The following is a 57,671-nucleotide window of genomic DNA, read 5'->3' as shown; positions in this document are numbered from 1 at the left end:
CGGTCCGCTCGTCGACCGTACGGGCGGCCTTGTCGAGTCCCTGGCCGATCCGGTCGCCGTGCTGCGCCGCCAGATCCGACACCCTGTCCTTCGCCGGGGCGAGCCTGGCCTTCAGCGTCTCCTTGAAGCCCATGGGGCACCTTCCGCCTTGCGGAGCCGCGGAACACTCCGCACCTCCCCACAGGGTACGGCCGGGGCGCGCGCCCCGCACGGCCGCGAGCGGGTCCCCGGCGGCGGCGGGCGTTTGCGAGACTGGACCGGTGACAAGCGCAGCTCCCGCACCACGGGTCATCGCCGTCGTCGGTCCCACCGCGGCCGGCAAGTCCGATCTCGGCGTCCACCTCGCCCGCGAACTCGGCGGCGAGGTCGTCAACGCCGACTCCATGCAGCTCTATCGCGGCATGGACATCGGCACGGCGAAGCTGACCCCGGCGGAGCGCGGGGGCGTCCCGCACCACCTGCTGGACATCTGGGACGTCACGGAGACCGCGAGCGTCGCCGAGTACCAGCGCCTGGCGCGCGCCGAGATCGACCGGCTCCTCGCCGAGGGCCGCGTCCCCGTCCTGGTCGGCGGCTCCGGCCTCTACGTGCGGGGCGCCATCGACGCCCTCGACTTCCCCGGCACCGATCCCGAGGTCAGGGCGAGGCTCGAAGCGGAACTGACGCTGCGCGGCTCCGGCGTGCTGCACGCCCGCCTCGCCGCCGCCGACCCGCCCGCGGCCCGCGCGATCCTGCCGAGCAACGGCCGGCGCATCGTCAGGGCCCTGGAAGTGATCACCATCACCGGCCGCCCCTTCACCGCGAGCCTCCCCGGCCACGAGGCCGTCTACGACACCGTGCAGATCGGCGTCGACGTGCCGCGCCCCGAACTCGACGCGCGCATCGCGCTGCGCGTCGACCGCATGTGGCAGGCGGGGCTCGTGGACGAGGTGCAAGAGCTCGCCGCGCGCGGCCTGCGCGACGGCCGCACCGCCTCGCGGGCCCTCGGCTACCAGCAGGTGCTCGCCGCGCTCGCCGGCGGCTGCACGGAGGAGGCGGCGCGCGCCGAGACCGTGCGCGCCACCAAGCGCTTCGCGCGCCGCCAGGACTCCTGGTTCCGGCGCGACTCCCGGGTGCACTGGCTCGGCGGCGGCGAGGAGGCCGCCGACGAACTCCGCGACCGCGCCCTCGCCCTGATCGAACGGGCGGTCACAGCCTGATCACGTGATGGCATCGGGACGCCCCGCTCGCCATTCCGGCCCCTACGGGCGTGCCATCATCGAGCATCTATCCACCCGTGGAGTCCGAGTTGGGAGGGCGCGTGGCGATGGAAGCCGGCCCTCGCGACCCCCGGTACGCGACACGGGACGCGCCCGCGGGGCGCGGCGCCGAAGACCCCAGGCCCCTGGCCGCGCCGCCGTCCGTGCCCGCGCCTTCGAAGACCCCGGGCGAGCCCCGGGACGGCCTGGACCGCGCAGGCGGGCACCGGGACGACACGCACCGGGACGCCGGCCCCGCCCCGCAGGAGACCCCCGCCCCCGGCCCGCTCTCCCAGGACGGCCCGCTCGGCGGCGGCGCGCTCCTGCCCGGCGGGCTCACCTCCGACGGCCCCGACGAGCAGGGCCCCGGCGCCGAGCAGACCACCCCCGAGGTCGAGGTCGAGCTGCGGCCCCGGGGCAAGTTCAGGATCTGGCAGGCCGCGCCCATCGTGGTCCTCGCCGGGCTCGGCTCCCTGATGTTCGCCTTCCCCCTCGCCTTCGGCACCGGGGACGGCGGCTCGGTGATCGCGATGCTCGGCCTCCTCCTCGGCTGCTGCGCCGCCGGCTGGGGCATGACGACCGCCCGCAAGGTCGGCTACACCTGGCCCGGACTGCCCGCCAAGTCCTCGGGCGAGCGGGCCGACTGGCGCTTCGTGGCCCTCTACACGGCGATCGCCGCCCTCGTCGTCGCGCTCGCCGTGTGGCGCGTCGCCCGCCTGCGCTGACCGGGCACGCGGGCGGCCTCGCCGCTTCCCCGCGCCTGCTTCTACGATGGAACGCGTGACCACCACACCGACCACGCCCTGGGTCTTCCTCAAGGGCCACGGCACGGAGAACGACTTCGTGATCCTGCCCGACCCCGACAACGCCCTCGACCTGCCCCCGCACGTCGTGGCCGCGCTCTGCGACCGCAGGGCGGGCATCGGCGGCGACGGGGTGCTGCACGTGGTGCGCTCCGCCGCCCACCCGGAGGCGCGCGCCATGGCGGGCGAGGCCGAGTGGTTCATGGACTACCGCAACGGCGACGGGTCGGTCGCGGAGATGTGCGGCAACGGGGTGCGCGTCTTCGCACGCTACCTCCAGCACGCCGGGCACACCGGCGCGGGCGACCTCGCGGTCGCCACCCGCGCCGGGGTCAAGCACGTCCACCTCGCCAAGGACGGCGACGTCACGGTCCGCATGGGCCGTGCCGTCCTGCCGCCCGAGCAGGTGCAGGTCACCGTGGGCGGCCGCGGCTGGCCCGCGTACAACGTGAACATGGGGAACCCGCACGCGGTCGCGTTCGTCGAGGACCTGACCCACGCCGGCGACCTGCTCGGCACCCCCGGGTACGCCCCCGCCGCCGTCTACCCGGACGGCGTCAACATCGAGTTCGTGGCCGACCGCGGGCCGCGCCACGTGGCCATGCGGGTCCACGAGCGCGGCTCGGGCGAGACCCGCTCGTGCGGCACGGGAGCCTGCGCGGTGGCCGTCGCCGCGGCCCGCAGGGACGGCGCCGACCCGGCCGTGACCGGCCTGCCCGCCACGTACACGGTGGACCTGCCGGGCGGCCGGCTGGTGATCACCGAGCAGCCCGACGGCGAGATCGAGATGACCGGCCCCGCCGTCCTCGTCGGGGAAGGGCGGATCGCCGCGGAATGGCTCGAATCATCCTTCGGTTGAAACGTGCACCCGTTCGCTTGAACGGGTGATCCGTTTCACGCTGAACGAGTGCGGGTCTGGTCCACGTGTTGGGCTCGATAGCATCAAGCACCGGCCCGGAGGGCATACCCCCCTGTCCCTCGTACCGCCGGTCGATCCTGCCCGGAGGTGCCCATGAGTGCAGAGGCCACCAGCCCTGGTGTCCACGGCCGCAGGCGCGGTCTGCCCCGTATCGACCTCCGCAGGCTGGGCAGGGCCGCCCTGCTCGGACCGGCGTCCCGCGACCGCCTCCCCGACGCCATAGGGCACGTCGCCGACGCGCACCGGGCGCACTTCCCGGACGCCGACCTCTCCGTCCTGCGCCGGGCCTACGTCCTCGCGGAGGCCTCGCACCGCGGCCAGTACCGCAAGAGCGGCGAGCCGTACATCACGCATCCGCTCGCCGTGACGCTCATCCTGGCCGAGCTGGGAGCCGAGACCACCACGCTGACCGCGGCGATCCTGCACGACACCGTCGAGGACACCGACGTCACCCTCGACCAGGTCGGCCGGGAGTTCGGCGAGGAGGTCCGCTATCTCGTCGACGGCGTCACCAAGCTGGAGAAGGTCGACTACGGGGCCGCCGCCGAGCCCGAGACGTTCCGCAAGATGCTCGTCGCCACCGGCAACGACGTCCGCGTCATGTCGATCAAACTCGCCGACCGCCTGCACAACATGCGCACCCTCGGCGTGATGCGGCCCGAGAAGCAGGAACGCATCGCCAAGGTCACCCGCGACGTCCTCGTACCCCTCGCGGAGCGCCTCGGCGTGCAGGCCATCAAGTCCGAGCTCGAAGACCTGGTCTTCGCCATCCTCTGCCGCGAGGACGCCGCCCGCACCCGCGCCCTGATCTCCGAGAACGCCTCGGCGGGCGACGCGCTCTCCGCGACCGCCGACGCCATGCGCCGGGTGCTGCGTGAGGCCGGCATCTCCGCCGAGGTGCTCGTCAGGCCCCGCCACCTCGTCTCCGTGCACCGCTCCCGCCTCAAACGCGGCGAGCTGCGCGGCACCGACTTCGGCCGCCTCCTCGTCCTCGTCTCCGAGGACGCCGACTGCTACGGGGTGCTCGGCGAGCTGCACACCTGCTTCACGCCGGTGATCTCCGAGTTCAAGGACTTCGTCGCCGCCCCCAAGTTCAACCTGTACCAGTCCCTGCACACCGCCGTCGTCGGCCCCGACGGCGCGGTCGCCGAGGTGCTGATCCGCACCCACCAGATGCACAAGGTCGCCGAGGCGGGCGTCGTCGCGCTCGGCAACCCCTACGCGCCCGCGCCGGGCGCCGGCGAGAGCACGGACGGCGAAGGCGAGGGCGAGGGCGCCGCCGACCCCACGCGCCCCGGCTGGCTCTCCCGCCTCCTCGAATGGCAGCAGTCCGCGCCCGACCCCGACACCTTCTGGACCACGCTCCGCGCCGACCTCGCCCAGGACCGCGAGATCACCGTCTTCCGCGCCGAGGGCGGCATGCTCGGCCTGCCCGCCGGCGCGACCTGCGTCGACGCCGCCTACGCCCAGCACGGCGAGGCCGCGCACCGATGTCTCGGGGCCCGCGTCAACGGGCGCCTCGTCGCACTCGGCACCGTCCTCAAGGACGGCGACACCGTGCAGGTCCTCCTCGCGCACGACACCTCGTCGGGCCCCTCGCCCGAGTGGCTCGACCACGCGCGCACCCCCTCCGCGCGTATCGCGATCACCGGCTGGCTCGCCGCCCACCCCGACGCGGCCGCCCTCCCCGACGCCGCGCCCCGCCCGCCCGCCGTCCTCTCCGCGGGGCCCCGCGGCCCCGTCGGCGTCGTCAGCGACCTGCCGGACGCGCCCGTACGCCTCGCGGGGTGCTGTACACCGGTGCCGCCGGACGAGATCACCGCCTTCCAGGTGCGCGGCGGCACCGTCACCGTGCACCGCACCGAATGCCCCGCCGTGCGCCGCATGACCCTCAAGCGCACACCCGTACCCGTCAGCTGGTCCGCCGGGGACACCGCCGACTGCCATGTCACCCTGCGTGCCGAGTCGTTCGGCAGGCCCCGGCTCATGGCCGACCTCACGGAGGCCATGTCCACGGCGGGTGCCGCCATCATCTCCGCCACCGTCGAGCCGCCGATCCGGCAGCGGGTACGCCACACGTACACCGTCCAACTCCCCGACGCCGCACTGCTGCCCGGCCTGATGCGCGCCATGCGCGACGTGCCGGGCGTGTACGACGTCAGCCGCGCGCAGCAGCCCGCGGACGCGTGAGGCCCGCTCCCGCGCGGCGGGGCCGCCGCCCGTCCACCCCGGAGCCCGCCGCCCACCCGATCGGCTGAGAGGGACGCGCGCCGCCCCCGCCTGCCCCGCCCGCCCTGGTAGCGGTGGGGGATGCTGCTCACCACCCGCCGGCTGCGCGCCGCCCTGCTCGCCGCCGCCTCGGCCACGCTGGTCGCCGCGGCGCTGCCCGCGCCCCGCCCGCTCGGCGTCGGCGACCGCCTCTTCCCGACCCTCGGCAACCCCGGCTACGACGTCCGCTCGTACGACATCGGGTTCGACTACAGCGGCGACAACAAGAAGCCGCTCACCGCCACCACCACTCTCGACGCCACCGCGACCAGCCGCCTCGACCGCTTCAACCTGGACTTCACCCACGGCACGGTCCGCTCGGTCCGCGTCAACGGCGCGCCCGCCGCGTTCGCCACCGCCGGCCAGGACCTCGTCGTCACACCGAAGTCGCCTCTCGCCGCGGGCGACCCGCTGCGCGTCACCGTCCGCCACACCAGCGACCCCAACGGCGACAACAACGGCACCGGCGGCTGGATCCGCACCAGCGACGGCCTGGTGATGGCCAATCAGGCCGACGCCGCCCACCGCGTGTTCCCCTGCGACGACCACCCCGACGACAAGGCGTACTTCACCTTCCACGTCACCGCGCCGAAGAAGCTCACGGTCGTCGCGAACGGGGAGGGGGTCTCCCGCACCGCGCAGGGCCCCGACACCACCTGGACCTACCGCACCCGCCACCCCATGGCCACCGAGCTCGCCCAGGTCTCCGTCGGCGACTCCGCCGTCCTGCACCGCACGGGGCCGCACGGGCTGCCCGTACGGGACGTCGTGCCCGCGGCCGACGCGAAGCGGCTCGAACCGTGGCTGAAGAAGACCCCCGGCATGATCGAGTGGATGGAGAAGCGCGTAGGCCGCTACCCGTTCGAGGACTACGGCGTGCTCGTCGCCGGCGCCGACACCGGCTTCGAGCTGGAGACCCAGACGCTGTCGCTGTTCGAGCGCAACATGTTCACGGACGGCGGTTACCCGGCCTGGTACGTCGACTCGGTGCTGGTGCACGAGCTGTCGCACCAGTGGTTCGGCGACAGCGTCTCCCCGCACCGCTGGTCCGACCTCTGGCTCAACGAGGGCCACGCCACCTGGTACGAGGGCACCTACGCCGAGGAGCACGGCGGCCCCTCCTTCGAGAGCCGCATGCGCGAGGCGTACGCCCAGTCCGACGGCTGGCGCGCCGCGGGCGGCCCGCCCGCGAGGCCCAAGGCGCCCGAGCCCGGCCAGGCCATCAGCATCTTCAGGCCCGTCGTCTACGACGGCAGTGCGCTGGTGCTCTACGCCCTGCGCCAGGAGGTCGGCGCGGCCGTCTTCACCCGCATCGAGCGCGACTGGGTGCGCGAGCACCGCGACGCGTCCGCGTCCACCGCGGACTTCACCGCGCTCGCCTCCCGCGACGCGGGCCGCGACCTGACGTCCTTCCTCCACACCTGGCTCTACGGCGCGAAGACGCCCCCGATGCCGGGCCACCCCGACTGGCGGCCCGCGCCCGCGGCCCACCCCGCCCAGGGCCCGGGGAAGCCGGCCCGGACGGGGAAGCGGCAGCCCCCCGCCGCCGTCCCCGCGTCCGCCGCCCCCGCGGGACACGGTGCGGCCCCGGCCGGTGGCGGTGCGTGAAACCCGCGTGACGGGGAGCCCGGCGCGTGCCACCATCGAGGGGCCGCTACGGGCCGCTACGGGCCGCGGCGGGAATCAATCCGCCCGTGGAGGCGTTGACCCGTCCGACGGCGCAGGACCGTCACTTTCGACGACGTAAGGACCCAATGACCTCCTCTTCCTCCTTCTCCACGGACACGCGGTCCCAGGACACGCGGCACCTCGCGGAGGGCCGCTCCGCGGACCCCCGCACCGACAGCCTCCGGGCCGATGCCCTGATGGAAGAGGACGTCACCTGGGGCCACGGGGTCGACCGGGACCGTGACGGCGACCAGCTCGACCGCTCCGACAGGGCGGCGCTGCGGCGCGTGGCGGGACTCTCCACCGAGCTGGAGGACGTCACCGAGGTCGAGTACCGGCAGCTGCGCCTTGAGCGCGTGGTGCTCGTCGGCGTCTGGACGTCCGGCACGCTCGACGAAGCGGAGAACTCCCTCGCGGAGCTGGCCGCGCTCGCCGAGACCGCGGGCGCGCTCGTCCTCGACGGGGTCGTGCAGCGGCGCGACAAGCCGGACCCGGCGACCTACATCGGCTCGGGCAAGGCGCAGGAGCTGCGGGACATCGTCCTGGACAGCGGCGCCGACACCGTGGTCTGCGACGGCGAGCTGAGCCCCGGCCAGCTCATCCACCTGGAGGACGTCGTCAAGGTCAAGGTCGTCGACCGCACGGCGCTGATCCTCGACATCTTCGCCCAGCACGCCAAGTCCCGTGAGGGCAAGGCGCAGGTGGCCCTCGCGCAGATGCAGTACATGCTGCCGAGGCTGCGCGGCTGGGGCCAGTCGCTGTCCCGGCAGATGGGCGGCGGCGGCAGCGGCGGCATGGCCACCCGCGGCCCCGGTGAGACGAAGATCGAGACGGACCGGCGGCGCATCCGCGAGAAGATGGCGAAGATGCGCCGGGAGATCGCGGAGATGAAGACCGGCCGCGAGATCAAGCGGCAGGAGCGCAAGCGCCACCGCGTGCCCTCCGTCGCGATCGCCGGCTACACCAACGCGGGCAAGTCGTCCCTGCTCAACCGCCTCACCGGCGCCGGAGTCCTGGTGGAGAACGCGCTGTTCGCCACGCTCGACCCGACGGTCCGGCGCGCGGAGACGCCCAGCGGCCGGCTCTACACGCTCGCCGATACGGTCGGCTTCGTCCGGCACCTGCCGCACCACCTGGTGGAGGCGTTCCGCTCCACGATGGAGGAGGTCGGCGACTCCGACCTGATCCTGCACGTGGTCGACGGCTCGCATCCCGCGCCCGAGGAGCAGCTCGCCGCGGTCCGCGAGGTCGTCAGGGACGTCGGCGCCCACGGGGTGCGCGAGATCGTCGTCGTCAACAAGGCGGACGCGGCCGACCCGCTGGTGCTGCGGCGCCTGCTGGCCGCCGAGCGCAACGCGATCGCCGTGTCGGCGCGCACGGGCGAGGGCATCCCCGAGCTGCTCGCGCTGATCGACGCCGACCTGCCGCGGCCCGAGGCCCAGGTGGAGGTGCTCGTCCCGTACACGCGGGGCGGGCTCGTCTCCCGGGTGCACGCCGAGGGCGAGGTGCTGTCCGAGGAGCACACCCCGGAGGGCACGAGGCTCAAGGCCCGCGTCCACGACGAACTCGCGGCGGCGCTCGCGCCGTACACCCCGGCGCGCGCGCACTGACAGGACCGCGACCGCCTCCCACGGCGGACGCGCGGGGCCCGTGCCTCCGGACACCCGGGGGCACGGGCCCCGCGCCGTACGCCCTACCGGTCGGCGAACTTCCGGCTGACGCCCTCGTAGATCCCCTGCGCCTCCTCGCCCAGGCGCGGTCCCGCGAGCCAGCCCGCGCTGACCGGGCCGATCGACGTGTTCGACACCAGCGCTGGCTTGCCGTCCGCGCCCGTCGCGAACCAGCCGCCGCCCGAGGCGCCCCCGGTCATCGTGCAGCCGATGCGGTATTCCGTGGGCTCGGACGCGTCGAGCGACAGGCGGCCCGGCCGGTCCGTGCACTGGAACAGCCGCTGCCCGTCGAACGGCGCGGCCGCCGGGTAGCCGTTGGCGGTGATGCTGGGGATGTCCCGCACGGCGGGCGCGTCGAAGTCCACCGGCACCGCCGCGCCGACCGTCTCCTGGAGCGACCGGCCGCTCCCGCCGCTCTCCGGCTCCACGTGCAGCACCGCGAAGTCGAAAGGCGACCCCTTGCCGCCGGTCTCGGACCCCTCCGAGATCCACTGCCGCGAGGTCTCGGCCCAGTCGGCCCACCAGACCCCGAACGGAGCCAGGTCCCGCCGGTCGGCGCTCTGGAGCGCGGAGGCCGGCAGCCCCTTGTCGTTGTACGAGGGCACGAACGCGATGTTGCGGTACCAGCCGCCGTCCTTGCCCGCGTGGACGCAGTGGCCCGCCGTCCACACGAGGTCCGACTGCCCCGGGTGCGCCGGGTCCGTCACCACCGTCGCCGAGCAGACCATCGAGCCCTGCGGCCCGTCGAAGAACAGCTTCCCCTCCACCGGCACGCTGGACGCGTACGGCGTCGCAGCCTCCCGCGCCCGCACGGGGGCGGGCTCCGGGTCGGTGACGCCCTGGTCGCCGGTGAGGTCGTGCGGCTGCACCGGCTGCTGCGGGGTCTGCTCGGCCTTCCGCATGCGGCTCGGGTCCCACAGCCCCTGGATGACCGGGTTCACGAAGTCCTGGGCCTGCCGCAGCCACTGGTCGCGGTCCCAGTCCTTCCACTCTCCGTGCTTCCACTTGTCGAGGTCGATGCCGTGCTGCTTCAGCTTGTCCCGGATGTCGGCCGGGATGCTGATCCGCGGGTCGGCCGTGGGCGCGGAGGCGGCGGGCGCTTCGGGGCCTGCCGCGCCGCCCCCGCCCTGGCCGCACGCGGTCGCGGTGAGGGCGAGCGCCGCGGCTGCGGCACCCGCCGCGAGCATCCGCACCCCCCGTCGTCCTCGGGCGGCGCGCGGCGCTGGCATCGGGCGGATCGGTCGCATCTGGTTCCCCCTGGAACGGTCGAGCGGAAGGGCGGCGTACGCGAGGTGCCGTACGCCCGCACACGGAACACCCGTCCCCCGTACGGACGACGGCGGGCGGGCCGGCCCCACTATGCCCGCGCCATGACACACGGTGCGCGGCAGGTCCACGGTTCGGTCCCGGCACGCGGACCCGAGATCTTCCCCGGGCACCCGTGATCCCCCGCACCCGGCGTCGTTGGTACGTGCGGGGGACACGGCCAGCGTCCACCGCCGAACGCCCGGCGGTCGAGCGGCGTACGGACGTGCGACGCAACCGTGACAGCCGGAGGACCGAACGACGTGGCCGTGACCGAGCCGCCCCGCACCCCGCCTCAGGCGCCGACCGTCGCCCACGACGGCATCCTGCGCCGCCAGGCGCTGCGCGAGTCGGCCGCCCGCACCTACGCCAGGTCCCTGCCGATCGTGCCGGTGCGGGCGCGCGGCCTGACCATCGAGGGCGCGGACGGGCGGCGCTACCTGGACTGCCTCTCCGGCGCGGGCAGCCTCGCGCTCGGCCACAACCACCCCGTCGTGCTCGACGCGATCAGGCGGGTCCTCGACTCCGAGGCCCCGCTGCACGCCCTCGACCTCGCCACCCCCGTCAAGGACGCCTTCGTCACCGAGCTGTTCGCCACCCTGCCCGCCGGGCTCGCCGAGCACGCGCGGATCCAGTTCTGCGGCCCGGCCGGCACCGACGCGGTCGAGGCCGCGCTCACACTCGTCCGCACGGCGACCGGCAGGGACGGCGTCCTCGCCTTCACCGGCGCGTACCACGGCAAGACCGAAGGGGCGCTCGCCGCCTCGGGCGGCGCCCGCGACGTACGGGTCACGCGCCTGCCCTACCCGCAGGACTACCGCTGCCCGTTCGGGATCGGCGGCCCGCGCGGCGCCGAGCTCTCCGCACGCTGGACGCGCTCCCTGCTCGACGACCCGCACAGCGGGGTGCCGCTGCCCGCGGGGATGATCGTCGAACCCGTCCAGGGCGAGGGCGGCGTGCTGCCCGCGCCCGACGCCTGGCTGCGCGCCATACGGGAGATCACCGCGGACCGCTCCGTGCCCCTGATCGCCGACGAGGTGCAGACAGGCGTCGGCAGGACGGGTACCTTCTGGGCCGTACAGCACAGCGGCATCGTCCCCGACGTGATGGTGCTCTCCAAGGCCGTCGGAGGTTCGCTCCCGCTCGCCGTGATCGTGTACCACGAGGACCTCGACCTGTGGCGCCCCGGCGCGCACGCCGGTACGTTCCGCGGCAACCAGCTCGCGATGGCCGCGGGCGCCGCGACCCTCGCCTACGTACGGGAGAACGGCCTCGCCGAACGCGCCGCGGTCCTCGGCGCCCGGATGACCGGGCGGCTGCGGCGGCTCGCGGAGGAGCACCCCTGTGTGGGCGACGTACGCGGGCGCGGTCTGATGATCGGTGTGGAGATCGTCGACCCTGAGGCGGGCGCCGACGCCGCGCCCGCGCCCGCCGACACGGAGCTTGCCAGGGCCGTGCGCCGGGCATGCCTCGACCGCGGGCTCATCGTGGAGCTCGGCGGCCGCGACGGCGCGGTCGTACGCCTGCTGCCGCCGCTGACCCTCACCGACGAACAGGCCGTGGCCGTGCTCGACCGGTTCGCCGACGCGTTGGCGGCCGCGGAGCGGGCCGCCCTCGCACGCGCGTCCGCAGGACGGCCGCAGTGAACCCGGACCCCGGACCCACGAAGGAAGTCCCGTGAACCCCACCCCCGCATCCGACCTGCCGACGGCAGAGCCGCCCGCCGCCGAGACCGCCACGGTGCCGCGCCAGCTCCCCGGAGGCCGGCGGCCCGCGCAGAACGGCCACCGGCAGCCCGCCGGGCGGCCCGACCGCACGGACCACCTGGAGCACGCCGACCACCTGGAGCCCCCCGACCACGTGGAGCACCCCGACGCCGAGCGTGCCGCGGACGCCGCCACTGTGGAGAACCTGCTGCGCTGCTGGGTCAGGGAGAACGACCTCCGCGCCCCCGGCGGCGACGCCCTGCGGCTTCCCCTGCCGATGAGCGGCGCCGCGCTCTCGGTGCCCGTGCGCTACTGGTCCCCGACCGGCTGGCACCGCTTCGGACCCGCCCGCCTCGACGGCGCACCCGAGGACGCGCCGCCGCTCGACGCCGTCACCCTCGCCGCGCTCCTCGGCCGCGAGTCAGGCCGCCGGCAGGGCGGCGACCTCGTCGCCAGGGTCGCCGACTCCGCCCACCTCACGGCCCTGTTCCTGACCCAGCGCCGCCGGCGGCCCGAACCGCCGCGCGGCGCCGACCCGTTCCTCGTCGCCGAGCAGTCCCTCGTGCTCGGCCACCCCCTGCACCCCACCCCAAAGAGCAGACAGGGCCTCTCCGAGGCCGAGGCGCTGCGCTACTCGCCCGAGACGCACGGCACCTTCCCACTGCACTGGCTCGCCGTCGACCGGTCCGTGCTCGCCGCCGAGTCCGCATGGACCGAGGGCGGCCGCCCGGTCGGCGCCGAGCAGCTCGCCGCCCGCCTGCTCGGCGACGTACCGCTGCCCGAGGGCACCGTCCCGCTGCCCCTCCACCCCTGGCAGGCCAGGGACATGACGCACCGCCCGGCCTACCGGCGCCTCCTCGACGCGGGGCTCGTCCGCGAACTCGGCGCACACGGCGCCCCCTGGCACCCCACCTCCTCCATCCGCACCGTGCACCGGCCGGGCGCGCCCGCCATGCTGAAGCTCTCCCTCGGCGTGCGCATCACCAACTCCCGCAGGGAGAACCTCCGCAAGGAGCTGCGCAGGGGCGTCGAGGTGCACCGGCTGCTGCGGACCGGGCTCGGCAGGCAGTGGCGGGCCGCGCACCCCGGCTTCGACATCGTCCGCGACCCGGCCTGGCTCGCCGTGGACACCGAGGACGGTGCCCCGGTGCCCGGGCTCGACGTCGTCCTGCGGCACAACCCCTTCGGGCCCGCCGACGACGCCGCGTGCGTCGCCGGGCTGACCGCGCCGCGGCCGTACCCCGGCAGGGCGGGCATGTGCTCACGCCTCGGCGACATCGTCGGCCGGCTCGCCGAACGCACCGGCAGGCCGCGCGCCGCGGTGGGCGCCGAGTGGTTCCTGCGCTACCTCGACCAGGTGGTGCGTCCCGTGCTCTGGCTCGACGGGAACGCGGGCGTCGCCCTGGAGGCGCACCAGCAGAACACACTCGTCCACCTCGACGCGGACGGCTGGCCCATCGGCGGGCGCTACCGCGACAACCAGGGCTACTACTTCCGCGCCTCGCACCGCGACGCGCTCGACCGCCGGCTGCCCGGCATCGGCCAGGAGTCCGACACGTTCGTCTCCGACGCCGTCACCGACGAGCGGTTCGCCTACTACCTCGGCATCAACAACGTCCTCGGCCTGATCGGGGCGTTCGGCTCCCAGCGGCTCGCCGACGAGCGCGTGCTGCTCGCCGCGTTCCGCCGCTTCCTCGCCGGGGCCGCCGAGCTCGGCTCCCCGCTGCCCGAGCAGCTGCTCGCGGCGCCGACCCTGCGGTGCAAGGCCAACCTGCTCACCCGGCTGCACGGCCTCGACGAACTCGTCGGCCCCGTCGACACGCAGTCCGTCTACGTCACGATCGCCAACCCGCTGCGGGACTGACCCCGCGCCGCGACCCCACCGCCGGGCGGCATCCGGCCGCCCGGCCCGCCGAGAGGAGAGCGCCGCGATGACCGCCCCCGCAGGAAGCCACCCCGCCGAAGGCCCCCCGCCCCCGGCTCCGGGGAACGCCACGAGCCCACCCGTACGCCCCGGCGCCGACGACCCGGCCCCACGGGCGGAGCCCGGGAGCGCAGACGGGCCCGGCGCGGCGGTGACGTCCGCGCGTCCGGCGGCGCCCGCCGGCTCCGGCGCCGGGCTGCTCGACGGGCTCGCGGGCTGGGGCCCCGCGGCGTCCACCGTCGGGGAGTTCCGGCTCGTGCCGGTCGTCGCCGAGCGCGACCTCCCGCTGATCGCGGGGTGGATGAACGATCCGGCAGTCGCCGCCTTCTGGGAGCTGGCGGGCCCCGACTCCGTCACCGAGCGGCACCTGCGGGCCCAACTCGAAGGCGACGGCCGGAGCATCCCCTGCCTCGGCTTCCTCGACGGCACTGTGATGAGCTACTTCGAGATCTACCGGGCCGACCTCGACCCGCTCGCCCTGCACTACCCGGCGCGGCCCCACGACACCGGCGTTCACCTGCTGCTCGGCGGCGCGGGGAACCGGGGGAGGGGACTCGGCTCCGCCCTCCTGCGGGCAGTCGCCGACCACATTCTCGACCATCGGCCCCGCTGCACGCGCGTACTTGCCGAACCCGACCTGCGCAACACACCCTCCGTGTCAGCATTTCTGAGCGGCGGTTTCCGCTTCGCCGCGGAGGTCGACCTGCCCGACAAACGCGCCGCGCTGATGGTCCGCGACCGCGCGCTGCGCGACCACCTCTGACCCCACCGCCGACATCACCGGGCCCCGGCACCCGCGCCCCCCGGTGAACTACCGTAAGTGACCTGACGCTTCCGAACAGTCGTAGGCGCACCCGCCGGCCCCACCGCACCCGCTCAGAGGAGTCCCCGTGTCGACGTTCCCCGTGCATGACTTCAGCGACTCCACCGCCGTCACCACCACCCCTGCCCACCCGGCCGCGCAGCTGTACGCGCCGCCAGAACTCACCCCGGAGCGCTGGTCCCGCGCCTCCCGCCGCCTCCTCGCCAAACTCCTCGGCGAGTTCGCCTACGAAGAGATCCTGCGGCCGGAGCCGGATCCCGGTGACCCCGGACGCCACACGCTCGTCCTGGACGACGGCGACCGCCTCGTGTTCCGCGCGCGCCGCGGCGCGTACGGCGGTTGGCGCGTCGACCCGCGCTCCCTCACCCTGCACGACCCGGACGGCGAGCGGCCGTTCACCGACCCGCTGCGCTTCCTCGTGCTGGCCCGCCGCCTCATAGGCATCGACGGAGACACCCTCGGCCACCTGATACGCGAACTCAGCACCACCCTCGCCGCCGACGCCGCCCTCGACCACACGGCGGCCTCCGCCGCCCGCCTCGCCGACCTCGGCTACGCCGAGCTGGAGGGCCACCAGACGGGCCACCCCTGGATCGTCCTCAACAAAGGCCGTGTCGGCTTCTCCGCCACCGACACCGCCCGCTGGGCACCCGAGGCCAGGACCCCCCTCGCGCTGCCCTGGATCGCCGTCTCGACCAGGCTCGCCGCCTACCGCGGGACCGGCCGCCTCAGCGACCCCGAGGCGCTGTACGGGACCGAGCTCGCCCCGCACGTGCGCGCCGCGTTCGACGCCGTGCTGACCGAGCGCGGCCTCGACCCCGCCGCCTACCTGTACCTGCCCGTCCACCCCTGGCAGTGGGACGAGGTACTGGTGCAGCTGTACGCCCCCGCGATAGCCGAGGGCGCCATCGTGCCGCTGCCCACCGACGGCGACCTGCGCCTGCCGCAGCAGTCGATCCGCACGTTCCTCAACCTCGACCGCCCCGAGCGCCACACCGTGAAGCTCCCGCTCTCCATCCTCAACACCCTGGTGTGGCGCGGCCTGCCGACGCGCCGCACGCTCGCCGCGCCCGCCGTCACGGCCTGGGTGCTCGGGCTGCGCGACAACGACCCCTTCCTGCGCGACGAGACCCGCGTGATCCTCCAGGGCGAGGTCGCTTCCGTGACCGTCGAACACCCCCTGTACGACCGGCTTCCCGAGGCCCCGTACCAGTACAAGGAACTCCTCGGCGCGATCTGGCGGCAGCCCCTGCCGCCCGGCCTCGCCCCCGGCGAGCGGGCCCGCACCCTGGCCGCGCTGCTGCACACGGACCCGGCCGGGCGGGCCCTCACCGCGGAGCTCGTCGAGCGGTCGGGGCTCGCGCCCGAGGAGTGGCTGCGCCGCCTCTTCCACGCCATGCTCCCGCCCCTGCTGCACTTCCTCTACCGGTACGGCACGGTCTTCTCGCCCCACGGCGAGAACGCGATCGTCGTCTTCGACGAACGGGACAGGCCCACGCGGCTCGCGGTCAAGGACTTCGTGGACGACGTCAACATCAGCTCCGTGCCGCTGCCCGAGCACGCCTCCATGCCCGAGGAGGTCCGGGAGATCCTGCTCACGGAGGACCCCGGCTTCCTCATCCAGTTCATCCACTCGGGACTCTTCGTCGGCGTCTTCCGCTACCTCGCGCCGCTGTGCGAGGAGCAACTCGGCGTGCCGGAGGGGGAGTTCTGGGGCCTCGTCCGGGCGGAGATCCTGCACCACCAGGCGCGCTTCCCCGAGCTCAAGGAGCGTTTCGAGACCTTCGACCTGCTCACCGAGCGCATCGAGCGCCTCTGCCTCAACCGCAACCGGCTCCACCTCGACGGCTACCGCGACCGCGCGGAACGGCCGCACGCGGCCGTGCACGGCACGGTCCCCAACCCCCTCGCGACACCGCCGCGCCCCGCCCCCTGACCGGCCGGCCCCGCACGGGCGGCCGGTCCCCTGTCGGGTGAGACGGCCGGGAGTGGACGCCGCTGTCAGTCCCGGGCCGTAGGGTGGTCGCGCTATGACGAAGCCATCTCTCCCCGAGCTGCTCCATGCCGCCGTCACCGCCGTCGGCGGCACGGAGCGGCCAGGCCAGGCCGCCATGGCCGAGGCCGTCGCCGAGGCCATCGACACCTCCGCCCACCTGCTGGTCCAGGCCGGCACCGGCACCGGAAAGTCGCTCGGCTATCTCGTCCCCGCCCTGGCCCACGGCGAGCGGGTGGTGGTGGCGACCGCGACGCTCGCGCTCCAGCGGCAGCTCGTCGAGCGCGACCTGCCGCGCACCGTGGAGGCGCTGCATCCGCTGCTGCGCCGCAGGCCGGAGTTTGCGATGCTCAAAGGCCGGAGCAACTACCTGTGCCTGCACCGGCTGCACGAGGGCATGCCGCAGGACGAGGAGGAGGGCCTGTTCGACCAGTTCGAGGCGGCGGCGCCGACCAGCAGGCTCGGCCAGGACCTGCTGCGCATGCGCGACTGGGCCGACGACACGGAGACCGGCGACCGCGACGACCTCACCCCCGGCGTCTCGGACCGCGCCTGGTCGCAGGTGTCGGTCTCCTCGCGTGAGTGCCTCGGCGCCTCCAAGTGCGCCTACGGCCAGGAGTGCTTCGCCGAGCTGGCCCGCGAGCGCGCCAAGCTCGCCGACGTGGTGGTGACCAACCACGCGCTGCTCGCGATCGACGCGATCGAGGGCGCGCCCGTCCTGCCGCAGCACGAGGTGCTGATCGTGGACGAGGCGCACGAGCTGGTCTCCCGCGTCACCGGGGTCGCCACGGGCGAGCTGACCCCCGGCCAGGTGAACCGTGCGGTGCGCAGGGCCGCGAAGCTCGTCGACGAGAAGGCGGCGGACGCGCTCCAGACGGCGGCTGAGACCTTCGAGCGGTTGATGGAGCTGGCGCTGCCAGGCCGTCTCGAAGAGATCCCGGAGGACCTGGCGTACGCGCTGATGGCGCTGCGCGACGCGGCCCGCACGGTGATCACGGCGCTCGGCAACACCCGCGACCGGTCCGTGCAGGACGAGGACGTGGTGCGCAAGCAGGCGATGGCCTCGGTCGAGTCGGTGCACGCGGTCGCGGAGCGCATCGCGAACGGCTCCGAGTGGGACGTCGTCTGGTACGAGCGGCACGACCGCTTCGGCGCGTCGCTGCGGGTGGCGCCGCTGTCCGTGGCGGGGCTGCTGCGGGAGAAGCTGTTCGAGGACCGCTCGGTGACGCTGACGTCCGCCACGCTGAAGCTGGGCGGCGACTTCAACGGCGTGGGCGCCTCCCTGGGGCTCGCGCCCGAGGGCACCGGGGGAGACGAGGTGCCGCAGTGGAAGGGCGTCGACGTCGGCTCGCCCTTCGACTACCGCAAACAGGGCATTCTCTACGTGGCCAGGCACCTCAACACCCCGGGCCGCGAGGGCTCCCGCACCGACATGCTGGACGAGCTCGCGGAACTCGTGGAGGCCGCGGGCGGGCGCACCCTGGGCCTGTTCTCCTCGATGCGGGCGGCGCAAGCGGCGGCCGAGGAGCTGCGCGGCCGCCTCGACCTGCCGATCCTGCTCCAGGGCGAGGAGACGCTCGGCGAGCTGATCAAGGGGTTCGCGGCTGACCCGCGGACCTGCCTGTTCGGCACGCTGTCGCTGTGGCAGGGCGTGGACGTGCCGGGGCCCAGCTCCCAGCTGGTGGTGATGGACCGCATTCCGTTCCCGCGCCCGGACGATCCGCTGATGAGCGCCCGCCAGAAGGCCGTGGAGGAGGCCGGGGGCAACGGCTTCATGGCGGTGGCCGCGACCCATGCGGCCCTGCTGATGGCGCAGGGAGCCGGCCGCCTGGTCCGCGCCACGGGTGACAAGGGCGTGGTGGCCGTGCTGGACCCGCGGCTCGCGACGGCGCGCTACGGCAGCTACCTGCGGTCCTCGCTGCCGGACTTCTGGTACACCACGGACCGCAACCAGGTCCGCAAATCGCTGGCGGCGATCGACGCGGCAGCCCGCGCGGACGGCAGATGACGTCCGGAACACGGCAGCCGGCCGACCGGTGCGTCGGTCCATCGGCGCGTCGGCGGGCGGCGGGCACCTGGGGGAGGGAGAGGGCCGCAGCCCGGCCCCGGCGGGCGGCCGTACGGCCCCGGCCCGCCGCCGCTCTCGGGGCTCGGCGGCGGCCCGGGGCCGTACGTGCGCACGCGGTCGCCGCGGACCGCGCGGGGGATGATCGCGAGGGGGCGAGGGAGGGTCCGGGTGCCCCGGGAGGCGGGGCGGGCCGTGTGTCCGGCGGACTCAGACGCGGCGGGCGGGTCGGGTTGCCCGTGGGGCTCAGACGCGGCGGAGGACCGCCACGACCTTGCCGAGGATGGTCGCCTCGTCACCGGGGATGGGCTGGTAGGCGGCGTTGTGGGGGAGCAGCCAGACATGGCCGTCCTCACGGCGGAAGCGCTTGACCGTGGCCTCGCCGTCGAGCATCGCGGCGACGATGTCGCCGTTCTCCGCGACGGGCTGGCGCCGTACCGTGACCCAGTCGCCGTCGCAGATGGCCGCCTCGATCATCGAGTCACCGACGACCTTCAGGACGAACAGCTCGCCGTCGCCCACCAGCTGACGGGGAAGGGGGAAGACGTCCTCGACGGACTCCTCAGCCAGGATCGGACCGCCCGCGGCGATCCGTCCGACGAGCGGCACATACGAGGCGGCCGGCTTGCCGGTGGTGTCCGTCTGCTGGCTCGTCGGCTGGTCCGACGCCCTGACCTCGTACGCGCGGGGGCGGTGCGGGTCGCGGCGGAGGAAGCCCTTGCGTTCGAGCGCCATCAGCTGGTGGGCCACGGACGAGGTGCTCGAAAGGCCGACCGCCTGGCCGATCTCCCGCATGGAGGGCGGGTACCCCCTGCGCTGCACCGAGTCCCTGATGACCTCGATGACCCGGCGCTGACGGTCCGTGAGCCCCGTGCTGTCCGCCCTGATTCCGGGGGGGCGGCCAGGGAGCGACCTGGTCGCCTTGGTGAGACCCTCCTGGTCCGTGGTGGCGGTTTCCGTCACGGTGTGCACCGGCTCGAAGCGGCGCGCGGAGTGGTCCTGCGCGGTGATGGCGGCACTGTCGGCGGTCGTGGTCACATCGGCCCCTCTCAGGTGTGTTCTCCCTGCTGCACAACGGTAGTGGCTTTCGAAAGGTTGCGCCAAACACACGTTCGAGTGAAAAAGTCTCAAGTCCGGGTCGCGTGCGCCTCACTTGGGTGTATGGGCACGTTCCGTGAGCGCCTGGTGGCGCACCGCGTCCGGTGCGGGTGGTGCCCGCGGGGCGGGTGGCCGCGCCTCGCGGGGCGCCCCGGGTGTCGGGGGGAAGAGGGTGTCGGGGTCGCCGGAGGTGCGGGTGGGGCGGCCGATCCCGGCGGGGTGCCCGCGGGCGCGGAGGGTGCCGCGCGGGATCACCGTACCCGCTCCGCCCCGGCGGGTGGCCGCCGCCCGCCGGGATCCGCCGCGGTCTGCCGGGATCCGTGGCGGGTTCGTGGTGAGTGTGCGGGTCCTGTGTCGGCGTGGCCCCTCCCCGTCCGCCGCCGGGCGGGTGCCCCCGGCGTCCCCGCCGCCCCTCCCGTCACGTAATGTCATGGCCGACCTGGGGTGCCGCCCGGTCGCCCGGGCCCCGGGGCGCCCGACACGCGCGAGAGTGCAAAGTCCGCTCCAAGCCCTACATGTAGTGGTTGGCTAGTCGCTGTCGCCCACAGATTGTGGTGCGGCTATGCTGGGGAGCAGCTTCTCAAGGGTCGCTTTCCGGCCATTGTGCAGCTATGCAGCCATGCGGTCAGGGAGGAGTGGGAACGGTGCACTGTCCCTTCTGCAGGCATCCCGACAGCCGGGTCGTCGACAGCCGTACGACCGACGACGGCACGGCCATCAGGCGCCGCAGGCAGTGCCCCGAGTGCTCCCGCCGGTTCACCACGGTGGAGACCGCGTCACTGATGGTGATCAAGCGCAGCGGCGTGACGGAACCCTTCAGCCGCACCAAGGTCATCACCGGCGTGCGCAAGGCGTGCCAGGGGCGGCCCGTCACCGAGGACGCGCTCGCCCAGCTCGGCCAGCGGGTCGAGGAGCAGCTGCGGGCCACCGGGAGCGCCGAGCTGAGCACCCACGACGTGGGTCTCGCCATACTCGGACCGCTGCGCGACCTGGACCTGGTCGCCTACCTGCGCTTCGCGTCCGTGTACCGGGCGTTCGACTCGCTTGAGGACTTCGAGTCGGCCATCGCGGAGCTTCGCGAGCGGCCGCCCGCCGAGAACGGCGGCACCGACGGCGGGGGGAGCGGGGACCCCGCCCCCGCCGCCACCGCAGCCGGCTGATCAGGCCGGGCCCCGGGCCCGGCGGACGGCGGCGGACACAAGGACTCGCCCCGGGCGCGCAGCCGCGCGCCCGAGGTGTCACGCATATGCCTTCGACCGCGGAACAGTGCGGCGTCGGCGAGTGTTTTGTACGTATATGGGAGGCGGCATGACAGAGACGACGAGTGGCCCGGCACGGAGTTCCCGGTCAAAGGGCTCCAAGGCCGGCAAGGGGCTCCGGGTCGAGCGCATCCACACCACGCCGGGCGTGCACCCGTACGACGAGGTGGCCTGGGAGCGGCGCGACGTCGTCATGACCAACTGGCGCGACGGGTCGGTGAACTTCGAGCAGCGCGGCGTCGAGTTCCCCGACTTCTGGTCGCTCAACGCGGTCAACATCGTCACCAGCAAGTACTTCCGGGGCGCCCTCGGCACCCCGCAGCGCGAGACCGGTCTCAAGCAGCTCATCGACCGGATCGTGAAGACGTACCGCAAGGCCGGCGAGGAGAACCACTACTTCGCCTCCCCGGCGGACGCGGAGATCTTCGAGCACGAGCTGGCGTACGCCCTCCTGCACCAGGTCTTCAGCTTCAACTCGCCGGTCTGGTTCAACGTCGGCACGGCCCAGCCGCAGCAGGTCTCCGCCTGCTTCATCCTGTCCGTGGACGACTCCATGGACTCGATCCTCGACTGGTACAAGGAAGAGGGGATGATCTTCAAGGGCGGCTCGGGCGCCGGCCTGAACCTCTCCCGCATCCGCTCCTCCAAGGAACTGCTCTCCTCCGGCGGCAACGCCTCGGGGCCCGTGTCCTTCATGCGCGGCGCCGACGCCTCCGCCGGCACCATCAAGTCCGGCGGCGCCACCCGCCGCGCGGCCAAGATGGTCATCCTGGACGTCGACCACCCCGACATCGAGGACTTCATCAAGACCAAGGTCACGGAGGAGGAGAAGATCCGCGCCCTGCGCGACGCGGGCTTCGACATGGACCTGGGCGGCGACGACATCACGTCCGTCCAGTACCAGAACGCGAACAACTCCGTCCGGGTCAACGACGAGTTCATGAAGGCCGTCGAGGCTGGCGGCAAGTTCGGCCTGAAGGCCCGCATGACCGGCGAGGTCATCGAGGAGGTCGACGCCAAGTCGCTGTTCCGGAAGATGGCGGAGGCCGCCTGGGCCTGCGCCGACCCCGGCATCCAGTACGACGACACGATCAACCACTGGCACACCTGCCCCGAGTCCGGCCGGATCAACGGCTCGAACCCGTGCAGCGAGTACATGCACCTGGACAACACGTCCTGCAACCTGGCCTCGCTGAACCTCATGAAGTTCCTCAAGGACGACGGCAAGGGCAACCAGTCCTTCGAGTCCGAGCGGTTCGCCAAGGTCGTCGAGCTGGTCATCACCGCGATGGACATCTCGATCTGCTTCGCGGACTTCCCGACACAGAAGATCGGCGAGAACACCCGCGCCTTCCGCCAGCTCGGCATCGGCTACGCCAACCTCGGCGCCATGCTGATGGCGACGGGCCACGCGTACGACTCCGACGGCGGCCGCGCCCTCGCCGGGGCCGTGACCTCCCTGATGACCGGCACCGCCTACCGGCGCTCCGCCGAACTCGCCGCGGTGGTCGGCCCGTACGACGGCTACGCGCGCAACGCCTCCGCGCACAAGCGCGTCATGAAGCAGCACGCCGACGCGAACGCCGCGGCCGTCCGCATGGACGACCTCGACACCCCGATCTGGGCCGCGGCCACCGAGGCGTGGCAGGACGTGCAGCGGCTCGGTGAGAAGAACGGCTTCCGCAACGCGCAGGCCTCCGTCATCGCGCCGACCGGCACCATCGGCCTCGCGATGTCCTGCGACACCACGGGCCTCGAGCCGGACCTCGCGCTGGTCAAGTTCAAGAAGCTCGTCGGCGGCGGCTCCATGCAGATCGTCAACGGCACCGTGCCGCAGGCCCTGCGCCGCCTCGGCTACCAGGAGGAGCAGATCGAGGCGGTCGTCGCCCACATCGCCGAACACGGCAACGTGGTGGACGCGCCCGGCCTGCGCCCCGAGCACTACGAGGTCTTCGACTGCGCCATGGGCGAGCGCTCCATCTCCGCGATGGGCCACGTCCGCATGATGGCGGCCATCCAGCCGTGGATCTCCGGCGCCCTGTCGAAGACGGTCAACATGCCCGAGTCCGCCACCGTCGAAGAGGTCGAGGAGATCTACTTCGAGGCGTGGAAGATGGGCGTCAAGGCGCTCGCGATCTACCGCGACAACTGCAAGGTCGGGCAGCCGCTGTCGGCCAAGAAGAAGGACGAGGACGGCGCGAGGGAGAAGCAGGCCGTCACGGAGAAGGCCGAGGAGGCCATCCGCGAGACGGTCGAGAAGGTCATCGAGTACCGCCCGGTCCGCAAGCGCCTCCCGAAGGGCCGCCCCGGCCTGACCACGTCCTTCACGGTCGGCGGCGCCGAGGGCTACATGACGGCGAACTCGTACCCCGACGACGGCCTCGGCGAGGTCTTCCTGAAGATGTCGAAGCAGGGCTCGACCCTCGCCGGCATGATGGACGCCTTCTCCATCGCGGTCTCCGTCGGGCTCCAGTACGGCGTGCCGCTGGAGACGTACGTCTCGAAGTTCACCAACATGCGCTTCGAGCCCGCGGGCATGACGGACGACCCCGACGTGCGGATGGCGCAGTCCATCGTGGACTACATCTTCCGCCGCCTCGCGCTGGACTTCCTGCCCTTCGAGACGCGCTCCGCGCTCGGCATCCACTCGGCCGAGGAGCGCCAGCGCCACCTCGACACCGGCTCGTACGAGCCGGTGTCCGAGATCGACGACGAGGTGCGGGCCGAGTCGCTGGCCCAGTCGGCCCCGACGAAGCCCGAGCCCGGCCTGAAGGCGGTCGTCACCCCCGGCGCGCCGCAGACGGCGGCGGCCCCTGCCCCGCAGGAGGCCCACACCTCCGCGGAGCTGGTCGAGATGCAGCTCGGCATCAGCGCCGACGCCCCGCTCTGCTTCTCCTGCGGCACCAAGATGCAGCGCGCCGGCTCCTGCTACATCTGCGAGGGCTGCGGCTCCACCAGCGGCTGCAGCTGACGCCGGCCGCGGTCACGCCGGGACGGCCCCCGGCGTGACCGCGCGCGGAGCACGGCCGCCACGGGAGGGGGCGTGGGCCCAGGGCCTGCGCCCCCTCCCGTGCGACGACCCGGTGGACGGGTGGTCAACGCGCTGAGGCACCGCCGCCCCGGGGCGGCGGTGCCTCAGGCTTCACCCATGCGGCGGCCGAAGGTCTGGGGGTCGGTCCGCTCGAAGCCGCGGACCGCCCTGCGGAAGCGCCAGACCCCGCCCGGCTCCCTGAAGAACTCCGCGACGGTGGCCGCCGTCGCGCCCGGCGTCTCGCCGAAGTCGTATGCCAGCAGCTCGTCGCGGTCCTCGACCACCGAGACCTCGGGGTTCGCGACCTCGGCGAAGGTCAGGTCGCCGTCCCCCTGCTGGATCGCGACGCCGACGATCACCCGGACGTACGCCTCGCCCAGCCGGTCGAGTTCGAGTGTCATCTCCTCGTCGGCGCCGAACCCCTGCCCCGTCTTGCTGTCGCGGTTCAGCGTGATCGTGCCGTCGGGCGAGCGGCTGTCGAAGTGCACCAGGTAGTCGGGCGTGCCGTGCGGATCAGCCGCCGTGAACGTGCCCGCGATCAGATCGAGATCATGGTCGGGCGCGCCCAGCGGGCTCGGGTCCCACTTCAGCACGACCTCAACCTTCGAGAGTCCCTTGTTGGCGCTTCCCACCGTGTCCCTCCCCGGGCGGCGGGCCGAACTCCCGTGTGAACGGCCCTGTGTTGACCAGGCTAGTGGGCACCACCTGCAGCGGGCCACGAGGCCCGGACCGTGACGGGCGCCGCGCCCCTGCCCGTACGATGGCGCGGTGCTGGTCAAGTGGACGCACTGCACCGTCATCGACCGTCGAGGATTCGAACGCGGGCAGCGGAAATGGGCGGGGTTGCTCGGTGAGCCGGGATTCCGGGGGCAGGGCGGCGGCTGGAGCAGAACGCGCCCCGGGGTGGCCCACGTCTTCGCGTTCTGGGAGAGCCGCGCGTTCTACGACTCGTTCATGGCGCGCTCCCACGCCCGGCTCGCCGCCGCGCAGTCGGGGACGTTCAGGGACGGCAGGACCAAACTGTTCGACCACCGCTTCGACGTGAAGACCGGCTTCGAGCCGCGTTTCACCGACGCGGACGTGGTGCGGGTCGCCCACAGCAGGGTGCACGAGGAGCGCGTCGAGCACTTCGCCCTCATGCAGGAGAAGGTGTGGAACCCCGCCATGGCCGGCTCGCCCGGCATGGTGCGCGGCCTGTTCGGCGACGCCCCGGGCAACGAGTTCCTGGTGCTCTCCATGTGGCAGTCCGCCGCCGAGCACGGCAAGTACCGGGTGGAGCGCGTGGAGCGGCTGACGCTGCGCGCGCAGACCGCGGCCGACGTGGCCGCCCTGACGGGGGACATCGTCGACCTCGAAGCGTCCTGGACGGTGTGAGGCCCGGTACCGGACCGGCCGCCGTCCGACACGGCCCGGCAGGGCCCCGGAGCGGTACGCCCCACCCGGCGCCCTTAGGGTCGGTGACATGGCACGACCCAGGCGCATCGTCCTCGTACGGCACGGCGAATCGGAGGGCAACGCCGACGACTCGGTGTACGAGCGCGTCCCCGACCACGCCCTCGGACTGACCGCGCGCGGCGAGCGGCAGGCGCAGGAGACCGGTGGCCGGCTGCGGGAGGCGTTCGGCGCGGAGCGGGTGAGCGTGTATGTCTCCCCGTACCGGCGCACCCACCAGACGCTGCGCGCCTTCGGCCTCGACTCCGACCTGGTCAGGGTGCGGGAGGAGCCCCGGCTGCGCGAGCAGGACTGGGGCAACTGGCAGGACCGCGAGGACGTGCAGCGGCAGAAGGCGTACCGGGACGCCTACGGCCACTTCTTCTACCGTTTCGCGCAGGGCGAGTCGGGCGCGGACGTGTACGACCGGGTCGGCGCGTTCCTCGAAAGCCTGCACCGCGGCTTCGAGGAACCCGGCTCCCCGCCGAACGTCCTGATCGTCACGCACGGCCTGACCATGCGGCTGTTCTGCATGCGGTGGTTCCACTGGTCGGTGGCGGAGTTCGAGGCGCTGGCCAACCCGGGCAACGCGGAGGCCAGGACGCTGCTGCTCGGCGACGACGGCAGGTACACCCTGGACCGCCCCTTCGCGAGGTGGCGCGAGCCGGTGCGCTACGACGTCGCCTGACGCCAGGGACCCCCGCGGCACCCGGCGCCGCGGTCGGAGCGCACCGGGCTCCGACCGCTCCGACCAGCCTCTCCCGCAAGCCCGTTGGGCCGCCCCTGCCCGGTCGGCCGAGGCCTCCCGCGCCGTGTGCGCGGGGGCCGCGCGCACGATGTCGGGCCCCCGGCTGTCGCGGGCGGTCGGCGCGGCGTACGCTTGCTGGCGCCATGCCGTACGAAGCACCCACGCACACCGTCGAGCGCTCGCTCCGCGCCACCACGGGCGCGAAGACCGTAGCGGGTATCGACGAGGTCGGCCGTGGTGCCTGGGCGGGCCCCGTCACCGTGTGCGCCGCGGTCACAGGACTGCGCAGGCCGCCCGAGGGGCTCACGGACTCCAAGCTCCTGACCCCCAAGCGGCGGGACGCGCTGGCCGCGGTGCTCGGCGACTGGGTCACGTGTCACGCGCTCGGCCACGCCTCGCCCGAGGAGATCGACGACCTCGGGATGACCGCGGCGCTGCGGCTGGCGGCCGTGCGCGCCCTGGAGGCGCTGCCGGTCGTCCCGGACGCGGTGATCCTCGACGGCAAGCACAACTACTTGGGCGGGCCCTGGCACGTCCGCACGGTCATCAAGGGCGACCAGTCCTGCGTGTCCGTCGCGGCGGCGTCCGTGCTCGCCAAGGTCCGCAGGGACACGATGATGGCCGAACTCGGCGCCACCACCGCCGCGTACGAGCCGTTCGCCTTCGGGGACAACGCCGGCTATCCCTCGCCGGTGCACCGGGCCGCGCTGGAGGAATGGGGGCCGACACCGCACCACCGGGTGTCGTGGTCCTATCTCGACGCGCTGCCCAGGTGGCGTCACCTGAAGAAGATCCGCGTCCCGGTGGACACGGCTGCACCGGGCAGCACAGAAGACGGGGACGGAGTCCAACTCGGTCTCGATTTTTGAAACTTCCGACAAAGCCACCCGTTTTTCTGTGCCTTACGGCCACAGACATGGGTACAGCCCGCTACATGGGCACAAATGTGCCCACCCGCCGGTGCTCGACGGACCGGCGTTTGATAGACATCAACTCATGCCTCTCACCCCCGAGGAGCCTCAGATTCACGAGAGAGCCCAGGGTCCCCGCGCGACGCCGACCGCAGGCCGCGCCGCACCGACCCCCCGTCCCGTACCCGGTCCGCGTCCCGTCCCAGGGCCGCGATCGGCGGCCACCCCGCGGCCTGGGCGACCGGGCCCTGGTCCCGCGAGGCCGGCCGCACCCCCGGCCCAGCGCTCGCACGCGTCCCCAGGGCAGCCCCAGGCGCCCGCGCGGGAGGACGTGGCCGCCAAGCCCCAGATCCAGGTGATCCCCGCCCCCGCGGACGGCGCGCTCGCCGCCGCGGAGGAAGCGGTCGACCTGCTGCTCGACTCGGGCCGCGCGCCCGGCGACGTCCTGGTGCTCACCACGGGTGAGCAGCATCCGTGGGCGACGCACGAGCTCTCCTTCGGCGAGGCGTCCTACTGGGCGCAGCAGGACGCCAGGGAAGACGTGTTCTTCGCCGACGGCTCGGCCGTGGCACGGGCGCAGGCCCGGCCGGTGGTCGTCGTCGCGGTCAACGGCGGGGAGGACACCACCGCCCCCGTGGTGCGGTCGGCACGGGAGCGCGCCACGGCGCTGCTCGTCGTGTGCGGCGACCCGGAGCGGATCAACTCCGTTCTCGGCGCGAGCGTCTGAGCCGTACGTGACCCGGCCTGCCGGTCCCGCAGGGGGACGGCGGCCGGGCCCTCGCGACGGCGGCGCGGGCGGGCCCCTGTCGTGCCCCCGTCCGTGCCCTGTCGGCGCCCGGTATCGCGTACGTGAGCCCGTAGCACCGCGCGGCGGACGTGTCGGGCGGGTGTGGACGCGTCCCTGAGCACGCCTTGTGTCTCCAGGGGCAGGCCAGGACCGGCGCGTGAAGGCGCGTCCTGGAAGGGGCAGAGGACCAGGTCAGCGGGCGGCCGCGCGGCTCATCGCCGCCGCGGCACCGCCGCCCGTACTCGTCGGCACGGGGTCCTGCTCCGCCGCCCATGCGAGGTCGGCGGGCACGGAGTGCGTGTGCGGACGTCGGCCGCCCCGGCCCTCACCGAGGACCTGCCAGCCGACCTCCGTCAGGGTGATGTACGCGCCGCACCGCAGGCCGTGCAGGGTGCAGGCGTCCCGCAGGCCCCACATCCACGCGCCGTCCTCCTCCGTCCACCGCTCGTCGCCCTCGCGGCAGTAGAGCAGCGCGGCGGTCCGCACCGGGGTGCGGCGGCGCAGGTCGTGCGGGATGACGCGGCGCAGGTGCGCGAGGAGCGCGTTGCGGAACTCCCACCCGTCCGCGTGCCCGGCGCGGCGGGCGAACGACGCGCTCGCCACCAGGCGTTCCTCCGGATCGAGCACCGCGACCACCGCCGTGCCGGGGACCGGCCGGTGCCTGCTGTGCAGACCGCCGACCAGCTCGCGGGGACTGCGCAGCAGCGGTATTTTCGCGGCGGCCCACTCCGAGGGCCCGAGCGTCCTCGCCTGGTGGCCGGAGTGCCCGCCGCCCGTGGTGACGGAGGCGGCCGCGGACGAAGCGAATCCGAAGGTCACGGTTCTCCCTTCGCAAACGCGCCCACGCTGCGGGCGGGGTCCAGTAGGAGGCGCACCGCGGAAACCGCCCGGGACACGAGCCGGGACGCGGGAACACGCGGAGGCATGACCAATTCTCACTGCCCGGAGGTGATGCGGCAACGAGCAATTGGGGCAGCTGGCCGGAATGATCCGCTATGTCCGTCATATTCGTCACAGTGGGACGGCGCATCGTGCCGCCCCGCGCGCCGGGGTCACGCCTGGACGGCGAGCACCAGCGGGAACACGCCCTCCGCACCCGCGCCCCGCAGCAGCCGTGCCGCCACCGCGAGGGTCCAGCCGCTCTCCGCGAGGTCGTCCACCAGCAGGACGGGGCCCCCGGCCCCGGCCGTCGCCGCCGACAGGTCCTGAGGCACCGTCAGCGCGCCGTGCAGCCCGCGCACCCGCTGCGCGCCGTTCGTCCTGGACAGGGGCGGCGCCTCCGTGCCGTCCTGGGCGTACGCCACCGAGCCGAGCAGCGGCATCCGGCCGATCTCCGCGATGCCGGCGGCGAGCGAACCCACCAGGCGTGGCCGCGCCCGTGAGACCATCGCCACCACGCCGACCGGCCGCCGTGGCGCGTCCTGCGCGCCCGAGACCCAGCCCCCCGGACCCTTCGCCCAGTCGGCGAGTACCGTCACCACCGCGTCCAGCACATCCCGCGGCACCTCGGTGTCCGGCGCGCCGGGCGCGAGCAGGGGCCGCAGCCGGTTGCCCCAGCCGATGTCGGAGAGCCTGCCGAGCGCACGGCCCGTATACGGCTGTTCGCCCTGCGGAATGCGTCCCCTGAGGTCGACCCCGACCGCGGCAAGGCCCGTGGGCCACATGCGGCGCGGCTCCACCTCCACGCCCGGCCTGCCCAGTTCGCCGCGGGCCGCGTCCAGCGCCGCGCCGGCGACTCTGTCGTCGAAGCGCGGCCCCGCGCAGTTGTCGCAGCGGCCGCAGGGAGCGGCCTCCCCGTCGTCGAGCCGGCGGCGCAGGAACTCCATCCGGCAGCCGTCCGTCGCCGCGTAGTCCCGCATGGCCTGCTGTTCGGCCGCCCGCTGCCCTGCCACCCACGCGTACCGCTCCGTGTCGTACTCCCAGGGGCGGCCCGTCGCCGTCCACCCGCCCTTGACCCGGCGCACCGCGCCGTCCACGTCGAGGACCTTGAGCATCGTCTCCAGCCGGGTCCTTCGCAGCTCCACCAGCGGTTCCAGCGCCGGCAGCGACAGCGGGCGCTCCGACCGCGCCAGCACGTCGAGGGTGCGCCGCACCAGCTCCTCCGGCGGGAAGGCGACCGACGCGAAGTACTGCCAGATCGCCTCGTCCTCCTTGCCGGGCAGCAGCAGCACCTCGGCGTGGTCCACCCCGCGCCCGGCGCGCCCCACCTGCTGGTAGTAGGCGATGGGGGAGGACGGCGAGCCGAGGTGGACCACGAACCCGAGGTCGGGCTTGTCGAAGCCCATGCCGAGCGCCGACGTCGCGACCAGCGCCTTCACCCGGTTCGCCAGCAGGTCGTCCTCCGCCTGCCGGCGCTCCGCGTCCTCGGTGCGGCCGGTGTACGAGGCGACGGGGTGCCCGCGCTGGCGCAGATACGCCGCCACCTCGTCGGCCGCGGCCACCGTGAGCGTGTAGATGATGCCGGAGCCCGGCAGCTCGTCGAGGTGGTCCGCGAGCCAGGCGAGCCGGTGCGCCGCGTCGGGCAGCCGCAGCACGTGCAGGCTGAGGCTCTCCCGGTCGAGCGGGCCGCGCAGCACCAGGGTGCCGGTGCCCGCGCCGGTGCCGAGCTGCTCGGCGACGTCGGCCGTCACCCGGGCGTTGGCCGTCGCGGTCGTGGCGAGCACCGGCACTCCGGCGGGCAGTTCGGCCAGCATGGTCCGCAGCCGCCGGTAGTCCGGGCGGAAGTCGTGGCCCCAGTCGGAGATGCAGTGCGCCTCGTCGACGACGAGCAGGCCGGTGGCCGCGGAGAGCGCGGGCAGCACCTTGTCCCGGAAGTCCGGGTTGTTGAGCCGCTCCGGGCTCACGAGCAGGACGTCGACGGCGCCGGCTGCGACCTCGCCGCGCACGGCGTCCCACTCCTCGGGGTTGGACGAGTTGATGGTCCGTGCCGTGATCCCGGCCCGTGCCGCGGCCTCCACCTGGTTGCGCATGAGGGCGAGCAGCGGTGAGACGATCACGGTGGGTCCGCTGCCGCGTGCGCGCAGCAGGGAGGTGGCCACGAAGTACACGGCCGACTTGCCCCATCCGGTGCGCTGCACGACGAGGGCCCGCTGCTTCTGTGCGACCAGGGCCTCGATCGCGGTCCACTGGTCCTCGCGCAGCCTGGCAGCGCCGGCGGGGTCTCCGACCAGCCTGGCGAGCACGGCATCGGCCTCGGCCCGCAGGGCCGCTCGGTCTGCGTTCGTCATACGCCCATGCAACAGCATCCGGCGCGCCGCCGGCGAACGGCCTGTGGACAACCAGGCGGACGGTCCGATCGGCATACCGATCGGGCGTCTATAGGTATATGAGCTGGCCGGGGCTGTGGACAAGGTTATCCACAGGGGTCGCGGCGGTGGGGGCCGTCGCGAGACGGTCGGGCCATGAGCAAGCACCAGCACACATCAGGCCCGGCGGGCGAGCAGCCGATCACGCTGCGCGGCCCGGCCGAACTCGTCGACGCACTCCCGTACATCCTGGGTTTCAGGCCCACCGACTCCGTCGTGGTCATCACGCTGCACGGAAGGCAGGCCCGGTTCGGCAGCAGGCTCAGGCTCGGCATCCCCGCGGACACCGACGGGTGGAAAGCCGCGGCGGACCACGCCGTCGCCCACGCGGCGGAGGCTGCGGGCCGCCGCCGCGCCGACGGCGTCCTCCTCTTCCTCTGGCGCGACCCCGACACCGCGGCGGGCGAGACCGGCCGGCAGGTCATGGAGCGTCTGCGTCCTCTCGCCGAACTGCTGCGCACCGCCTGCGGGGCGCGCGACCTGCCGGTCATGGAGGCGCTGTGTGTCTCCGGCGGCCGTTTCTGGTCCTACTGCTGCGAGGACCCGCGCTGCTGCCCGCCGGAGGGCGGTGAGGCGATGCTGCCGGGCACCTCGGTGATCGCCGCGCACGCCGCCTACGCGGGGCTGCGGGTGCGCGGCTCGATCGAGGAACTCGAAGCGAGGATCACCCCGCGCTCGCGTACCTGCCCCGAGGCGCAGGCGCGGGCCTTCGACAGGGCGGGCGGCCTCGCCGTGCCGGAGATCCTCGGCGGCGGGCGAGAGGCCGTCGCGGGCCGGACGCTGAGCCTCGCCCGGGACCTGATCCGCCGCCTCGGCACGGTCCAGGGGCCGCCGCCCGCCGCCCCCGGCGCCGAGACCGCGGCGGAGGCAGCGGCCGACGCCCTCGACGACGCCCTCCTCCGGGACTCCGAGGTCGCGGCCGTCGTGGTCGGGCTCCAGGACCGCGACACCCGAGACCGCGCCGCGGCCTGGACGGACGACCCGCAGGCGGGCGCCGCGCTGCGCCTGTGGCGGGCGCTCGCCCGCCGCTGCTCCGGCGTCTACGTCGAGTACGGCGCCGCGCCCCTGACGCTCGCCGGGTGGTACGCCTGGGCCGCGGGCGACGAACCGTCGGCGCGGGCCGCCGTGTCGCGGGCGCTGGCCGTCGACCCCGACTACCAGCTCGCCATCCTGCTGAACGAGGCGTACGACAGGGGCATCGACGCGGCTGCCCTGCGCTCCTGCTTCGACCCGGCGCCCGCCCGGGACCCGGGGCCTGGCGACCCGGACCCGGGCGTCCCGCCGACCGGCGGCTCCCGGCCATGGCGCTTCCCCAGGCCCCGACGCCCGCGATCCCCCGAGCAGATCGTGCGGGACGGCATGACCGCGGCGCGCAGAACCCCGACGGCCGTCAGCCAGATCGAGTGGCGGGTCGGGGAGCCGGACCTGCCCGACCGCACCCCGTCCCCTTCCCCGGCCCCGTCCCGCGCGGAGCGCGCCCCGGCCGATGAGGGCGCGGCGGCCCACGCCCCGGCCCCCGCGCGTCCGTCACCGGAAGCCGCCCCGCCCGCGCCGCCCGCGCGGCCCGTGCTCCCGGGCGGTCGGAACACCGCGCCTCCGGCGACCCCGCCCGTGTTCCCGGATGCCCCGGTCACCCCGGCCCCGGACATCGCGGCCCCGGATATCCCGGACCCGGCCGCCCCCGCCCGTTCCGTCCGGCGCGGACTGCTGCGCAGAACCCGGCCGGGACCGTCCCGGCCGCCTGGCAGGAACGCGCAGGCAGGGCCCGCGAGCCGGGCCCGGGACGGCGCGGCGCGGCGGCTCCCCCGGCTGCGCGGCGGCCCCGACGGCGCGGGAAGCGCGCGATGAGGAGCGTGACCACCCGGCGCCCCCACGCGTTCACTCAGGCGTCGGAGTACGAACCACACCACCACCGTGGCCCGGTGCACAGAAGGCGGACCAGACCACCCATGGCGCTCACCGCTTTTCCTCCCGTACGCGGCGACCTGCCGCGCGCCCCCGTGGGCGGCCCGCCGCCCCTGCACCGCCTGCTGCTCTGCGTCGCGCTGCCCCACCTCGCCGTCAGCGCCGACCACGGCCAGCTCACCGGCACCGGAATCGAGGGCTGCTACCAGGCGGGACGGCGGATGCTCTCCCGTTGCCGGCTGCGCGTCGCCGACCGCGAACCCGTGGCGCTCCAGGGCCGGATGGAGTCGGCGGGCCGGGCGCACTTCCTCGCGGTGGTCAGGACGCCCACCGACGCGGGGCCCGACCCGGAGCTCAGCGTCGAGCGGCTCAGGGACGCCGACGGCACCGAGCGGATCACCGTGCACAACGCGTCCAGGGGGGTGCGGCGCTTCCCCGTCGAGATCGCGCTCGGGACGGACCTGAGCGACCTGCCCGCGATCGCCGCGGGCCGCGCGGGCCCCGAGCTCCCGGCCACGGTGCACGGCGGCGGCCTGCGCTGGACAGCCGACGACGGCGCCGGGGCCGTCGTCACGGCCGAGCCGCCGCCCCACGAGGCGCTGGCCGCGCCCGGCCTGCTGCGCTGGGCGTTCGAACTGCGGCCCGGCGGGTCCCGCACCGTCGAGCTGCGCGTGCGCGCCGACCGCCCGGCGCGGGCTCCCGGCCGGAGCCCCGGGCTGCTGCCGGCCGGGGCCGCGGCAGAGGGCGACGACCACCGGGTGGGCCGGCTGTTCGCCGCGAGCGTCGACGACCTCAGAGCCCTGCTCCAGCGCGGGCCCGGCAGCCCAGCCGACATCTATCCGGCGGCCGGCGTCCCCTGGCGCTGCGGACCGCCGGCGGCCGAGGCGCTCTGGGCGGTCAGGATGGCGCTGCCGCTCGGCACCGGACTCGCCGCGGCGACCCTGCGCGCGGTCTCCCGCGGCCAGGTGCGCGGCAGGGGAGCGGACGCCGGACGCATCCCCGGCCCCCTGCGGGACGCGGGACCGCACCTGCCGCCGAGCTGCACGGGCATCGAGGCGACGCTCGCCTTCCCCGCGGTCCTTGCAGAGGCCAGGCTCTGGGGCCTGCCGGAGCAGGACCTGGAGGAGCTGCTGCCCGCCGCCGAGCGCTGCCTGCGGTGGCTGCGCACGGCCCTCGGTGGCGGCGAGCCGCTGGGCGAGCCCGGCCCCGAGGGGCCGCGGCGCGCCGCCACCCAGGCCCACGCCCACCGGGCGGCACTGCTCGGCGCCGAACTGCTCGCGGCCTGCGGACGGCCGGGCGCCGACGATCTGCGCGCGGACGCGGAGGCGCTGCGGGAGCGGTTCCTGCGGACGTTCTGGATCGACGACCCCTCCGGCGGGCGCCCGGCCGTGGCCCGCACGGCGGACGGCAGGCTGCTGCCCTTCCCCGGGGCCGACCTCGCCCATTTGCTGGACACCGGCCTCACCACCGGGGGCGGCAGGGCCCAGGGGCTGCTTGACGCCCCGCGCCGCGCCCGGGTCGCCGAGCTGCTGACGAGCCCCGCCCTCGACTCGGGCTGGGGGCTGCGCGGCCTCGGCGGCCGCGACCCCGGGCACAACCCCTTCGGCCACCGCGCCGGCGCCGTGCGGGTCCACGAGACGGCGGTGGCGGTCGCGGGCCTGGCCGCCGCGGGGCACGGGACCGAAGCGGGGCTGCTGCTGCGGGGGCTGCTGGACGCGGCGGAGGCGTTCGGGTACCGGCTGCCCGAGATGTACGCGGGGCGGCGGCGGGCCGAGGGCGGGATGCCGGTTCCGCACCCGGCCGCGTGCCGCCCGGCAGCGGTGGCCGCGGCCGCGGGCGTCCACGTGGTCGCGGGCCTCGCGGGCATCAAACCCGACGCGCCGGGCGGGCTCGTCGCGCTGTGCCCCCTGCGGGAGGCGCCGCTCGGCGCGGTCCGGATCACCGGCCTGCGGGTGGCCGGGGAGCCGTTTGCGGTCCGGGTGGGCCGCACGGGGATGGGTGTCGTGGAGGAGGCAGCGGCCCGGCTCCAACTCGGCGTGTAGGCAAGGGCGGAGAGAAACCACCGGCCGCAAGTGCGGGCGCGCGGGCGGTGGGCGCCGTGATCGGCCGGTGTGGGCGAACGGAGTGTTTATCGTCAGGCAGACGACTATGATCGGCGCATGTCGCCCTACGACCCGTCGGCCTTTCTCCCGTTCGCCGTCACCGTCGATCTGGTCGTGCTCACCGTGCGCGGCCAGGGCCTGTGCGCGCTGGCCGTCCGCCGCGGCGAGCCGCCCTTCCAGGGCCGCTGGGCGCTGCCCGGCGGCTTCGTGCGGGGCGACGAGGACCTTGCCCAGGCCGCGGCCCGCGAGCTCGCCGAGGAGACCGGCCTGTGCGTGCAGGACACGGGGGGGGCCGAGGCCGCCCACACGGCTCACCTCGAACAGCTGGCCACGTACGGCGACCCGGGCCGCGATCCCCGGATGCGGGTCGTCAGCGTGGCGCACCTGGCGCTCGCGCCCGACCTGCCGGCGCCGCGCGCGGGGGGCGACGCCCACAGCGCGCGCTGGGCGCCCGTCGAGGACCTCCTCGGCAGGGACGGCGTCGCAGGACCGGGCGGCGAGCCGCCCGTCCCACTGGCGTTCGACCACGCGCGCATCCTCGCGGACGGCGTGGAGCGCGCCCGCTCGAAGATCGAGTACTCCTCGCTCGCCACGGCGTTCTGTCCCCCGGAGTTCACCGTGGGCGAGCTGCGCAGGGTCTACGAGGCGGTGTGGGGCGTGGCGCTCGACCCGCGCAACTTCCACCGCAAGGTCACCGGCACGCCCGGCTTCCTCGTCCCCACCGGCGGCACGACGACCCGTCAGGGCGGCAGGCCCGCCCAGCTGTTCAGGGCCGGAGGCGCGACCGTGCTCAACCCGCCCATGCTCCGCCCGGAGATCTGAGGCCCGCCCCACTCGCGATCCCGTGACCCCGTGTCAGCTGACGGGGGTGCCACCGGCGTCTGGCGGGATCCGAGCCACCTGACGGGAAGCCCCCGGCATCTGGCGGAACCCCGCGGTCCCTGACGGCGCTCGTCACGGAATCCGGCAGGAGCCCCTCGCTCCCGCAGCGCGCGTCCAGCGCCCGTCCGAGACCCGTCCAAGGCCCGTCTGTGGCCCAACGGTCGTCGACCACGGGGCGAGTCCTCCCCGTTCGGTCTAGCCGGCCTCCACCCGGCGGCCCGCCCAGCGCCCGTCCGGGACCCGTCCAGCGCCCGTCCGGGACTCGTCCAGGGCCCGTGGGGCCCGGCGGCCGTCGACCACGGGCGAGCCCCCGGTTTGGTCCAGCCGGCCTCGACCCGGCGCCCGCGCCCACCCGGCGCGCGCTCGCGGCGGGCGCCCCGCGAGGGACACAGCACACTTCTGGTTACGTAGCAAATCGGACATATAGCGTTATCGTGCTGGGGTACTCGCTCTGCCGCGGAGCGGTCTCACCCCCTGCGAGAGATGAACGATGCTCCAGGCCATCGGACTGACCAGTGCCCCCCGTCGCGACCAGCCGCCCGCCGTGGACGACCTCACCTTCGAGGCGAGACCCGGTTCGGTCACCGCGCTCCTCGGCGCCCAGGGCGCCGGCAAGACCACCGCCCTGCGCCTCATGCTCGGCCTCGAACAGGGCCGCGGCGTCGCCTACTTCAGAGGCAGGCCGCTGCACCGCATCGCGCACCCCGCGCGCGAGGTCGGCGTCCTGCTCGGCGACATGCCGGGCCATCCGGGCCGTACGGCCAAGGGGCAGCTGCGCATGCTGTGTGACGCGGCGGGCGTGCCCGCCTCCCGCGCCGACGAACTCCTCGACGTGGTGGGCCTCGGCCCCCTGCGCGATGAGCGCCTCGGCAACCTCTCCCTCGGCATGGACCGCCGCCTCGGGATCGCCGCCGCCCTGCTCGGCGACCCGCACACCCTGCTGCTCGACGCCCCCTCCGCCGACCTCTCGCCCCGCGAGACCAGCTGGCTGCACGGCCTGCTGCGTGCGCACGCGGCCCAGGGCGGCACGGTCCTCTACACCACCGCCGACCCCAAGGAGGCGGCCCGCGCGGCCGACCACGTCGTCACCATCGACGCGGGCCGCCTCGTCGCCGACCAGGACGCCGCCTCCTTCTCCGGCACGAGGCTGCGCCCCCGCGTGGCGATCAGGACCCCGCACGCGGCCCGCCTCGCCGACGCCCTGAGCAAGGAGGCCCGCGCGGGCCGGCGCTCCGTCGAGGTGGTCGCCGACGGCGGCACCCGGCTCACCGTCTACGGCAGCAGCTGCCCGGAGATCGGCGAGACCGCCTTCCGGCACGGCGTGCTCGTCCACCAGCTCGCCGACGAGATCGGGGACAGCGGCCCGGTGCCGGCGGCCCGGCAGGGCGGCGACGACCCGCGGGACGACGAACAGCGGACCACGGCGCGCCTGCCCGTCCAAACGGGCGCGGGCGGCGCCGCCCCGCTGCCGCCCGTGCTGGACGCCCGCCCCACCCGCGGCCCGCTGCGGCCCTTCCGCTACGAGCTGCGCCGGATGTTCGGCGTCAGGACCTCCCCGCTGATCGCCGCGGCCGTGCTGCTCGTCTCGCTCGCCGTCGCCCTGCCGCTCGCGCACGCCGGGACCACCCCGCCCGCCGGGCTGCTCGCCGCCTGGCCCGCCCTGCTTCCGCTGCCGCCCGCCGCCATGGGGGCCGGGCTCATCGGCGCCCTCGCGTACGGGGACGAGTACCGCCACCCCGCGCTCGCGGGCGCCCGCGGCACCGTGCCGAGGCGGCTCGGCCTGCTGCTCGCGAAGCTCGCGGTCACCGGCGCCGTCGCCGTCCTGCTCGCGCTGGTCGCCGCCGCCCTCGACGGGGCCGCGCTGCGGCTGCTCTACGGCGCGGACGCCCTGCCAGGCCCCGGCTCGTGGCCCGCCCTCGGCGCCGGCTGGGCCGGGCTCGCGCTCGGCTGCGCCTGGGCCGGGCTGCTGGGCGCGGGCGTCTTCCGGGTCACCGCCGCGGGCGTCACCTCGGTGATCGCCGTCCCGGTGCTGGTGGTCCCACTTGTGAAGAAGGTGCCGACCGGGCCTTCCGCCCACCCCCTGGCCGGACTTCCGGAGCCCGTGCGCCAACTCGTCAGGCTGGGGCGGCCGCACGAGACGGACAGCTGGCTGATCGGGATGCTGCGCCTGGTGACGCGGCCCGAGGCGACCGCTCTCGGGCTCTCCCTGACCGTCCTGTTCTGCGCGTTCGTGTTCACCGGCCTTCGCCGTAGGGCCCGTTGGTGAGCGCTATCGGTACGACTCTGATCGCCATGGCCATAACTCGCCGGGCGAAGCTGGCATTTCGGACGGATAAATCACGGTCCGTCAATGAAGGCGCGGGCGCAGATCACCCTTTCGTGTGCTTTTCACCAAAGCCCTCAAGGGCAGTCGGAGCAACGCCGACAAAGGATGCGTGAGTACCCTTGCGCACACCATGATGACCTCCGCCCGTTCCGCCGACTCCGGCCTGACGGGACCGGGCGACCTCGACCGCTACCCCTTCCCGCAGGCCGCCGGCGCCGACCGCGCGGCCGCTCCCGTCTGGGAGGGCCCGGACGTGGACCTCTCCCGCACGGGCCGGCGCCCCACGGGCAACCGTGGCCGTGGACTCCACGGCCAACTCGTCCAGCAGCTCGGTCAGATGATCGTCTCCGGCGACCTCGGCGCGGACCGTCCGCTGGTGCCCGAGGAGATCGGCCAGCGCTTCGAGGTCTCGCGCACTGTCGTGCGCGAGTCCCTCCGGGTGCTCGAAGCCAAGGGCCTCGTCAGCGCCCGGCCCAACGTCGGCACCCGGGTCCGCCCGGTCAGCGACTGGAATCTGCTGGACCCCGACATCATCGAGTGGCGCGCCTTCGGCCCCCAGCGCGACGACCAGCGCCGCGAGCTCACCGAGCTGCGCTGGACGATCGAGCCGCTCGCCGCCCGCCTCGCCGCCGGGCACGGCAGGGAGGACGCGCAGACCCGCCTCGTCGACATGGTCGAGATCATGGGGCACGCCCTCGCGCAGGGTGACGCGATCACCTTCGCCCGCGCCGACGCCGAGTTCCACTCGCTGCTCATCCAGCTCGCGGGCAACCGCATGCTGGAGCACCTCTCCGGGATCGTCGCCGCCGCCCTCCACGTCTCCGGCGGGCCGGCCACCGGCTGCGACCGCCCGGGCGAGGCGTCTCTCGCGCACCACGCACGTATCGCCGACGCGCTGGGCGCGGGCGACGGGGCGGCCGCGGAGGCCGCGATGCGCCAGCTGCTGACCGTCCATCCGGACGTCGAGCGCGTGGTGCCCGCCCCGCGCGAGCACTGACCCCTGGCGCACGCGCCGCGGGGCCTGGCGGCGTCCGGGGTGTCCCGCACGGCGGGCCGCCGGGCCCAGGCGCGGTCCGGCGGCGCGGAGACGGGACGCCGTGCGCTGCGGCAGGGCGCCACAAGGGGCGCTTTGCTGATACTTGGCGTATATGTCGCATATGTGGTGTGACTCGGGCCACGCGGATTGGGCGTAACACTCCCCGAGGCAGTGCGATGACCTAAGAGGTGGCAGCCGAGAGAGGAATACGCCCGCCGCAGGCGGGGCTGTAGTCCTTCCCTGGCTCAAGCCCGCGCCGTCGGTGACATCCCCAGCCGTCGGTCGTCGGCTCCGGTCCGTTGTCGGGCGGGGCCGGAAGCCCTTCCCATCGTTCCGAGAGGTTGTTCGTGTCGGCCAGCACATCCCGTACGCTCCCGCCGGAGATCGCCGAGTCCGAGTCTGTGATGGCGCTCATCGAGCGGGGTAAGGCTGATGGACAGATCGCCGGCGATGACGTGCGTCGGGCCTTCGACGCCGACCAGATTCCGCCAACCCAGTGGAAGAATGTTCTGCGCAGCCTCAATCAGATCCTCGAGGAAGAGGGTGTGACGCTGATGGTCAGTGCCGCGGAGTCGCCGAAACGCACCCGCAAGAGCGTCGCTGCGAAGAGTCCGGTCAAGCGAACCGTCGCCCCCAAGCCCGTCGCCCCCAAGCCCACCCCGGTGAAGACGGTGGCGGCCGCCGCCGCACCTCCCGCGACGGAGGTCGTCGAGGCGCCCGCCGAGGAGGAGGCCGCCCCCGCGAAGAAGGCCGCCGCGCCGAAGAAGGCCGCCGCCAAGAAGGCTGCGCCGAAGAAGGCCGCGGCCAAGAAGACGGCGGCGAAGAAGACCGCCGCCAAGAAGGACACCGACGAACTCGGCGAGGCCGAGGAGCCGGTCGAGGACGTGCCCGCGGGCAAGGCGGAGGAAGAGGAGGCCGAGGGCGAGGCCAAGGGCTTCGTCCTCTCCGACGACGACGAGGACGACGCGCCCGCACAGCAGGTCGCCGTCGCCGGTGCCACCGCCGACCCGGTCAAGGACTACCTCAAGCAGATCGGCAAGGTCCCCCTCCTCAACGCCGAGCAGGAGGTCGAGCTCGCCAAGCGCATCGAGGCCGGCCTCTTCGCCGAGGACAAGCTGGCCGGGACCGACAAGCTCGCGCCGAAGCTCAAGCACGAGCTGGAGATCATCGCCGAGGACGGCAGGCGCGCCAAGAACCACCTGCTGGAGGCCAACCTCCGCCTCGTGGTCTCGCTGGCGAAGCGCTACACCGGCCGCGGCATGCTCTTCCTCGACCTGATCCAGGAGGGCAACCTCGGCCTGATCCGTGCGGTCGAGAAGTTCGACTACACCAAGGGCTACAAGTTCTCCACGTACGCCACCTGGTGGATCAGGCAGGCCATCACCCGCGCCATGGCCGACCAGGCCCGCACCATCCGCATCCCGGTGCACATGGTCGAGGTCATCAACAAGCTCGCGCGCGTCCAGCGCCAGATGTTCCAGGACCTGGGCCGCGAGCCCACCCCCGAGGAGCTGGCCAAGGAACTCGACATGACCCCGGAGAAGGTCATCGAGGTCCAGAAGTACGGCCGCGAGCCCATCTCGCTGCACACCCCGCTCGGCGAGGACGGCGACAGCGAGTTCGGCGACCTGATCGAGGACTCCGAGGCGGTCGTCCCGGCCGACGCGGTCAGCTTCACCCTTCTCCAGGAGCAGCTGCACTCCGTCCTCGACACCCTCTCGGAGCGTGAGGCGGGCGTGGTCTCCATGCGCTTCGGCCTCACCGACGGGCAGCCGAAGACGCTGGACGAGATCGGCAAGGTCTACGGGGTGACCCGTGAGCGCATCCGCCAGATCGAGTCCAAGACCATGTCGAAGCTGCGCCACCCGTCCCGCTCGCAGGTCCTGCGCGACTACCTGGACTGATCCGCGGCGGCATCCGCACACCTGGCTGGGCCCGGTTCCCCTTTCGAGGGGTTCCGGGCCTGCTTCGTTTCGCGCTCGGGCCGAAGGACAGGTTGGATGACTCCGAGTGGATGACCCTTCCACGGAGAGTCAGGAGAACCTATGCGTCGCCCCCTTGCCAGCGCCTTCCGTGCCACGTGCCGCACCCGGGTCGTACGACCCTCCAGAGCGGTGTACGCGGGGCTCGCGGCCCTGAGCGCGTCAGCGCTGCTGCCGCTCGCCTCCGCCGCCCCGGCCCAGGCCGACAGCGTCGTCGTGGGCGGCAGGCCCACGACGACGGCCGCCCACCCGTGGGTCGTGGCACTGGTCAGCCCCGACCGGTTCGGCTCCGGGCGCGCGGGGCAGTTCTGCGGAGGCGCGCTCGTCGGGCCCACGAAGGTGCTCACGGCGGCGCACTGCATGAGCGACGACGTGCTCGGGCAGGGCCCCGACAACGTGGGCGACCTGCATGTGATCGCGGGCCGCGACCGGCTCACCGGCACCGGCGGCCGCTCCGTCGCCGTGGCGTCGTACCAGGTCGACCCGGCGTACCACGCGAGCAGCAACGAGAACGACATCGCCGTCCTCACCCTCAGGACGCCACTGCCCGCCTCGTCGGCCATCGAGCCGGCGGCCCCCGGCGACACGGCGGCCGCGCCGGGCAGCGCGGCGCAGGTGCTCGGCTGGGGCGACACGACGGGCCGCGGCGACTACGCCTCCACGCTGCGTACCTCGCCCGTGACGGTGCTGCCGGACGCCCAGTGCGAGAAGGCGTACCCGGGCGGCGGCTCGGAGGCCCGCTACGCGGCGTCCTCGATGCTCTGTGCGGGTGATCCGCACGGCGGACACGACGCCTGCCAGGGCGACAGTGGCGGCCCGCTGGTGGCACAGGGCCGGCTGATCGGCCTGGTGTCGTGGGGGAGCGGCTGCGGGCTCGCCGACGCCCCCGGGGTGTACGCCCGGGTCACGTCCGACCTGCCGCCGGTCGCGGACGCGGTCGGCCGCTGACCGGTCCCCGACGCCCGCGCCGGGGGCGGGGACCCGAGCGGGCCGCGCGGGCGGGGCCAGGGGCCGCCTCAGGGTCCCGGACCCCGCCCGCGCGCGTTCGTGTGCGGCGCGGTGCCGCGCAGGGCCGCAGAGCCCCGCTGAGGGGCCGGGAAGGGCCCGTGCCGCTACGAGAACGGAGAACGGGCGGCCGCCACCGCGGGAAGCGGTGGCGGCCGCCCGTCGGCCGTCCTGGGACGGCGCTCGGCTCGTCGTCGGTGGTGCGAGGCTTCAGTGCTCCTCGTCACCGGCCACGGCGGGAACCGCCGTCAGCCGGTCGGTCTCGTCCTGTATTTCCGCGGCGATCTTCTTGAGCTCCGGCTCGAACTTGCGCCCGTGGTGGGCACAGAAGAGGAGCTCACCGCCACTGGTCAGCAGGACGCGCAGGTAGGCCTGGGCGCCGCATCGGTCACAGCGGTCGCCCGCCGTCAGGGGGCTCGCGGGTGTCAGAACAGTAGTCACGTCGCCTCTTCTCTAGCTCGACGAGCTGTCGTACCAGGGTCAACATCCAACCAGGCCGAAAACGTTCCCGCTCGCGGCGCCATTCCTCGAAATTCTCTTCCGAAGTGCTGGAGTGCTGACGGTTGGCGGCGAATGAGCCGTATTGCTGGGCTTTACGGATCTCGCATCGATGTCGGTGGGTGGTTCCTGGGCTTGTGTCCGCCCGGCGGGCTTGCCGGTTGTTGATGAGGACGTGCCCGGAGCCTAAATGGTTCATGCCTGGAAGGGAACGTGAGCTGTGCGGCACGGCCGTCCGCGATCGAACACCTATGCGAGCGTGCACTAGCATGGTGCCGGACGAGGGTGGCGTGACAACGGCTCTACCAGGCCTCTGTACCCTCTGAGCGATGACACGAGCCGGGCCTTTACCCCACCGGGCCATATCTCAAATTCAGCGAGGAGCGAACCGAGTGACCGCCGATACGTCCGTGCCGTCCACCGCGCTGCTGACAGCGGACCGTGACGGTTCCAACTACACCGCGCGGCATTTGCTCGTCCTTGAGGGCCTGGAGGCCGTACGGAAGCGGCCCGGGATGTACATCGGGTCCACCGACAGCCGGGGCCTGATGCACTGCCTGTGGGAGATCATCGACAACTCCGTCGACGAGGCCCTCGGCGGGTACTGCGACCACATCGAGGTCGTCCTCCACGAGGACGGGTCCGTCGAGGTCAGGGACAACGGGCGCGGCATCCCGGTGGACGTCGAGCCCAAGACGGGCCTGTCGGGCGTCGAGGTCGTGATGACCAAGCTGCACGCGGGCGGCAAGTTCGGCGGCGGCTCGTACGCGGCCTCAGGCGGTCTGCACGGCGTCGGCGCGTCCGTCGTGAACGCGCTCTCCGCCCGGCTCGACGTCGAGGTGGACAGGAACAGCTCCACGCACGCCGTCAGCTTCCGCCGCGGCGTGCCCGGGATCTTCACCGAGCAGGGCCCCGACGCGCCCTTCGACCCCGCGAGCGGCCTGCGCAAGGTCAAGCGGATCCCGAAGAACCGCACGGGCACCCGCGTGCGGTACTGGGCCGACCGGCAGATCTTCCTCAAGGACGCCAAGCTCTCCCTGGAGACCCTGCACCAGCGGGCCCGGCAGACGGCCTTCCTGGTGCCGGGCCTGACGATCGTGGTCAGGGACGAGCGGTTCGCCGAGGGTGCGGAGGACGGCGAGCCGTCCGTCGAGACGTTCCACTACGACGGCGGCATCAGCGAGTTCTGCGAGTACCTGGCCCAGGACAAGGCCGTGTGCGACGTCCTCAGGCTCAGCGGCCAGGGCACCTTCAAGGAGACCGTGCCGGTCCTGGACGACCGCGGGCACATGACGCCGACCGAGGTCACCCGCGAGCTGGGCGTCGACATCGCCCTGCGCTGGGGCACGGGGTACGAGACGACCCTGAGGTCCTTCGTCAACATCATCGCCACCCCCAAGGGCGGCACCCACGTGACCGGGTTCGAACGCTCGGTGACGCGGACGGTCAACGAGGTCCTGCGCTCCGCCAAGCTGCTCCGCGTGGCCGAGGACGACGTCGTCAAGGACGACGCCCTTGAGGGCATGACCGCCGTCGTCACGGTCCGGCTCGCCGAGCCCCAGTTCGAAGGCCAGACGAAGGAGGTGCTGGGCACCTCGGCGGCCAACCGGATCGTCGCAGGCGTCGTCGCCAAGGAACTCAAGGCGTTCCTGACCTCCACCAAGCGCGACGCGAAGGCGCAGGCGCGCGCCGTGCTCGACAAGGTGGTCGCCGCGGCGCGCACCCGTATCGCGGCCCGCCAGCACAAGGAGGCCCAGCGCAGGAAGACCGCGCTCGAGTCGTCCTCGCTGCCGGCCAAGCTCGCCGACTGCCGCAGCGACGACGTGGACCGCAGCGAGCTGTTCATCGTGGAGGGCGACTCGGCGCTCGGCACCGCCAAGCTCGCACGGAACTCCGAGTTCCAGGCACTGCTGCCGATCCGGGGCAAGATCCTCAACGTCCAGAAGTCGTCCGTGTCCGACATGCTGAAGAACGCCGAGTGCGGGGCGATCATCCAGGTCATAGGAGCGGGGTCCGGCCGGACCTTCGACCTGGACGCCGCCCGGTACGGCAAGATCGTGCTGCTGGTGGACGCCGACGTCGACGGCGCGCACATCCGCTGCCTGCTGCTGACGCTGTTCCAGCGCTACATGCGCCCGATGGTGGAGGCCGGCCGCGTCTTCGCGGCCGTGCCGCCGCTGCACCGGGTGGAGCTGGTGCAGCCGAAGAAGGGCCAGGACCGCTACGTCTACACGTACTCGGACGCCGAGCTGCGGCAGACGCTGCTGGAGTTCCAGCGCAAGAACATCCGGTACAAGGACTCGATCCAGCGCTACAAGGGCCTCGGCGAGATGGACGCGGACCAGTTGGCGGAGACCACCATGGACCCGCGCCACCGCACGCTGCGGCGCATCAACATCAGCGACCTGGAGGCCTCCGAGCACGTCTTCGACCTGCTCATGGGCAACGAGGTCGCGCCGCGCAAGGAGTTCATCAGCAGCTCGGCGTCGACGCTCGACCGCTCGCGCATCGACACCTGACGAGGCACGCGTCCCAGGTCTCCACCCCCGGGTGGAGACCGGGGATCCACCGGGGTTCAACCCTGGCGCCGATCCGCTGACCTGCGATTCTCCGTACCTTCGGAGTGTCGGAGAACGCCTCGTCACCGGAGAAGGACCCCTCATGAGTGAGCTGCTGTACGCACTCGCGGCCGTCGCGGTCGCCGCACTGATCATCTCGCGCCAGGTCAGGCCCCAGCGGATCGGCGGTGGCGGCCGCAGGTGGCTCGTCGTGCCGGCCGTCCTGGTCGTGCTCGGCGCGAAGCAGGGCGGCGTGATCGACCCGCACCACACCACCCTGTCCGCGGGGCTCCTCGTCGCGGAGCTGGTAATCGGCCTGCTGATGGGCGCGGGCTGGGCCTACACCAGCCGGGTGTGGACCGAGCCCGACGGCTCCGTCTGGTCGCGCGGCACCAAGGCGACGGCGGGTGTGTGGGTGGGCGGGCTCGTCGCCCGGCTCGGCCTCATGGGCGTCGGCGCGCTGGCCGGGGTCCACCAGTCGACCGGCGCGCTCCTCATCGCCCTCGGCGTCTCGTTCGCCCTGCGCGGGGCCCTGCTGCTGCACCGCGGGGGCGCGCTGCCGCTCACCCGGGGCACGTCGTACCGTGGCCGCGTGGCCGACCGGGTGTGAAGGGACCGCAGGTGACTCAAGGACCGTGGACGGCGTGGCCCGTGGTCGAGCCCCAGGAGGGCCGGCTCGGGGCACGCCCCGCGCCGATGCCGGGCGGGGGCGAGAGCGGCCCGGCCCGGCTGCGCAGGCTCCTGCTCCGCTCGGTCCCGGCCGCCGCGGTGCTCTACTCCGTCTTCGCCGACCACCACCCGGGCGGGCCCGTCGAAGGGCTCGCGGCGGCGGCCGGCGTCGTCGCGGTCGGCTTCCTCATCCGGGCCTTCCACCGCGCCACCCGGCTCCAGGCAGCCTGGGCGTCGACCGGCTGCGCCGCCCTGCTGCTCGCGGTCGCGGGCCTCGCCGAGTGGCGCGGCTTCACCGTCGCCGCCGCGATCCTCGCCTTCGGTTGCTCCATCGTCGGCATGCAGCGGCTGCCGCTCGCGCTGGGGGCGGCCGTCCTGGTGGTCGGGCTCGGCGGCTGGGTGCTCGTCACCCACCAGAGCTGGCTCGGCGCCGTGCTCACGCTCGGCGCCAGCTCGCTCGGCGGGTACGTGCTGCGCGCCGAAGGCGAGCAGCGCCACCGCCTCAGGATCCAGGAGCGGGCCGCCCGTGCGGCCGAGGCGGAGTCCGCCGCGCTCGGCGAGCGTGCCAGGATCGCCCGCGACATCCACGACGTGCTCGCGCACAGCCTCTCCGCGCAGCTCGTCCACCTGGAGGCGGCGCGGCTGCGCATCGAGCAGGAGGAGCCGGGCCCGTTCAGGGACCAGATCCTCCAGCGGGTGGTGGCGGCGCGGTCGATGGCGCGCGACGGCCTCGCCGAGACCCGGCAGGCGCTGTCCGCGCTGCGCGGCGACATGGCGCCGCTCGGGGACTACCTGCGGGAGGTCGCGGCGAGCGACGGCGCCGAGATCGAGGTGGCCGGCATCCCGCGCCCGGTGCCCGCCGAGGCCTCGCAGACCGTGCGCAGGGTCGCGCAGGAGGCGCTGACCAACGTGCGCAAGCACGCGCCGGGCGCGCGGGTGCGCATCGACCTCACGTACGGGGAGGGCGAACTGGTCCTGTGCGTACGCGACTCGGGGCGCGGAGGCGGTGGCGCGGCACCCGCGGAACTCGCCTCGTCCGGCTCCGGATACGGTCTCCTCGGCATGCGGGAACGCGCGGAACTGCTCGGCGGGACACTCGACGCGGGCCCCGACGGGGCCGAGGGGAAGGGGTACAGGGTGCGGCTGCGGGTGCCGGCATGAGCGGGGTCACGGGCCCGGAGGCGACGGGGGGCGCGGGCCGGCCGCCGGCCAGGCTCGTCGTCGCCGACGACCAGGCCGTGGTGCGCGAGGGCATCGTGATGCTCCTCGGGCTGCTGCCGGGGATCGAGGTGGTCGGCGCGGCGAGGGACGGCGAGGAGGCCGTCGCCCTCGTCGCCGGACTCGCCCCCGACGTGGTGCTGATGGACCTCAGGATGCCCCGCTGCGACGGGGTCGAGGCGACCCGGCGCATCCGCAGGGACCACCCGGGGACCCAGGTCGTCGTGCTGACCACGTACGCGGACGACGAGTCGCTGTTCGCCGCGCTCCAGGCGGGCGCGCGCGGCTACCTCACCAAGGACGCGCAGGGTGAGGAGATCGTCCGCGCGGTCGACGACGTGCTGGCGGGCCAGGCCGGGCTCGCGCCCGCCGTGCAGCGCAGGCTGCTCGAACGGTTCACCGCGCCGCCGCCCCTGGCCGCCGCGCCCGCCGAGCTGCCCGACGGGCTCACCGCGCGGGAGGCCGAGGTGCTCGGACTCGTCGCCGAGGGCCTGTCCAACAAGGAGATCGCGGCCCGGCTGCACATCGGGGCCGCCACGGTGAAGACGCACATCAACAACCTCTTCGCCAAGACCGGCGTGCGCGACCGGGCGCAGGCCGTGCGATACGCCTACCAACGGGGACTGATCGAGCCTCCTGGGACATCGGTCACCTGATGGGGTGAAGAGGGTCGGGACCGGGCATGTCGGCCCGGCGGCGCCCCCATCCTGGTCGGACGGCTGGAACGGCCGCCTGACAAGGAGATGCGACCGGTGGACATGCAGCAAGGGCCGAAGGCCGCCGCGGTGCGGCCCGGCGGCCCCCGGGACGACGACGCGGACACGCCCCCTTACGGAGGCGAACAGGACGGCTGGCGGGTGGCGCGGGACGCCGCGCGCGACGGCCGCACCGCCGCCGACATCTACCTGGAGGTGCAGCGCAGCGCCGCCTTCCAGGAGGTCCGGGGGCGCTACCGCGGCTTCGTCGTCCCGGCGAGCGCCGCCTTCCTCGGCTGGTACCTGGCGTACGTGCTGGCCGCCACGCTCGCGCCGGGCGTGATGGCGCGCCCCGTGGCGGGCGCGGTCAATGTGGCGATGGTTGCAGGGCTCGCCCAGTTCCTCACCACGTTCGTGCTGACGTGGGCCTATGTGCGCAACGCCCGGCGGGGCCGCGACCGGGCCGCGCTCGAACTGCGCTGGACCGTGCTCGACCGGGGTGCCGGGGGCGCCGGGAGCAGCACGGGCGCCGGCTCGGGCAGGGGGGCCTCGTGAGGGGCGACCACCAGACCCTGGCGCTCGTGCTGTTCAGCGCGTTCGTCGCGGTCACCCTCGCCATCACCACCTGGGTCAGCCGCAACAGGCACGGCTCGCCCGAGGAGTTCTACGCGGGCGGGCGGCTGTTCTCGCCGATGGAGAACGGCTTCGCCATCGCGGGCGACTACATGTCCGCCGCGTCCTTCCTCGGGATCTCCGGCGTGATCGCCCTGTTCGGCTACGACGGCATGCTGTACTCCGTCGGCTTCCTCGTCGCCTGGCTCGTGGTGCTGCTGCTCGTGGCCGAACTGGTGCGCAACGTCGGGCGGTTCACGCTCGCGGACGTGGTCGCCGCCCGGATGCGGGAGCGGCCGGTACGGGTCGCCTCCGGTACCGCGTCCGTGACGGTCTCCGTGCTCTACCTGGTGGCGCAGATGGTCGGCGCGGGCAGCCTGGTGTCGCTGCTGCTCGGCGGTTCGGGGTCCGCGGCCCGTGCCTGGACGGTGATCGGCGTCGGCGCCCTGATGGTCGTCTACGTGACGCTCGGCGGGATGCGGGCGACGACCTGGATCCAGATCGTCAAGGCCGTCCTGCTGATGGCCGGGGCGGTCGCGCTGACCGTGCTGGTGCTGCTGCGATTCCACGGCGACGTCAACGCGCTGCTGACCCGGGCCGTCGCCCACAGCGACTACGGCAAGGACTTCCTGGCGCCGGGCCGCGCGTACGGCGGGAGTTGGGCTGCCAGGCTCGACTTCATCAGCCTGGGCCTCGCGCTGCTGCTCGGCACGGCGGGGCTGCCGCACATCCTGTCGCGCTTCTACACGGTGCCCACCGCGCGCGCCGCCCGCAGGTCCGTGGTCTGGTCCATCGGCCTGATCGGCGGCTTCTACCTCATGACGATCGTGCTCGGGTTCGGGGCGGCCGCCCTGGTCGGCTCCGACGCGGTGCGCGCCTCCAACGCCGCGGGCAACACGGCGGTCCCGCTGCTCGCGCTCGACCTCGGCGGGGGAGCGGGCTCCACCGGCGGCACGGTGCTGTTCGCCGTGGTCGCCGCCGTGGCCTTCGCGACCATCCTCGCGGTGGTCGCGGGCGTGACCCTGGCCTCGTCCGCGTCGGTCGCGCACGACCTGTACGCCTCGCGCAGGCCCCGCGTCCCGAGGCAGCGGCGGGGCGACCGGGCGGAGCGGCCCGCCGCCGCGCCGCGCGGCGAGGTGTCGGTGGCGCGGCTGTCGGCCGCGGGGATCGGGGCCGTGGCCATCGCGCTGAGCCTGCTCGCCCAGGACCTGAACGTCGCGTTCCTCGTGGGGCTCGCGTTCGCGGTGTCGGCCTCAGCCAACCTGCCCGTGCTGCTCTACTCGCTGTTCTGGCGGTCCTTCACGACGCGGGGCGCGGTCTGGTCCGTCTACGGCGGGCTCGTCCCGGCCATGCTCCTCGTGGTCCTCTCGCCGGTCGTCTCCGGCGGGCCCGACGCGATGTTCCCCGGCGTGGACTTCCACCTCTTCCCGCTGGAGAACCCGGGGCTCGTGTCGATCCCGTGCGGGTTCCTCGCGGGCTGGCTCGGGACCGTGTGCTCGCGGGAGCCCGCCGACCCGACCGCGTACGCGGAGACCGAGGTGCGTTCGCTCACCGGGGCGGGTGCCGTCTGACACCCGTTGCGTCCGGGCCCGCACCGCTTGCGCCGGCCCGCTCACCGTCGCCACGCTGCGCGGGAGCGGGCCGGCGCCGTCGTACGGGCCCGGGCAGGTGACCGGGCGACACTGTTCCGGTCGGCATGTTGACGCAAGAATTTGCGTTGTTTTCCGGTGGCTTGCGGTCGGCCGCGGGGCGCGTGAAGCCAGGCTGAAAACCTTCTGACGTACGGGATTTTGCCTCCATGCTCCACGGTGTCTGCAGCGGACTGGTTCTGTCCAAGACATAGACGACATGGTATTTCTCTGCAACTCTCTGACCGCACTACGCAAAAGACTCCGCTCGGCAGTGCAGAAACGCATGCCGGGGGCCGGTGTGCGACCAGAGCCGCGCCTCGCCGCTCCCGTGCGAGGCCAAGGATCGGAGATCCATGAGATCGCAACGTCCGAGACGGCGAACCCTCGCCGTCACCACCACCACCAGCCTTCTGCTGGTCGGCTGGCCCGCGTACGCCGCGGCTTCCGAGGGGCCCGCGGCCGGCGCGTCGGCGACCGCCGCGAGCCGGACCGCGGCCGCGCGCGCCGTCGACGGCGACCAGTCCACCTACTGGCAGGGCACCGGCAGGGGCGAGCAGTCGGTGCAGCGGGACCTCGGCTCGCTCGAACGCGTGGACCGGGTCACCCTGAAGCTGCCCCGCGACTGGCGCACCCGCAGGCAGACGCTCTCGATCCAGGGCAGCAGGGACGGCTCCGGCTTCGAGACCCTCAAGTCCTCGGCCACGTACACCTTCAGCCCCGGCGCGGGCAACACGGTGACGGTCTCCTTCCCCGCCACCCAGGAGCGGTACATACGTGCCGTCATCACCGCCAACTCGGCCGGTAAGAAGGCCCAGTTGGCGGAGCTGGAGGCGCACACAGCGGCTGCGGCCGCCACGCCCGACCTCGCGCTCGGCAAGCCCATGGCGGCGAGCGGCTTCAACGACGTCTATCCGGCGTCCAACGCCAACGACGGCAACCAGTCCACCTACTGGGAGAGCAAGAACAACGCCTTCCCGCAGTGGCTCCAGACGGACCTCGGCTCCTCCGTAGCCGTCAACAGCGTCGTCCTCAAACTGCCCGCGGACTGGCCCGCCCGCAGCCAGACGCTCCGGATCCAGGGGTCCGCCGACGGCAGCAGCTTCACTGACATCGCCGCGTCGAAGTCCTACGCCTTCAGCCCGGCGTCCGGCAACACGGCGACGGTCTCCTTCAACTCCACCACCACCCGGTACGTACGGGCCACCTTCACGGCCAACTCCGGCTGGCCCGCCGGGCAGGTCTCCGAGTTCGAGGTCTACGGCCCCGCCACCGGCGACACCCGGGCGCCCTCCGCCCCCACAGGCCTCACGCTCGACCGGTCGGCCTCCGGGCAGATCGAGCTGGCCTGGAAGCCCTCGACCGACGACACCGGTGTGACGGGCTACGACATCTACCGCAACAACCAGCTGGTCAGCAGCGTTGCGGGCGATGTCACCTCGTACACCGAGAGCCAGCCCGCCAGTGCCACCGTCACCTACGTCGTGCGGGCGAAGGACGCGGCGGGCAACGTCTCGGGCGACAGCAACAGCGTGACCAGCGCCGGGGCGAGCGGCGACACCCAGGCGCCCACCGCGCCCGGCAACCTCGCCTACACGGAGCCCGCGCCGGGCCAGGTCAGGCTCACCTGGCAGGCGTCGAGCGACGACAAGGGCGTGACGGGCTACGACGTCTACCGCAACGGCCAGTTGCTCGGCAGCGTCGCGGGCAGCGCCACCTCGTACACCGACGCGGACGCGGGCAGCGGCACCGTCACCTACGTCGTGCGGGCGAAGGACGCGGCGGGCAACGTCTCGGGCGACAGCAACAGCGTGACCCGCAACGGCTCCACCACCGCGGCGTCCAACCTCGCCGCCGGCAAACCCATCACGGCCTCCTCGTCCACCTTCACCTTCGTCGCGGCGAACGCCAACGACAACAGCACCAGCACCTACTGGGAGGGCGCGGGAGGCAGTTACCCCGACACCCTCACCGTGCAGCTCGGCGCCAACGCCGACACGCAGAGCGTCGTCGTCAAGCTCAACCCGGACTCCTCGTGGGGCCCGCGCACCCAGAACATCCAGGTCCTCGGCCGTGAGCAGAACGCCTCGGGCTTCACGAGCCTGGTGGCCGCGAAGGACTACTCCTTCAGCCCGGCGAGCGGCAACACGGTGACCATCCCGGTCTCCGCCCGGGCCGCCGACGTCCAGCTGAAGTTCGCCTCGAACACCGGTGCGCCCGCGGGCCAGGCGGCGGAGTTCCAGGTGCTCGGCACCCCGGCGCCCAACCCCGACCTCCAGGTCACCTCGCTCGCCGCGTCACCCGCCGCGCCGGTCGAGTCCGACCCGGTCACCCTGTCGGCGACCGTGAAGAACACCGGGGCGCTCGCCGCACCCGCCGGGACGGTCCGGTTCGACCTGGGCGGCTCCACGGAGGGCACCGCCGACGTGGGCGCGCTCGCCGCGGGCGCCCAGGCCACGGTCACGGCGGACATCGGCGCGCAGAACGCCGGCACGTACCTGCTCAGCGCCGTCGCCGACCCCGACAACAAGATCATCGAATCCAACGAGACCAACAACACCTTCACCGCCCCGGGCGGCCTGGTGGTCAAGCCCGTCGCCAGCTCCGACCTGGTGGCGGCGAGCGTCGCCGCCTCCCCGTCCGCGCCGTCCGCGGGCGACGCCGTCACCTTCTCGGTGGCGGTGAAGAACCAGGGCACGGTCGCCGCCGCGGCCGGTGCGCACCAGGTCACCCTGACGCTCCTGAACTCCTCGGGGACCGCGGTCAAGACCCTGACGGGGTCCTTCAGCGGCGCCCTCGCGCCCGGCGCGACCTCGGCCCCTGTCGCCCTGGGCGGCTGGACCGCCGCGGACGGCTCGTACACCGAGAAGGTGGTCATCGCCGACGACGCCAACGAACTGCCGGTGAAACGGGCCAACAACACCTCGACGCAGTCCTTCTTCGTGGGCCGTGGCGCCAACATGCCGTACGACACCTACGAGGCGGAGGACGGCGTCCTGGGCGGCGGCGCACAGGTCGTCGGCCCGAACAGGACCATCGGCGACCTCGCGGGCGAGGCGTCGGGCCGAGCGGCCGTCACCCTCAACAGCACGGGAAACTACGTCGAGTTCACCACCCGTGCCGCCACCAACTCGCTGGTGACGCGCTTCTCCGTCCCCGACTCGGCGGGCGGCGGCGGCACCGACGCCACCCTCGACGTCTACGTCAACGGCAAGCTGCTCAAGCCGATCGACCTCTCCTCCAAGTACGCCTGGCTGTACGGAGCGGAGACCGGCCCCGGCAACTCGCCCGGATCCGGCGCCCCCCGGCACATCTACGACGAGGCGAACGTCCTGCTCGGCACGACGGTCCCCGCGGGCAGTACCGTCCGCCTCCAGAAGGACGCCGCCAACACCTCCCGGTACGCGATCGACTTCGTCGACCTCGAACAGGTCGCGCAGGTCCAGAACCCCGACCCGGCGGCGTATGTGACCCCCGCGGGAACCGGGCAGCAGGACGTGCAGAACGCGCTCGACAAGGTCCGGATGGACACGACGGGCACGCTCGTCGGCGTCTACCTGCCCGCGGGCGACTACCAGACCTCGGGCAAGTTCCAGGTCTACGGCAAGCCGGTCAAGGTGGTGGGGGCCGGGCCCTGGTTCACCCGGTTCAGCGCCCCCTCGACACAGGAGAACACCGACATCGGCTTCCGGGTGGAGTCGACGGCCAACGGCTCCACGTTCTCCGGCTTCGCGGCCTTCGGCAACTACACCTCGCGCATCGACGGGCCCGGCAAGGAGTTCGACCTCACGGACGTCTCCGGCATCACCGTCGACGACGTCTGGGTCGAGCACATGGTGTGCGCGATCTGGGGCACGCACGTCACCGGCCTCAAGGCCACCGACATGCGGATCAGGGACACCTTCGCCGACGGCATCAACCTCACCAACGGCAGCCAGGACAACCTGGTCAGCAACGACGAGGCGCGCAGCACGGGCGACGACAGCTTCGCGCTGTTCGCCGCCGAGGACCACAACTCCTCGCCGCTGACCGGGAACACCTTCCTAAACCTCACGGCGAAACTGCCGTGGCGGGCGGCCGGGCTCGCCGTCTACGGCGGCCAGGGCAACACCCTGCAGAACATCACCGTCGCGGACACCCTGACCTATGCGGGCCTCACGCTCAGCTCGCTGGACTTCGGCTACCCCTTCGCCGGGTTCGGGGCGAGCCCGCAGACGGTGGTCAAGGGGCTGTCCCTGATCCGCGACGGCGGGCACTTCTGGGGGCAGCAGGTCTTCGGCGCGGTCTGGGTCTACTCGGCGACCGATCCCTTCCAGGGCATCCGCGTGAGTGATCTGGACATCACAGAACCCACCTACGGCGGGATCATGTTCCAGACCGACTACGTCGGCGGCCGGCCGCTCAACCCGATCAAGGACACGGTCTTCACCGACGTGTCGATCAGCGGCGCGCACAAGAGCGGCGACCCGTTCGACGCCAAGTCCGGCTGGGCCCTGTGGGCGAACGAGCTGCCCGAGCCCGGGCAGGGGCCGGCGGTCGGCGAGGTCACGTTCAACGGGTTGAAGCTCAGCGGCAACAGCCAGGACGTGCGGAACACCACGAGCACGATGAAGATCAACATCAACCCGTGAGCACCCGCCCGTAGGCGGGGCCGCGGACCGCGCGGGAGCGGTGCCGGCCGGGTCATCCGGCCGGCATTCGCTTGTCGGTGCCTTTGCATCGGCGAGAAAGAAGCTTGCATATATTGCGATAGCCTTGCAGCCATGACGCGACGACTTGCTCAGGTGGCCAAGAAGGTGGGAGTCAGCGAGGCCACGGTCAGCCGGGTCCTCAACGGCAAGCCGGGGGTCTCCGAGGCGACCCGCCAGTCCGTGCTGACCGCGCTCGACGTCCTGGGCTACGAGCGCCCCACCCAGCTGCGCGGGGAGCGCGCCCGGCTCGTCGGCCTGGTCCTGCCGGAGCTGCAGAACCCCATCTTCCCCGCGTTCGCCGAGGTCATCGGCGGTTCGCTCGCCCAGCAGGGGCTCACCCCCGTGCTGTGCACCCAGACCAAGGGCGGCGTCTCCGAGGCGGACTACGTGGAGCTCCTGCTCCAGCAGCAGGTGTCAGGCGTGGTGTTCGCGGGCGGCCTGTTCGCGCAGGCCGACGCGCCGCACGACCACTACCGGCTGCTCGCCGAGCGCAAGATCCCGGTCGTGCTCATCAACGCCCCCATCGAGAACCTCGACTTCCCCTGTGTCTCCTGCGACGACGCCGTCGCCGTGGAGCAGGCGTGGCGCCACCTCGCCTCCCTCGGCCATGAGCGGATCGGCCTGGTGCTCGGCCCGGAGGACCATGTGCCGTCCCGCCGCAAGCTGGACGCGGCGCGCGCCACCGCCGAGGCCGGCGGCACGGAGCTGCCCGAGGAGTACGTGGAGCGCACGATGTTCTCCCTCGAAGGCGGCCAGGCGGCCACCTCCCGGCTGCTCGACCGCGGTGTCACCGGCTTCATCTGCGCGAGCGACCCGATGGCGCTCGGCGCCGTGCGGGCGGCCCGCAGGCGCGGCCTCGGGGTGCCCTCCGAGGTGTCCGTCGTCGGCTTCGACGACAGCGCGTTCATGAACTGCATGGAGCCGCCGCTGACCACCGTGCGCCAGCCCATCGAGGCGATGGGCAGGGCCGCGGTGGAGATGCTCTCCGCGCAGATCCAGGGCGGCGCGGTGCCGCCTGGCGAGCTGCTTTTCGAGCCCGAGCTCGTGGTCCGCAGCTCCACCGCGCAGGCGCCGAGGGGCTGACCCGCGGCGCCCCGCGCGCCCGCCGCCGTAACCGCTTGCACGGAAGCGGAACCGCAGCTTCGAGGGGTTCGGCCCCAACGGCCGTGCGCGTCAAGGCCCTTGGTGCGCCGTGGCCTCCGCGATGCAGCAGGCTGTCAGATATTTGCGAAATAGGAGCGACATATTGCGGACATCCGTAGTTAGTGGTTGAGTGAGCGCCGCCACACAGCGAGCAGCTGTGCGGGTTCCCACGCTCCTGCCCAAGAGGGGTCCCACCGATGAGAAGTCCCGGGTTCCGCCGCACGTGCACCGCCGCCGTAGCCGCCGCGATGGCCCTCACCGCAGTGGCCGCCTGCTCCGGAGGCAAGGGCGGCGGTGCGACGACCGCAGACGGCAAGACGGCCATCACCGTCAACTGCATGCCGCCCAAGTCGAACAAGGTCGACCGCGCGGCCTTCCAGAACGACATCGCCGCGTTCTCGAAGCAGAACCCGAAGATCCAGCTCACCGCGCACGACACCTTCCCGTGCGAGGATCCCAAGACGTTCGACGCCAAGCTCGCGGGCGGCCAGATGGAGAACGTCTTCTACACGTACTTCACCGACGTGAAGCACGTCGTCGGCATCAACCAGGCCGCGGACATCACGCGTTACGTGAAGGACCTGCCCGGCTGGAACGAGATCGACCCCAAGCTGCGGGCGATGTACACGGTCGACGGCAAGGTGTACGGCGTCCCGCGCACCAACTACACCATGGGCCTGCTCTACAACCCGACCCTCTTCAAGAAGGCCGGGCTCGACCCGGCCAAGCCGCCCGCCACCTGGGAGGAGGTGCGCGCCGACGCCAAGAGGATCGCCGCCCTCGGCGACGGCACGGTCGGCTACGCCGACTACAGCGCGCAGAACCAGGGCGGTTGGCACTTCGTCGCCGAGCTGTACTCACAGGGCGGGCAGGCCGTGAGCGCGGACGGCAAGAAGGCCACCGTGGACACCCCGCAGGGCAGGGCCGTCCTGAGGAACCTGCACGACATGCGCTGGACGGACGGGTCGATGGGCTCGAAGCAGCTGCTCATCCTCAACGACGTGCAGCAGATGATGGGCACCGGCAAGCTCGGCATGTACATCGCGGCACCGGACAACGTGCCCACCATCGCCAAGCAGTACGGCGGCGACTACAAGGACATGGCGCTCGCCCCGATGCCCGGCGGCAAGGCCACCCTCGCGGGCGGCGACGGCTACATGTTCAACAGGAAGGACACCCCCGCGCAGATCAGGGCGGGCCTGAAGTTCCTCGCGCTGGAGACCAACACCCCCGGCCAGGGCCTGAGCAACTGGCAGTACCTGAGCGAGCGGAAGTCCCCCGTGGGCCTGCCGGAACCCCGGCTGTGGACCCAGGGCGGCAGTTACGACCGGAAGAACCTGGCGCTCAAGAAGCAGTACGCCAACATCCCGGTCGGCAACTACCGGGCGTTCGCCGACGGCAACCCGAAGCTCACCCCGGTGATCGAGCCGCCGAACGCCCAGCAGATCTACTCCGTCCTCGACTCGGCGGTCTCCGCGGTCCTCACCAACAGGAACGCGGACATCGGCGGCCTCCTCAAGGACGCCCAGACCAAGATCGACTCCGTACTGGCCCAGCAGGGCTGACAGCCGATGAAGACAGCCCAGGCACCCGCAAGGCCCGCCGCGGCGCACCCCCTCGCCGAGGGGGCGCGCCCGCCGGACAGGACCGCGGCCCCCCGCAGGCCCCTGAGCCGCAGGCTGACCGAGCAGGCCCGCGCCTACACGTTCCTGCTCGGCGGCCTGATCTGCTTCGCGCTGTTCTCGTGGTACCCGGCGATCCGCGCGGTG

Annotated in this window: 41 protein-coding genes (2 of these 41 cut by a window edge); 34 read left to right on the top strand and 7 right to left on the bottom strand. The window is 73.4% G+C overall.

The genetic code is table 11. The features are described 5' to 3' along the window. On the bottom strand, nucleotides 1-133 hold the 5' portion of the coding sequence (locus ABEA77_RS01710; protein WP_345640124.1) for an antitoxin. It extends 113 nt beyond the left edge of the window; 133 of the gene's 246 nt are visible here — the first part of the coding sequence; it begins with the start codon at nucleotides 131-133; its stop codon lies beyond the left edge, outside the window. 127 nt (nucleotides 134-260) lie between these two features. On the opposite strand from ABEA77_RS01710, the gene miaA reads away from it, so the two are divergent. From miaA to hflX, 6 genes are all read left to right on the top strand, one after another. Further along, complete coding sequence (gene miaA, locus ABEA77_RS01705; RefSeq protein ID WP_345640123.1) at nucleotides 261-1,199, top strand: tRNA (adenosine(37)-N6)-dimethylallyltransferase MiaA; 939 nt, start codon at nucleotides 261-263, stop codon at nucleotides 1,197-1,199. 245 nt (nucleotides 1,200-1,444) lie between these two features. After that, entirely contained in the window at nucleotides 1,445-1,963 is a 519-nt protein-coding gene (locus ABEA77_RS01700; protein WP_425588184.1) for a hypothetical protein, read from the top strand. A 46-nt stretch (nucleotides 1,964-2,009) separates the two neighbouring features. Then, entirely contained in the window at nucleotides 2,010-2,900 is an 891-nt protein-coding gene (gene dapF / locus ABEA77_RS01695; RefSeq protein WP_425588178.1) for a diaminopimelate epimerase, read from the top strand. Nucleotides 2,901-3,053: 153 nt separating this feature from the next. Continuing rightward, a complete protein-coding gene (locus ABEA77_RS01690) occupies nucleotides 3,054-5,150 on the top strand; it encodes a RelA/SpoT family protein (protein ID WP_345640119.1) in 2,097 nt (698 codons plus the stop codon). 120 nt (nucleotides 5,151-5,270) lie between these two features. Beyond that, nucleotides 5,271-6,836, top strand: coding sequence for a M1 family metallopeptidase (locus tag ABEA77_RS01685; protein ID WP_345640117.1), 1,566 nt, complete (start codon nucleotides 5,271-5,273; stop codon nucleotides 6,834-6,836). A 146-nt stretch (nucleotides 6,837-6,982) separates the two neighbouring features. Continuing rightward, the gene (gene hflX / locus ABEA77_RS01680; protein WP_345640115.1) at nucleotides 6,983-8,506 is read left to right on the top strand and encodes a GTPase HflX; all 1,524 of its coding nucleotides are present in this window, start codon (nucleotides 6,983-6,985) and stop codon (nucleotides 8,504-8,506) included. A gap of 83 nt (nucleotides 8,507-8,589) precedes the next feature. Here the strand turns inward: hflX and ABEA77_RS01675 are convergent, their stop codons facing one another. Continuing rightward, on the bottom strand, nucleotides 8,590-9,813 hold the full coding sequence (locus ABEA77_RS01675; protein WP_425588177.1) for a trypsin-like serine peptidase: 1,224 nt from the start codon (nucleotides 9,811-9,813) through the stop codon (nucleotides 8,590-8,592). Between the two features lie 321 nt (nucleotides 9,814-10,134). On the opposite strand from ABEA77_RS01675, the gene ABEA77_RS01670 reads away from it, so the two are divergent. The 5 genes from ABEA77_RS01670 (at nucleotide 10,135) to ABEA77_RS01650 (ending at nucleotide 18,325) form a co-directional block, all read left to right on the top strand. Then, nucleotides 10,135-11,517 carry a diaminobutyrate--2-oxoglutarate transaminase family protein gene (locus tag ABEA77_RS01670; RefSeq protein ID WP_345640114.1) on the top strand — a complete coding sequence of 461 codons (1,383 nt, stop codon included), beginning with the start codon at nucleotides 10,135-10,137 and terminating at the stop codon, nucleotides 11,515-11,517. A 31-nt stretch (nucleotides 11,518-11,548) separates the two neighbouring features. Beyond that, nucleotides 11,549-13,441, top strand: a complete 1,893-nt coding sequence (locus ABEA77_RS01665) for an IucA/IucC family protein (RefSeq protein WP_345640112.1) — start codon at nucleotides 11,549-11,551, stop codon at nucleotides 13,439-13,441. Between the two features lie 67 nt (nucleotides 13,442-13,508). After that, complete coding sequence (locus tag ABEA77_RS01660; RefSeq protein ID WP_345640111.1) at nucleotides 13,509-14,264, top strand: GNAT family N-acetyltransferase; 756 nt, start codon at nucleotides 13,509-13,511, stop codon at nucleotides 14,262-14,264. Between the two features lie 127 nt (nucleotides 14,265-14,391). Next, nucleotides 14,392-16,260 carry an IucA/IucC family protein gene (locus ABEA77_RS01655; RefSeq protein WP_425588176.1) on the top strand — a complete coding sequence of 623 codons (1,869 nt, stop codon included), beginning with the start codon at nucleotides 14,392-14,394 and terminating at the stop codon, nucleotides 16,258-16,260. A 94-nt stretch (nucleotides 16,261-16,354) separates the two neighbouring features. Further along, nucleotides 16,355-18,325 carry an ATP-dependent DNA helicase gene (locus tag ABEA77_RS01650; RefSeq protein WP_345640110.1) on the top strand — a complete coding sequence of 657 codons (1,971 nt, stop codon included), beginning with the start codon at nucleotides 16,355-16,357 and terminating at the stop codon, nucleotides 18,323-18,325. A gap of 303 nt (nucleotides 18,326-18,628) precedes the next feature. Here the strand turns inward: ABEA77_RS01650 and lexA are convergent, their stop codons facing one another. Continuing rightward, nucleotides 18,629-19,420 (bottom strand): transcriptional repressor LexA, encoded by a 792-nt coding sequence (gene lexA / locus ABEA77_RS01645; RefSeq protein ID WP_345640108.1) that lies wholly within the window; start codon nucleotides 19,418-19,420, stop codon nucleotides 18,629-18,631. Nucleotides 19,421-20,124: 704 nt separating this feature from the next. Here lexA and nrdR point away from each other — a divergent pair. After that, complete coding sequence (nrdR, locus tag ABEA77_RS01640) at nucleotides 20,125-20,640, top strand: transcriptional regulator NrdR (protein WP_345640107.1); 516 nt, start codon at nucleotides 20,125-20,127, stop codon at nucleotides 20,638-20,640. Nucleotides 20,641-20,788: 148 nt separating this feature from the next. Continuing rightward, nucleotides 20,789-23,710: a vitamin B12-dependent ribonucleotide reductase gene (locus tag ABEA77_RS01635; protein WP_345640105.1), complete on the top strand. Its 2,922-nt coding sequence runs from the start codon at nucleotides 20,789-20,791 to the stop codon at nucleotides 23,708-23,710. A 164-nt stretch (nucleotides 23,711-23,874) separates the two neighbouring features. Here the strand turns inward: ABEA77_RS01635 and ABEA77_RS01630 are convergent, their stop codons facing one another. Further along, the gene (locus ABEA77_RS01630; RefSeq protein WP_345640103.1) at nucleotides 23,875-24,402 is read right to left on the bottom strand and encodes a TerD family protein; all 528 of its coding nucleotides are present in this window, start codon (nucleotides 24,400-24,402) and stop codon (nucleotides 23,875-23,877) included. 136 nt (nucleotides 24,403-24,538) lie between these two features. On the opposite strand from ABEA77_RS01630, the gene ABEA77_RS01625 reads away from it, so the two are divergent. From ABEA77_RS01625 to ABEA77_RS01610, 4 genes are all read left to right on the top strand, one after another. Further along, a complete protein-coding gene (locus ABEA77_RS01625; RefSeq protein WP_345640101.1) occupies nucleotides 24,539-25,144 on the top strand; it encodes a YdbC family protein in 606 nt (201 codons plus the stop codon). Between the two features lie 88 nt (nucleotides 25,145-25,232). Beyond that, the gene (locus ABEA77_RS01620) at nucleotides 25,233-25,889 is read left to right on the top strand and encodes a histidine phosphatase family protein (protein WP_345640099.1); all 657 of its coding nucleotides are present in this window, start codon (nucleotides 25,233-25,235) and stop codon (nucleotides 25,887-25,889) included. A 203-nt stretch (nucleotides 25,890-26,092) separates the two neighbouring features. Beyond that, on the top strand, nucleotides 26,093-26,818 hold the full coding sequence (locus ABEA77_RS01615; RefSeq protein ID WP_345640097.1) for a ribonuclease HII: 726 nt from the start codon (nucleotides 26,093-26,095) through the stop codon (nucleotides 26,816-26,818). 127 nt (nucleotides 26,819-26,945) lie between these two features. Further along, nucleotides 26,946-27,587, top strand: a complete 642-nt coding sequence (locus tag ABEA77_RS01610; RefSeq protein ID WP_345640095.1) for a hypothetical protein — start codon at nucleotides 26,946-26,948, stop codon at nucleotides 27,585-27,587. Between the two features lie 252 nt (nucleotides 27,588-27,839). On the opposite strand, the gene ABEA77_RS01605 is transcribed toward ABEA77_RS01610, so the two are convergent. Both ABEA77_RS01605 and ABEA77_RS01600 read right to left on the bottom strand, forming a co-directional pair. Next, nucleotides 27,840-28,466, bottom strand: coding sequence for a hypothetical protein (locus tag ABEA77_RS01605; protein ID WP_345640093.1), 627 nt, complete (start codon nucleotides 28,464-28,466; stop codon nucleotides 27,840-27,842). A 233-nt stretch (nucleotides 28,467-28,699) separates the two neighbouring features. Further along, complete coding sequence (locus ABEA77_RS01600; protein WP_345640091.1) at nucleotides 28,700-30,874, bottom strand: RecQ family ATP-dependent DNA helicase; 2,175 nt, start codon at nucleotides 30,872-30,874, stop codon at nucleotides 28,700-28,702. A 174-nt stretch (nucleotides 30,875-31,048) separates the two neighbouring features. On the opposite strand from ABEA77_RS01600, the gene ABEA77_RS01595 reads away from it, so the two are divergent. From ABEA77_RS01595 to ABEA77_RS01565, 7 genes are all read left to right on the top strand, one after another. Beyond that, complete coding sequence (locus tag ABEA77_RS01595; protein ID WP_345640089.1) at nucleotides 31,049-32,800, top strand: DUF4192 domain-containing protein; 1,752 nt, start codon at nucleotides 31,049-31,051, stop codon at nucleotides 32,798-32,800. Nucleotides 32,801-32,901: 101 nt separating this feature from the next. Then, on the top strand, nucleotides 32,902-34,899 hold the full coding sequence (locus ABEA77_RS01590) for a glycogen debranching N-terminal domain-containing protein (protein WP_345640087.1): 1,998 nt from the start codon (nucleotides 32,902-32,904) through the stop codon (nucleotides 34,897-34,899). Between the two features lie 117 nt (nucleotides 34,900-35,016). Continuing rightward, complete coding sequence (locus ABEA77_RS01585) at nucleotides 35,017-35,781, top strand: NUDIX hydrolase (RefSeq protein ID WP_345640086.1); 765 nt, start codon at nucleotides 35,017-35,019, stop codon at nucleotides 35,779-35,781. A gap of 550 nt (nucleotides 35,782-36,331) precedes the next feature. After that, nucleotides 36,332-38,107: an ABC transporter ATP-binding protein gene (locus ABEA77_RS01580; RefSeq protein WP_345640084.1), complete on the top strand. Its 1,776-nt coding sequence runs from the start codon at nucleotides 36,332-36,334 to the stop codon at nucleotides 38,105-38,107. A gap of 115 nt (nucleotides 38,108-38,222) precedes the next feature. Further along, nucleotides 38,223-39,164: a FadR/GntR family transcriptional regulator gene (locus ABEA77_RS01575; RefSeq protein ID WP_345640083.1), complete on the top strand. Its 942-nt coding sequence runs from the start codon at nucleotides 38,223-38,225 to the stop codon at nucleotides 39,162-39,164. 386 nt (nucleotides 39,165-39,550) lie between these two features. Beyond that, nucleotides 39,551-41,107 carry an RNA polymerase sigma factor gene (locus ABEA77_RS01570; protein WP_345640081.1) on the top strand — a complete coding sequence of 519 codons (1,557 nt, stop codon included), beginning with the start codon at nucleotides 39,551-39,553 and terminating at the stop codon, nucleotides 41,105-41,107. 141 nt (nucleotides 41,108-41,248) lie between these two features. Beyond that, a complete protein-coding gene (locus ABEA77_RS01565; protein WP_345640080.1) occupies nucleotides 41,249-42,133 on the top strand; it encodes a serine protease in 885 nt (294 codons plus the stop codon). 267 nt (nucleotides 42,134-42,400) lie between these two features. Here the strand turns inward: ABEA77_RS01565 and ABEA77_RS01560 are convergent, their stop codons facing one another. After that, nucleotides 42,401-42,631: a DUF7455 domain-containing protein gene (locus tag ABEA77_RS01560; protein WP_345640078.1), complete on the bottom strand. Its 231-nt coding sequence runs from the start codon at nucleotides 42,629-42,631 to the stop codon at nucleotides 42,401-42,403. Nucleotides 42,632-43,080: 449 nt separating this feature from the next. Between ABEA77_RS01560 and ABEA77_RS01555 the strand changes: the two genes are divergently transcribed. From ABEA77_RS01555 to ABEA77_RS01510, 10 genes are all read left to right on the top strand, one after another. Next, nucleotides 43,081-45,207, top strand: coding sequence for a DNA gyrase/topoisomerase IV subunit B (locus ABEA77_RS01555; protein WP_345640077.1), 2,127 nt, complete (start codon nucleotides 43,081-43,083; stop codon nucleotides 45,205-45,207). A 142-nt stretch (nucleotides 45,208-45,349) separates the two neighbouring features. Beyond that, nucleotides 45,350-45,856, top strand: coding sequence for a DUF1453 domain-containing protein (locus tag ABEA77_RS01550; protein ID WP_345640075.1), 507 nt, complete (start codon nucleotides 45,350-45,352; stop codon nucleotides 45,854-45,856). An 11-nt stretch (nucleotides 45,857-45,867) separates the two neighbouring features. Next, nucleotides 45,868-47,076: a sensor histidine kinase gene (locus ABEA77_RS01545; RefSeq protein WP_345640073.1), complete on the top strand. Its 1,209-nt coding sequence runs from the start codon at nucleotides 45,868-45,870 to the stop codon at nucleotides 47,074-47,076. Next, a complete protein-coding gene (locus tag ABEA77_RS01540; protein ID WP_345640071.1) occupies nucleotides 47,073-47,789 on the top strand; it encodes a response regulator transcription factor in 717 nt (238 codons plus the stop codon). The genes ABEA77_RS01545 and ABEA77_RS01540 overlap by 4 nt, the downstream gene beginning before the upstream one ends. Before the next feature lie 87 nt (nucleotides 47,790-47,876). Continuing rightward, nucleotides 47,877-48,383 (top strand): DUF485 domain-containing protein, encoded by a 507-nt coding sequence (locus ABEA77_RS01535; protein ID WP_345640069.1) that lies wholly within the window; start codon nucleotides 47,877-47,879, stop codon nucleotides 48,381-48,383. Continuing rightward, on the top strand, nucleotides 48,380-50,011 hold the full coding sequence (locus ABEA77_RS01530; RefSeq protein WP_345640068.1) for a solute symporter family protein: 1,632 nt from the start codon (nucleotides 48,380-48,382) through the stop codon (nucleotides 50,009-50,011). Before ABEA77_RS01535 ends, ABEA77_RS01530 begins: the two co-directional genes overlap by 4 nt. Nucleotides 50,012-50,424: 413 nt before the next feature. Further along, nucleotides 50,425-54,699 (top strand): galactose-binding domain-containing protein, encoded by a 4,275-nt coding sequence (locus ABEA77_RS01525; RefSeq protein ID WP_345640067.1) that lies wholly within the window; start codon nucleotides 50,425-50,427, stop codon nucleotides 54,697-54,699. Between the two features lie 132 nt (nucleotides 54,700-54,831). Next, on the top strand, nucleotides 54,832-55,842 hold the full coding sequence (locus tag ABEA77_RS01520; RefSeq protein ID WP_345640065.1) for a LacI family DNA-binding transcriptional regulator: 1,011 nt from the start codon (nucleotides 54,832-54,834) through the stop codon (nucleotides 55,840-55,842). Between the two features lie 257 nt (nucleotides 55,843-56,099). After that, entirely contained in the window at nucleotides 56,100-57,467 is a 1,368-nt protein-coding gene (locus ABEA77_RS01515) for an extracellular solute-binding protein (protein ID WP_345640063.1), read from the top strand. 6 nt (nucleotides 57,468-57,473) lie between these two features. Continuing rightward, on the top strand, nucleotides 57,474-57,671 hold the 5' end (the start) of the coding sequence (locus tag ABEA77_RS01510) for a carbohydrate ABC transporter permease (protein ID WP_345640061.1). 765 nt of this gene lie beyond the right edge of the window; the window shows 198 of its 963 coding nt (coding positions 1-198); its start codon is at nucleotides 57,474-57,476; its stop codon lies beyond the right edge, outside the window.

Origin of the sequence: Streptomyces tremellae, assembly GCF_039540215.1 — a bacterium.
Lineage (GTDB): Bacteria > Actinomycetota > Actinomycetes > Streptomycetales > Streptomycetaceae > Streptomyces > Streptomyces tremellae.
Note: the sequence above shows the minus strand (reverse complement) of the source record. Positions and strands in the feature narration are given on the sequence as shown.

Coding starts and splice junctions, on each gene's coding strand:
- ABEA77_RS01615 (WP_345640097.1), top strand. CDS start 26,093: ATGCCGTACGAAGCACCCACGCACACCGTCGAGCGCTCGCTCCGCGCC.
- ABEA77_RS01565 (WP_345640080.1), top strand. CDS start 41,249: ATGCGTCGCCCCCTTGCCAGCGCCTTCCGTGCCACGTGCCGCACCCGG.
- hflX (WP_345640115.1), top strand. CDS start 6,983: ATGACCTCCTCTTCCTCCTTCTCCACGGACACGCGGTCCCAGGACACG.
- dapF (WP_425588178.1), top strand. CDS start 2,010: ATGGAACGCGTGACCACCACACCGACCACGCCCTGGGTCTTCCTCAAG.
- ABEA77_RS01660 (WP_345640111.1), top strand. CDS start 13,509: ATGACCGCCCCCGCAGGAAGCCACCCCGCCGAAGGCCCCCCGCCCCCG.
- ABEA77_RS01685 (WP_345640117.1), top strand. CDS start 5,271: ATGCTGCTCACCACCCGCCGGCTGCGCGCCGCCCTGCTCGCCGCCGCC.
- ABEA77_RS01650 (WP_345640110.1), top strand. CDS start 16,355: ATGACGAAGCCATCTCTCCCCGAGCTGCTCCATGCCGCCGTCACCGCC.
- ABEA77_RS01540 (WP_345640071.1), top strand. CDS start 47,073: ATGAGCGGGGTCACGGGCCCGGAGGCGACGGGGGGCGCGGGCCGGCCG.
- ABEA77_RS01635 (WP_345640105.1), top strand. CDS start 20,789: ATGACAGAGACGACGAGTGGCCCGGCACGGAGTTCCCGGTCAAAGGGC.
- ABEA77_RS01610 (WP_345640095.1), top strand. CDS start 26,946: ATGCCTCTCACCCCCGAGGAGCCTCAGATTCACGAGAGAGCCCAGGGT.
- ABEA77_RS01515 (WP_345640063.1), top strand. CDS start 56,100: ATGAGAAGTCCCGGGTTCCGCCGCACGTGCACCGCCGCCGTAGCCGCC.
- ABEA77_RS01590 (WP_345640087.1), top strand. CDS start 32,902: ATGGCGCTCACCGCTTTTCCTCCCGTACGCGGCGACCTGCCGCGCGCC.
- ABEA77_RS01690 (WP_345640119.1), top strand. CDS start 3,054: ATGAGTGCAGAGGCCACCAGCCCTGGTGTCCACGGCCGCAGGCGCGGT.
- ABEA77_RS01675 (WP_425588177.1), bottom strand. CDS start 9,813: ATGCGACCGATCCGCCCGATGCCAGCGCCGCGCGCCGCCCGAGGACGA.
- ABEA77_RS01550 (WP_345640075.1), top strand. CDS start 45,350: ATGAGTGAGCTGCTGTACGCACTCGCGGCCGTCGCGGTCGCCGCACTG.
- ABEA77_RS01585 (WP_345640086.1), top strand. CDS start 35,017: ATGTCGCCCTACGACCCGTCGGCCTTTCTCCCGTTCGCCGTCACCGTC.
- ABEA77_RS01525 (WP_345640067.1), top strand. CDS start 50,425: ATGAGATCGCAACGTCCGAGACGGCGAACCCTCGCCGTCACCACCACC.
- ABEA77_RS01620 (WP_345640099.1), top strand. CDS start 25,233: ATGGCACGACCCAGGCGCATCGTCCTCGTACGGCACGGCGAATCGGAG.
- ABEA77_RS01535 (WP_345640069.1), top strand. CDS start 47,877: ATGCGACCGGTGGACATGCAGCAAGGGCCGAAGGCCGCCGCGGTGCGG.
- ABEA77_RS01520 (WP_345640065.1), top strand. CDS start 54,832: ATGACGCGACGACTTGCTCAGGTGGCCAAGAAGGTGGGAGTCAGCGAG.
- ABEA77_RS01595 (WP_345640089.1), top strand. CDS start 31,049: ATGAGCAAGCACCAGCACACATCAGGCCCGGCGGGCGAGCAGCCGATC.
- ABEA77_RS01600 (WP_345640091.1), bottom strand. CDS start 30,874: ATGACGAACGCAGACCGAGCGGCCCTGCGGGCCGAGGCCGATGCCGTG.
- ABEA77_RS01580 (WP_345640084.1), top strand. CDS start 36,332: ATGCTCCAGGCCATCGGACTGACCAGTGCCCCCCGTCGCGACCAGCCG.